Origin of the sequence: Kitasatospora atroaurantiaca, assembly GCF_007828955.1 — a bacterium.
Lineage (GTDB): Bacteria > Actinomycetota > Actinomycetes > Streptomycetales > Streptomycetaceae > Kitasatospora > Kitasatospora atroaurantiaca.
In genome coordinates this window covers 2,615,828-2,673,145 of the sequence record NZ_VIVR01000001.1, presented here as the reverse complement: position 1 = coordinate 2,673,145, position 57,318 = coordinate 2,615,828, and the positions used below count along the sequence as shown (strand labels likewise).

The window sequence follows — 57,318 nt, the reverse complement described above, 5'->3', positions numbered from 1 at the left end:
GGATGTCTGCCCGCGACGACTGCCGCGCTGAGGGTGGCCGTCGCCGTCACGGGTGCCGCGCTGATAGCCGTCGGCCTGTACGACGGCCGATGGGCCCCCGTCCTGATCGGGCTGGCGCTCGCGGTGCTCGCCGCCGCCGAACTGGCACTGGCCCGGGTTCGCGGCTGGATCGGCGAGACCGACGCGCGGGTGCAGCACCACCTGGCCGAAGCCGCGGCGCAGCAAGCCCGCCTCACCTCTGAACTCGTCTTCTGGCAGCAGCGGTACACGCGGGAGCGGCGGGAGAGCGACGCGAGGATCCAGCAGCTGACCGGCCTCCTCGACGCCACCCGCCGAGAGCTTGTGCAGGCCCACGTGGCCACCGCCACCGCCAGGGCCGAACTCGCCGAGCTCTCGACCGAGTGGAACGCCCTGGTGCAGGAGGCCATGCAGATGGGCGCCGACGTCTTCGGCCCCCGAGACCGTCGGGACCGCCGGGACCTCGCACCCCGGGCCGCCGCGTCCAGGTCCCCAGGCGCCACCCGGCAGAAGCTCTGACGGACCGGCACTGCCGCCCCTTGACCTCAAGTCCGCTTGAACTTCTAGCGTGGGCTCGTCAACCGGATTCACAGGGAGGGCGAGACCATGGAGTTCACCGACGCCGAACTGGCGGTACAGCCGATCGGCTACTGGAGCGGCGCCGCCAACGCGGCGGTCATCCGGTACATCAACGACAGGATGGGGGAGCTGGGTGTCACCCAGCGCCACTGGTGGACGCTCTATCAGGTGGGGGTGAGCGGAACCGGCCTGACCCGCGAGGGGCTGGTGACGCTGATGCGGCGGATCCGGCCGTACGTGGACGCGTCGGCCCTGGAGCCCGCCGTCGACGAGCTGCTCGGCCGGGAACTGCTCAGCCTGGACGGCGAGGGGCGGCTCCGGCTGACCGATCCGGGCGCCGAGCTGCGGGACCGGGTGATGAAGCTGCTCCCCGGAATCCGGGCGCAGATCCATGACGGCGTCAGCGACGAGGACTACGTCCGTGTGGTCAAGGTGCTGCGACGGATGATCGGCAACGTCGGGGGCAACGCCGATTTCGTCTAGGGGCTGGAGCCGGCCGCGGCGCCGGGGCTCGGGGTGCCGGAGGCCTCGGGGGACTGCGGCGCCGTTGTGCCGGTGCTCTCCGACGGGGTGGTGGACGGCGTCGGGGAGGGCGTGGGCGAGGAGCTCGGGGACGGCACGGGGGAGGGGGTCGGGGCGGTGGAGGAGGACGGAGTGGGCGTGGGGGAGGCGGCGGGAGAGGGCGGTTCGGTGGGCCGGGTGTTGCCCCGGCTGGGCTCCAGGTCGAAGCGCTGCACGGCACTGCCGCTCAGGGCGCTGCGCATGTAGGCCGTCCAGATCGCGGTGGGGAAGGCGCCGCCGTTGATCCGGGAGAAGCCCGCCGTCCCCGCCAGGGACTCCTTGGCGTGGGTCCTCGGGTTCTCCCGGAACAGGCCGACCGCGGTGGCGAGTTCGGGTGTGTAGCCGGCGAACCAGGCAGATCTGTTGTTGTCCGTGGTGCCGGTCTTGCCGGCCGCCGGGCGGCCGAGCCCGAGCGCCCGGGCGCCGGTGCCGTTCGGGCTGACGACGTCCTGGAGGACATCGGTGACGGCGTCGGCGGTGCCCCGGCCGAGGGCGCTTCTCGCGGGGTGGCCCGGCAGGCCAGGGATGTCCTCGGCGCCGGGCTTCTCCAGCTTGAGCACCGCCCAGGGGGCGTACGCCTGGCCGTGGTTGGCGAGGGCGGCGTACACGGCGGCGAGGTTGAGTGCGCTGGGGGTGGCGGTGCCGAGCGTCATCGAGGTGTTGGCCGGGTCCATACCGGGGACGCTGTCGGGGATGCCCAGCCTGACCGCGGTCTGCCGGACCTCGGCGAGCCCGGCGTCCACGCCCTCCTGGGCGTACACCGAGTTGACGGACTTCATCATCGCGTAACGCAGCGTGATGGGACCGTAGTTGATGTCGTCCTCGTTCGGCGGCGCGTACGCGGTGGGCCCGCCGACCACCGCGCGGCGGCTGGTGCCGTCGTAGACGGTCTGGGTGGTGATCGGGCGGCCGTCCCGGGTGGTGCGCTCGCCCTCGATACCGGCGGCCAGGTCGATCGGCTTGAAGGTGGAGCCGACCTGGTTGTCCTGGCGCAGGGCGTCGTTGAACGGCTGGACGGCGTAGTCCGGGCCGCCGTAGACCGCGAGGATCTTGCCGGTGCCGGGTTCGATCGAGGCGCCGGAGACCCGGACGTCGGTGTCGGAGTCCGGGCGCGAGCCCGGGTCCAGCTCGGAGGTGAGCTCGTCCTTCACCGCGGCGACGAAGGCGTCCTGCTTGCTCTTGTCGAAGGTGGTGGTGATCTTCCATCCGCCGGCCTTGAGGGTCGCCGCGTCGAGCACGCCGGTGCTCGCCAGGTAGTCGTCGGCGATGTCGACCAGGTAGCCGGCCTGCCCGCTGAGGCCCTTGGTGGGCTGCGGGTCGATCGGCTCGGGGAAGGTCAGCGAGGCGCGGGTGGCGGCGTCCAGGAAGCCCAGCGAGACCATGCCGTCCAGGACGTAGTTCCAGCGGGCGACGGCCTTGTCGCGGTTGGTGGGGGTGCCGGCGGTAGCCGATGGAGCCTTGACGTCGTACGCGCTGGGGGCCTGGAGCAGGGCGGCCAGGTAGGCGCCCTGGGCGAGGGTCAGCCGGGAGACGTCGACGCCGTAGTAGGCGTTGGCGGCGGTCTGGATGCCGTAGGCGTTGCGGCCGAAGTAGCTGGTGTTGAGGTAGCCGGCCAGGATCTCGTCCTTGGTCTCCTGCTGGTCGACCTTGAGGGCGATGAAGAGCTCCTTGACCTTGCGGACGTAGGTCTGGTCCTGGGTCAGGTAGTAGTTCTTGACGTACTGCTGGGTGATGGTCGAGCCGCCCTGGAGGCCCTTGCCGGTCGCGCTGTTCCAGGCGGCGCGGGCCATGCCCTTCAGGTCGACTCCCTTGTTCTGGTAGAAGGTGCGGTCCTCTGCGGAGACGGCGGCGTGCTGGGTGTCCACCGGGATCTGGTCGATCGGCACGTCCTCGCGGTTCACGGAGCCGGTGCGGGCCAGTTCGGTGGTGCCGTCCGCGTAGTAGTAGACGTTGGTCTGCGCCTTCGCATGGGCGTTGGCGTCGGGCACGGGGACGATCAGATAGAGCGTCACGAAGGCGGCGAACCCGAGCAGGAGCAGGCCGAGCAGGCCGCCGACCAGCATCCGCCAGGTCGGAACGGCCCGGCGCCACCAGGGCCTTGCCCGGCGGCGGGTTCTGCGGGCCTCGCGCTTGGAGCGGTGGCGGGTGCGACGGTCGTGGCGGGAGCCATCGGCGCGGTCCTCCGACTCGAGGGCGCCGCCCGGGCCTAGGGCGTGGAAGGAGATGCCCTCGGTCGTGGGCTGTTGGTCCGGCGGCTCCTGGCTCATGCGGCGATTATGTGCGATTTGAACTGGAATCAGAGGGTTCTTCGGACCGAGAGGAGCGCGGGTCGGCGCCCGGCCGGAAAAACGGCTGCGCCGGGTGATCGTCGACGCTACGGTGAAAGGTGACAACCGCATAGCGCACCAAGAGCTCTCAGCTCCGCCCGCCACCCCCGGGACCCCCGGGGGTCCGCCGGTCGGAGCTGGTCGGGCCTGCCCGTGTGCGGGTGCGGAGGTGCCCAGGAATGCGTCGCAATAAGTCGACAAGGAGACAATATGGTGACAGATCTGCAGCTCAGGCCCCCTTGGCAGGACACCGCGCACCTCTACCTCGCGATCGCCCGAGGTGCCTTCCGGCGCTACTCCACCTACCGGGCCGCGACCCTCGCCGGCGCATTCACCAACACGGTCTTCGGCTTCATCCTCGCCTACACCTTCCTCGCACTCTGGCAGGCCCGGCCCGGCCTGGGCGGCTACGACACCTCCCAGGCCGTCACCTACATCTGGGTCAGCCAGTCCCTGCTGGTCACCGTCGCGGTCTGGGGCGGCGGCTTCCAGGACGACGTCCAGGAACGCTTCCGCAGCGGCGACATCGCCGTCGACCTCTACCGCCCGGTCGACTTCCAGGGCTGGTGGCTGGCCACCGACCTCGGCCGGGCCGGCTTCCACCTGCTCGCCAGGGGCGTGGTGCCGACCCTCGCCGGCGCGCTGGTCTTCCACACGCGCCTGCCGCGCAGCCCGTACGTCTGGGCGGTCTTCCTGCTCTCCGTGCTGCTCGCCGTGGTGGTCAGCTTCGGGCTGCGCTTCCTGGTCTCGCTCACCGGCTTCTGGCTGCACGACTCCGAGGGCATCCGGTCCGTGATGCTGGTGGTGGCGATGTTCTTCTCCGGGATGCTGCTGCCGATCAGCCTCTTCCCCGGGTGGCTGGGCCAGATCGCACCCGTACTGCCGTGGGCGGCGCTGATCCAGATCCCGACCGACCTCTTCCTGGAGCGCCGTACCGGCGGCGCGGTACTGAGCGGGCTCGCCTTCCAGGTCGTCTGGGCGGTGCTGCTGCTCGCGGCCGGACGGGCCGCCCAGCTGCTCGCCACCAGGAAGGTGGTGGTCCAGGGTGGTTGAGAACCTGCGCTGGTCGCTGCGGTCCTGGTGGCTGATCGCGGGTATGTGGACGCGCTCGATCATGTCCTACCGGGCCTCCTTCGCCCTCATGCTGGGCGCCAACCTCGCGATCACCTCGCTGGACTTCGTGGTCCTGGTCCTGATGTTCCAGCACACCGACCGGCTGGGCGGCTGGAGTCTGCCCGAAATCGGCTTCCTGTACGGCACCTCGGCCTTCGCCCTCGGCACGGCCAACCTGCTGGTCGGCAGCATCGACGCGCTCGGCGACCGGATCCGTACCGGCACCCTGGACACCGTGCTGATCCGGCCCGCCCCGGCGCTTGCCCAACTCTGCGCCGAACGCTTCTCCTTGCGCCGGCTCGGCCGCCCGATCCAGGCGGTCGTCATCCTGGCCTGGTCGCTGACCGCCCTGCCGGCCGACTGGACCGCCGACCGGGTGCTGCTGGTGCCCGTGCTGTTGATCTGCGGCACCGTCATCTTCTCCGCCATCTTCATCGGCGGCGCCACCCTGCAGTTCTGGTGGGGCGAGGCCAAGGAACTGCAGAACTCCTTCACCTACGGCGGCGCCACCCTGCTGCACTACCCGCCGACGATCTTCGCCAAGGAGCTGGTCGCCGGCGTGGTCTTCGGCGTGCCCCTGGCCTTCGTCAACTGGCTGCCCGCCCTGCACATCCTCGGCAAGCCCGACCCCATCGGCCTGCCCACCGCTTTCCAGTACGCCTCGCCCCTGGCCGCCGCGCTCTGCGTACTCGCCGCCGGGTACGCCTGGCGGGCCGGGCTGCGCGCGTACCGGGGCACCGGCAGCTGACCAACGCACCGAAGTCGAACCGAAGTCGAAGTCGAAGTCGAAGCCGAAGTTGAAGTCGAAGTCGAGGGAGAACCGCAGATGGCACTGATCGAACTCCAGGACGTCCGCCGCACCTTCACCGTCCGGGCGAAAGCCGGGCGGCTGCGGCGCGAGAAACGCGAGGTCCGCGCCGTGGACGGGCTGAGCTTCACCGTCGACGCAGGGGAGTGCGTCGGCTACATCGGCCCCAACGGCGCCGGCAAGTCCACCACCATCAAGATGCTCACCGGCATCCTCGTCCCCAGCAGCGGCCGCCTACGCGTGGCCGGCGTCGACCCGGCCCGCGAGCGCACCCGGCTCGCCCAGCGGATCGGCGTGGTCTTCGGCCAGCGCACCACCCTGTGGTGGGACCTGCCGCTGCGCGACTCGTACGAACTGGCGCGCAGGATCTACCGCATCCCGGACGCCCGCTACCGGGCCAATCTCGACCGCTGCGTCGAACTCCTCGACCTGGCCGCCCTGTTGGACACCCCCGTCCGCCAGCTCTCACTCGGCCAGCGGATGCGCGGCGACCTCGCCGCAGCGCTGCTGCACGACCCGCAGGTGCTCTACCTGGACGAGCCGACCATCGGACTCGACGTGGTCAGCAAGGGCCGCGTCCGGGAGTTCCTGCGCGAGGTCAACACCCAGCAGGGCACCACCGTGCTGCTCACCACCCACGACCTGACCGACATCGAGCAGCTCTGCGGCCGGGTGATGGTGATCGACCACGGCCGGGTGGTGTACGACGGCGGCCTGGACGGGCTGCACGCTGCGGGGGAGAGCGAGCGCACCCTGGTCGTCGACCTCGCCGAGGCCAGGCCCGCCATCGCGGTCCCGGGGGCGAGGGTGGTCAAGGTCGAGGGCCCGCGGCAGTGGCTGGCCTTCCCCGCCCAGCAGAGCGCGGCGCCGATCGTCGCGGCGGTGGCCGACCGCTACCCGCTGGTCGACCTGTCGGTCCGGGAGCCCGCGATCGAGGACGTCATCGCCCGGATGTACGCGGAGGTGGCCATCGGCTGAGAGGGCTCCGTCAGTAGGCAATCGGGTCGGCCCGCTGCCTCAACTGCTGACGGCGTCGTGAGTTCGACCCGGATTGATCCCGTACCGACGGGCGGCGGGGCAGACTGTCGGGGTGAGCGTTGATGAGAAGGTCCGACCGGCCTCCGGGGTCAGCTTCACCGCGGCCGACGAGGAGAAGCGCCGCGGCGTCCGGCGGATGAAGACGATCGCGACGGGGTTCCTGGCAGCCGCGACCGTGGTCTTCGCGCTGGCCACCTGGGCAGGCTCCGCGGGCGCGGGCGCCTGGGCGGGGTACGTCGCGGCGGCGGCCGAGGCGGGGATGGTCGGTGCGCTGGCGGACTGGTTCGCCGTCACCGCGCTGTTCCGCCGCCCGCTCGGCCTGCCCATCCCGCACACCGCGATCATCCCGACCAAGAAGGACGCCTTCGGCAAGTCGCTCGGCGACTTCGTCGGCGACAACTTCCTGTCCGCGCCCGTGGTGCGCGGTCGGCTCGCCTCGATCGGCGTCGCCCGGCGGCTCGGCGAGTGGCTGGCCGCGCCGGGCAACGCCGACCGGGTCACCACCGAGGCGGCCGCGGCGCTGCGCGGGGTGCTCGCCGTACTGCGGGACGAGGACATCCAGGCCGTGGTCGGCGAGGCCGTCACCCGGCGCGCCGCCGCCACCTCGGTCGCCGAACCCGCCGGACGGCTGCTCGGCAAGGTGGTCGCCGACGGCGGGCACCACGGGGTGGTCGATCTGATCGCCGTACGGGTGCACGGCTGGCTGACGGAGCACCACCAGGAGGTCGTCGACCGGGTCACCCAGAAGACCCCGGCCTGGACGCCCAGGTTCGTCGACCAGCAGGTCGGCGAGCGGGTCTACAAGGAGCTGATGCGCTTCGTCACCGACATCCGTGACGACCCCGAGCACCCCGCCCGTGGCGCCGTCGACAACTTCCTCGCCGACTTCGCCACCGAGCTGCAGCAGGACCCGGAGACCATCGCCCGGGTCGAGCGCGCCAAGGCGGACCTGCTGGCCCGCGCCGAGGTGCAGGACCTGATCGCCTCCTCGTGGGCCGCCGTCCGCTCGCTGGTGCTCGACGCAGCCGAGGACGAGGACAGCGAGCTGCGCCGCCGGATCCGGGACGGCCTGCGGTCCTTCGGCCGGCGGCTCGCGACCGACGAGCGGCTGCAGGCCAAGACCGACGGCTGGCTGCAGGACGCCGCCCAGTACGTGGTGGAGACCTACCGTGAGGAGATCACCGCGCTGATCTCGGAGACGGTGGCCGGCTGGGACGCGGACGACGCCTCACGGAAGATCGAGGCCAACGTCGGGCGCGACCTGCAGTTCATCCGGATCAACGGCACGGTGGTGGGTGCACTCGCCGGGCTGCTGATCCACACGGTGGCGGTGGCGTTCGGCGGTTAGCACTACGATGCTTGGTCTACGCGAGTTGATAAGGAGCAACGCCGTGGCTGGTGGCAAGAGCGGGATCGAGGCGTTCATCGCCGGGATGCCGAAGGCGGAGCTGCACGTCCATCACGTCGGTTCGGCGTCCCCTCGGGTCGTGGCCGAGCTGGCCGCCCGGCACGCCGGGCAGTCGAAGGTGCCGGCCGACCCGGAGGCGCTCGCCGAGTACTTCACCTTCACCGACTTCGCGCACTTCATCGAGGTCTACCTGAGCGTGGTGGACCTGATCCGCGACGCCGAGGACGTGCGTGCCCTCACCTACGGCGTGGCCGAGGACATGGCCCGCCAGCAGATCCGCTACGCGGAGCTGACGGTGACGCCGTACTCGTCGGTCAGCCGGGGCATCCCGGACGTCGCCTTCATGGAGGCGATCGAGGACGCCCGGAAGTCCGCCGAGAAGGACCTCGGCGTCGTGCTGCGCTGGTGCTTCGACATCCCCGGCGAGGCCGGTCTGGCCGCCGCCGAGGAGACCGCCCGCCTCGCGGTGGACCTGGCGCCGGAGGGTCTGGTCAGCTTCGGCCTCGGCGGCCCGGAGATCGGCGTGCCGCGCCCGCAGTTCAAGCCGTACTTCGACCGGGCCCGGGCGATCGGCCTGCACAGCGTCCCGCACGCCGGCGAGACCACCGGGCCCGAGACTGTCTGGGACGCGCTGCGCGTCCTGGGTGCCGAGCGGATCGGCCACGGCACCCAGGCCGTCAAGGATCCCTCGCTGGTCGACTGGCTCGGCGAGCACCGCATCCCGCTGGAGGTCTGCCCCACCTCCAACATCGCCACCCGCGCGGTCGAGCGGATCGAGGACCACCCGATCCGGCAGATGGTCGACGCCGGCCTGCTGGTCACCGTCAACAGCGACGACCCGCCGATGTTCGGCACCGACCTCAACACCGAGTACGCCGTCGCCGCCCGCCTGCTCGACCTGGACGAGACCGGCGTGGCCGCCCTGGCCAAGAACGCGGTCGAGGCCTCCTTCCTCGACGCGGCCGGCAAGGCCCGGATCGTCGGCGAGATCGACACCTACCTGGCGGGCTGGGACAAGGGCTGAGAGCGGGTGCCGGGGCCCCACCGTCAACGGTGGGGCCCCGGTGCGGCTATGCGGCCACGGCGAGCGCGGGCGCCGGCGTCTCGCGGTGCAGCCAGGCGCGCTCGGCGGCGGTCCAGGCGGTGGTGGTGAGCAGGTAGAAGCCCGCGGCGAGGGGGACGAGGGCGGCGAACAGGACCGTGCCGAAGGCGAGGTACGGGGTGAAGCTCGCGCCCGGCGCGGTGACGGTGGTGCGGCGGGCGCGGCGGAAGGTGACGTACCCGACCGCGGCGAGCGCCGCGTAGAGGGCGCCGAAGACCATCAGCTGGGCCGGGCCGTGGGCGGCGTTGACGTGCAGACCGAGCGGGACGCCGAGAACGGTGTGGCCGAGCAGGTCGTTCGGGGTGGTGAAGAGGCGGTACATCACCGAGAAGAACGGGATCTGGACCAGCATCGGCAGGCAGCCTGCGAAGGGCGAGGCCTTCTCGGTCCGGTAGAGCTCGGCCAGCGCGGCCTGGAGCTTCTCCGGCTTGCCCTTGTGCTTGCGGTTCAGTTCGGCGACCTGCGGGGCCAGCCTCAGCCGGGACTTCTCGCCGCGCGCGGCGGCCCGGGCGAGGGGGTGCAGCGCCAGCCGTACGCAGACGGTGAACAGGACGATTGCGAGCGCGGTGGGGAACAGCTGGGCCAGGCCGGACACAGCGTCGTGGGCCAGGCGGACGGCGGGGTCGAGCAGACCGAGAACGGACATGGTGAAGCGAGCCCTCCGGGGTCTCGTGGAAGAGATGTCGGCGGAGGACGGCCACGCTGATGGGGTGTTACGCGGCCGCCAGGGCCGCGCCCGGTGCCCTGGGGCGACGGCGGCCCCGGGCGTCCGGATCACGTTGCGGGAGGAAGGCGGTGCGGAACGCGCGACGCCGCAGCGCCCCGTCCCGTACGACGGCGGGGGCCCGCGCCCCGAGCAGCCGGGCGGTCGCCAGCGTGCCGGCGACCACGCCGGCCAGCAGCACCAGGGCCGCGGCGGCCGCGACGGCGGTCAGCCCGGCGGACCCGACCAGCAGGTCGCCCGTCAGCACCCGGAGCAGACCGAGCAGCGCGGCGATGAGCGGCACGGCGGAACCTCCTCGGGTTCGGGCTGACGGTTCAGTGCTGACGGTTCGCTGCCGATGGTACGGGGCGTGGTGGCACTCCGGTAGGGCGATTCTGCGGGCCGGCCCAGGCGGGGTGGGCTCAGGAGAGGTGGGCGATGCTGCCGGTGGCGGCGGAGTCGTGGGCGGCTTCCAGGACGGCGAGGGTGGCGACGGCGTCGCGGGGGTCGACGGGGGGCGGGGTGCCGGTGGCGAGGGCGGCGGCGATGCCCGCGTAGTAGACGGGGTAGTCGCCCGGGTCGGTGGGGACGGTGGCGGACGACTCGTCGGTGCCGAGGGTGCCGTACTGGGCGGGGTCGTCGGCGCCCCAGGGGCCGTCGCCCGGGCGCTTGCCCGCGCGGAGGTCGGCTTCCTGCGGGTCCATGCCGTACTTGACGTAGCCGGCCGCGTCGCCGAGGACGCGCAGACGCGGGCCGCCGAGCGGGGCCAGTGCGCTGGTCCACAGGTGCGAGCGGACGCCGGAGGCGTGGGTGAGGGCGAGGAAGGCGTCGTCGTCGACCACGGCCCCGTCGCGGCGAATGTCGATCTCCGCGTACACCGACTCCACCCGGCCGAAGAGGGTGAGCGCCTGGTCGACCAGGTGGCTGCCGAGGTCGTAGAGGGTGCCGCCGACCTCGGCCGGGTCGGCCAGCTCGCGCCAGCCCGCCTTGGGCTTGGGGCGGAAGCGCTCGAAACGGGACTCGAAGCGGTGCACCCGGCCCAGCGCCCCCTCGGTGACCAGGCGACGTGCCGTCAGGAAGTCGCCGTCCCAGCGCCGGTTCTGGAAGACCGAGAGCAGGGTGCCGGTCTTCTCGGCGAGCTCGCAGAGCGCCCGCGCCTCGGCGGCGGTGGCGGCGAGCGGCTTGTCGACCACGGTGGCCAGCCCGGCGGTGAGCGAGGCGCGGGCGAGCGGGACGTGGGTGCGGTTGGGGGAGGCGATGACGACCAGGTCGAGCGTCTCGGCCTCGGCCAGCAGCTGCTCGGGGGTGTCGAGCGCGCGGGCGCCCGGGTGCTCCCGGTGCAGCTGGGCGCGGCGGTCGGGGTTGGCGGTGACCACCGCGTCCAGCTGCAGTCCGGGGGTGGTGGCGATCAGCGGGGCGTGGAAGGCGGAGCCGGCCAGGCCGTAGCCGATGAGGCCGACACGGAACGGGGGTCGGGGCGCGGTGCTCATGCCCCTACTCAATCACGGCCGTGCCGAGGCGCGGCTTCAGCGCGCGTGGGCGCATCGAGCCGGAGGGCGCGCCGGTGTCGAAAGTGACGAGCGACAAGCGACCGACGAAGGAGGGAGTGCCGGAGCGAGGAGCGTTGGCACCGGGTCAGGAGCGCCCGGAGGCCGGAGGGCAGGACGCGCGGCGACGGCGGTGCAGGACGGCGACGACACTGCCCGCCAGGACGAACGCGGCGCCGATGGCGGTGAGTAGTGCGGTGGAGCGGCCGGTGCCGGTCTGGGCGAGGCTCCGGGCGACGGGGGCTGCCTGGAGGGTCTGTCGGAGTGGGGTGGTGGCGTCGGCCGTCGGGGTGGCGGGTGCTGCTGCCGCGGTGGTGGCCGGTGCTGCTGCGGTGGGGGTCGCGGTCGCCGGGTGCGAGTGGTGTGCGCTCGGGTCGGCGGACGGTACGGGCGCCGATCCGGCGGTGCTGCCGGTGCCGTCGAAGACCACGTCGGAGCAGGAGTAGAAGGCCTCCGGGCTGTCCGAGCGCTGCCAGATCGCGTAGATCAGCTGACGGCCCTTCTTGCCCGCCGGGATCTTGCCGGGGAGCACGTACTGACCGTCCGCCAGCTGAGGGTCGGTGACCGTGACGAAGGGCTGGGGCTCCAGGTTCGCCCAGGTCAGCGGCTTGGTCGGGTCGTAGGTGGAGTTGGTGATGAACAGCCGGAAGGTGCCCCGGTGCGGAGCGGTGGCCCGGAAGCGGAAGGTGAAGTCGGCACCCGAGGTGAGGCTGGTGGCCGGCCAGTCGGCGCGCGGCAGGTCCATGCCCCGGTACATGTCCTGGCCTGCGCTGCACAGCTTGCCGTCCGGGATCAGCTCGCGGTGGCGGCCCGCCGCGTCGCCGATCCGCAGGCTCATCCAGTCGTACAGCGCCGCCGTGCCGCCCAGCGCGACCGCCGCCTTGCAGGCGGCCGACTTCGGGTGTTCCGCGCCCTCCAGGTAGCAGCCCTCCACCCGGCTGAGCGGGTTCTGCATCGAGCCGTGCGCGTACGCCTTTCCGGACCCGAGGGCGCCGGCCAGGGTGCAGGTGGCGAGGACGAGGGTGGCGGAGGCGAGGCGGCGAGCGGACATGGCGGGGGCTCCTGGGAGGTGGCCGTGAGGGGGTGTGCACCGCACGCTAGCCGGGTGGACCGCCGCTGTTGACGGTTCATCAGTGCGGTTAGGGGCGGCTTAAGGAAGCCTTGAGACAGGACGGGCCCCCGTCCGGTGGGCGGGACGTGCTGCCGTCGGGCAGGTGTGCGGATTAGGCTGTGGCCGTTGGGGCAGCCAGTTGGACCCCACATCGCAGGGGCGGGCCGACCGGAGGCCCCGGGCGGTGGGGCAGCACGTCAAGTACGACCACCGCACGACTTCGGGAGACACGCACGTGGCAGAGCGCAAGCCCATCGAGTCCTGGCTGACCGACATGGACGGCGTCCTCATTCACGAGGGCACGCCGATCCCGGGCGCGGAGGAGTTCCTCCGCCGCCTGCGGGAGTCCGGCAAGCCGTTCCTGGTGCTCACCAACAACTCCATCTACACCCCCCGGGACCTCAGCGCCCGCCTGGCCGGTATGGGTCTGGAGGTGCCGGAGGAGTGCATCTGGACCTCCGCCCTGGCCACCGCCAAGTTCCTCAAGGGCCAGCGGCCCAACGGCACCGCGTACGTCATCGGGGAGGCGGGGCTCACCACCGCGCTCTACCAGGCCGGCTACGTGCTGACCGACAACAACCCGGACTACGTGGTGCTCGGCGAGACCCGCACCTACAGCTTCGAGGCACTGACCAAGGCGATCCGCCTCATCAACGCGGGCGCCCGCTTCATCTGCACCAACCCGGACGAGACCGGCCCGTCCCCCGAGGGCGTGCTGCCGGCCACCGGTTCGGTCGCGGCGCTGATCACCAAGGCGACGGGCGTCGAGCCGTACTTCGTCGGCAAGCCCAACCCGCTGATGATGCGCGAGGCGCTGAACACCGCGGGTGCGCACTCGGAGAGCGCCGTGATGATCGGCGACCGGATGGACACCGACATCGTCGCGGGCATGGAGGCCGGTATGGAGACCGTCCTGGTCCTCACCGGTCTGACCGAGGCGGATGACGTCGAGCGCTACCCGTACCGGCCGACCCGGGTGGTCAAGTCCATCGCCGACCTGATCGAGCTCATCTAGGAACCGGCTCGTCCCGGGAAGTCGTCCGGCGTCCGGAAAGTCGTCTGTCGTCGGCCCCGCCTCCTCGAACACCGAGGGGGCGGGGTCCGTCCGTTGCGAGGGGGATCGCATGGCGGAGGAGAAGCGGGTCACCTGGGCGGAGCTGTACTTCGACCTGGTGTTCGTGTTCGCGATCACGCAGGTGTCGGCGCTGCTGCACCACCACCACGACTGGGCGGGGGTCGGCCGGGCGCTGGTCGTCTTCGTCCCGGTGTACTGGTGCTGGGTGGGGACGACCGTGCAGGCCAACATCCGGGACGTGGACAACCCGCGGGACCGGATCGGCATCTTCGCGGTCGGGCTCGGCGGCCTGTGCATGGCGCTGGCGATCCCAGGGGCGGACGGCGGGCGCGGGGTGCTCTACGGCGGTGCGTACTGGCTCGCTCGGGTGGTGCTGTTGGCCATGGTGCTCCGCGTCCCGGGGGCGTGGCGCGGGCCGTACGGGGTCGGCGCGGCTGTCAGCGGGCCGCTGCTGCTGGCGGGCGGGCTGATCGACGGGGGCCCCAGGGTGGCGCTGTGGGCGCTCGCGGCGCTCTGCGACCTGTCCGCACCGGTGGTGTTCCGGCGGCGGCTGGCCAAGGTGGACTACCACCCGGGCCACCTGCCCGAGCGGTTCGGCCTCTTCCTGCTGGTCGCACTCGGCGAGTCGATCGTCGGCATCGGCGCACCGGTGGCGGGGGCCCGCCTCGGCCCGCTCGAACTCGCCTCGGTGGCAACGGCGTTCGTGATCTCCTGCGCGCTCTGGTGGCTCTACTTCGGCTTCGCGGCGGACGCGATGCGCTTCGCGGTCGAGACGGCCGACTCGCGGCGGGACGTGATCCGGCGGGTCTTCTCGTACGGGCATCTCGCGCTCATCGCCGGGGTGATCACGGTCGCCGTGGGCTTCGGCGAGACGGTCGCGCAGCCGGGCCTCGCCCTCGGGGCGGGCACGCTCGGACTGCTGTACGGGGGCTGCGCGCTGTACCTGCTGAGCTTCAGCTACACCCGCTGGGTGATGTTCCGGATGGTGTCCCCGACCCGGCTGGCGGCCGCCGCGGTGGTGCTCGTCCTGCTGCCGCTGATGGTCCGGCTGCCGGCGATCGGCGCGCTGGTGGCGCTGGCGGCGGTGCTGCTCGGGCTCAACTGGCTGGAGCACGTACGGGTGCGGCGGGCGCAGGCGCGGACCGGGGAGGAGGATCCGCGGTGTGTGGCGCCCGAGCTGGCCTGACGGGGTGGACTGTCGGCGTGGACTGTCGGTGGGGCTGTGTAGCGTTCGGGGTGGAAGAGGACAGGCGGTGCGTGCCGCCGCCCGGTGGGAGGTTGAGTCGTGACAGAGCTGGCTGAGGTGGCCGTGGGTACCGAGTTCGAGGTGCCGGAGTCCTGGCGCGAGGCGCTGGCGGGGGAGCTGGAGAAGCCGTACTTCGCCGAGCTGACGGCCTTCGTGGCCGCGCAGCGGGCGGAGCACCAGGTCTTCCCGCCGAGCGGTCAGGAGTTCTCGGCGCTGGCCGCGACGCCGTACCACGGCGTGCGGGTGCTGGTGCTCGGCCAGGACCCGTACCACGACGACGGCCAGGCGCACGGCATGAGCTTCTCGGTGCTGCCCGGGGTGAAGACCCCGCCCTCGCTGCGGAACATGTTCAAGGAGCTGCACGCCGACCTGGGCGTTCCCACGCCCGACAACGGCTACCTGATGCACTGGGCCGAGCAGGGCGTGCTGCTGCTCAACGCGGTGCTCACGGTCCGCGCGCACGAGGCCAACTCGCACAAGGGCAAGGGCTGGGAGAAGTTCACCGACGCGGTGATCAAGGCGGTCAGCGACCGTGAGGAGCCCTGCGTCTTCGTGCTCTGGGGCAACTACGCCAAGAAGAAGCTGCCGCTGATCGACACCTCGCGCCACGTGGTGGTGCAGGGCGCGCACCCGTCGCCGCTGTCGGCCAAGCTCTTCTTCGGGAGCAAGCCGTTCTCGCAGATCAACGAGGCGCTGGAGGGCTTCGGCTCCGAGCCGATCGACTGGCGGGTGCCGGACCTGAAGTCCGTGTGAACGCCTTGCACTGACTGAGGGTCAGGTCTTCCGGGGGGTCTCGCGGTCGGCACTCGTGTGCGAAGCTGGGTGCCGACCGCGATGGTGGGGGAGGGGCGGGTTTGGTGCGCCGGCTGTGGCGAGGGGTGGCGGTGGCCGGGCTGGTGAGCCTGGCGATCGGTTCGGCGGCGGGGTGCGAGGGCGGGGCCTCCAGAGCCGACCCGGATTCGGCACCGACCGCGGACCGGGCGGCAGTTCCGGAGCAGCCGGTCGACCAGACCTTCTACGTCTCGGACCAGACCGCCGCCGCCCGGCAGGTGACGAAGCTCAAGGGCGCCGACGCGGCGGCCCTGGCCCGGATCACCGCCCAGCCGTCCGCACTGTGGCTGGGCGGGCCGGACGCACGCGCCAGGGCCGAGGAGCTCACCCTGCGGGCCACCGCGGCGGGCCGGACGGCGCTGCTGGTCGCGTACGACATTCCGCACCGCGACTGCGGCCAGTTCTCGGCGGGAGGGGCCGCCGACGGCGCGGCGTACCGGGCCTGGATCGGCGAACTCGCCGCCGGGCTGGCCGACCGCGCCGCCTGGCTGGTGCTGGAGCCGGACGCCGTCGCGCACACCCTGGACGGCTGTGGGGTGACACCGTCGGCCGCGGCCGAGCGGTACGAGCTGCTGTCGTACGCCGTACGGGAGTTGAAGAAGCACCCGAAGGTGCGGGTGTACGTCGACGCGGGCAACGCGGGGTGGGTCAAGGACCCTGATCTGCTGGCCGACGTGCTGCGGAAGTCCGGTGTCGGGGAGGCGGACGGCTTCGCGGTCAACGTGTCCAACTTCTATACGACCGAGCAGAGTTCGGCCTTCGCTGCTCGGCTGTCCGAAGCGCTCGGCGGCAAGCACTTCGTGATCGACACCAGCCGCAACGGCAACGGCCCGCTGGGCGACAAGGAGTGGTGCAACCCGGCCGGTCGGGCCCTGGGCGAGGCCCCGAGCACGGCCACCGGCCGACCCGGGGTGGATGCGTACCTGTGGGTGAAGAGCCCCGGTGAGTCGGACGGCGACTGCGGGCGCGGCGAACCGAGGGCGGGCGAGTTCTGGCTCCCGTACGCGCTGGGGTTGGCGCGGGCGGGCCGCTGAGGCGGTTGTCTCCTCAGCTGGATCAGGCCGTCACCCGGATCAGGCCGTCACCTGGATCCAGTGGGCGACGGAGGGTGTGCCGTTGTGGTCGGTGGCGAAGAGCATGTACCAGCCCGGTGGCAGCAGATTGGGGTTGCCGGGAAGGGCGAGGGAGAGGCCGCCTGCGGTGCGGGCCGTGATGTCGAGGGCGACCGACCGCTGCTCGACGTCCGTGGCGTGGGTGACCGAACTCGGCCTGATCAGTTTGGCGTTGGCTATCGCGGCGGGGTCCGGGGTGGCGACGGTGATGATGCTGCCGAGAGCGGCGCGGCCGGGGGCCGCCGTGAGCTCGGGGCGGTCGCCGCGGAACAGGTACGGCGGGTTGTAGATCTCGATCCGCTGCTCGAAGGTGGCCGGCTCGGTGTCGGCCTTGTCGGCGAAGAGCGGGTTGGAGCCGAGCACCACCACCCGGCCGTCGGGAAGCAGCAGCGCCTCCGAGTGGTAGTCCCGGCCGACGGTCGGCTCGGCGGCGACGGTGAAGGTGTTGGTGTCCGGGTGGTAGGTCTGGGCCTTCAGCAGGTCGCTGTGGTGCTTGCCCCGGTAGTCACGTGAGCCGCCGGTGGTGAAGACGGTGTCGTCCGGCAGGATCACGCTGTTGAGATACCGGGTGCCGCCGGCCGGCAGATCCGGTCCGGGGGCGAAGCTGGGCTGGGCCTTCGTCAGGTCGGCGATGCCGGTGCGGGCGGTGGAGGCCGGGGACTCCCCGACCCCGCCGCCGCCGAGCACCATGACCTTCTGGGCCTGGGCGGGCGGCAGCAGGACCGATGACGAGGTCTCCAGCTGGTCCGCGTCGCGCAGCCCGCCGACCGCCTGGAAGCTGTTGTCCCTGAGATCCCACAGCCCGGGCGCACGCCCCTTGTCGGCCGGGCCGTACCCCGCGTTGGAACCGGAGTAGAAGAGCTTGCCGGAGGCGGTCAGGAAGAGCGACGGGTAGGTGGGAAAGTACCGGTCCGGCGCCTTGGCCCAGCTGTGGGTGGCCGGGTCGTACAGCTCGTTGTCGTTGCCGGTGAGGATCTGGCCGGTGTCGTCGAGGCCGGAGACGGTGACCACCTTCCCGTCGCTCAGCCCGGTGAGGGTCGGGTACCAGCGGGCGTACGCCATGTCCGGTACCCGCTCGTAGAGTTCGGTGTCCGGGTTGAACTCGTACGCGCTGCGGATCCCCTGGAAGTCCTGCTTGTCCAGTGTCATCCGCTCGCCCATGCCGTAGAGGTTGCGGGCGTCGGCGCCGGTCAGGCCCTTGACGGTGTACTGGGCCGGGCCCTGGTCGACGTAGGCGTTCCCGGGGGCGACGGCCTCGACGAAGACGTGCTGCTCGCCCGCGGTGACGGTGGTCGTGGCGGCGGTCGTCCGCTTCGTCGCGGCGGGCACGGTGACCTCGGCCGTGGTGGCGTACTCGCGGCCGTCCGGGGCGGTGAAGACCGTGCCCTTGGGGAAGGTGTGCGGGGCGTCCGGGTTCTCGTTGCGGACGCGCATGGTGCCGGCGGCCTTCTTGACCGAGCCGTTCAGGGCCTCGTAGCGGAGCGTGCCGCCGGCCACCAGGATCCGGCCGTCGGGGAGGGCGGTGTGGCCGCCGCAGAACATGTCCTCCGGGGTCGGGACGAGCTTGTAGCTGTTCCTGACCGGGTCCCAGAGCAGGCTCTTGAAGGTGTTGGCGTCGAAGCTGCGCCGGTCGTTGCCCGAGCCCGCGATGATGAGGATCTTTCCAGTGCGCAGCAGCGTGGCGTGGATGGCGTTGATCCGGAACTGGGCCGGGAAACTGACGGTCTGCCAGTGACCGTACTCCGCCTTGTAGCCGGGCTGGTTGATCACGTAGTGGTGGTACTGCCGACCGGCGAAGCCGAGTACGGCCGGTGCGTTCATGCTCGTGACGACCAGTACGACGGTGCTGCCCATGGCGAAGCGGCGGGTCCGGCCGGCATTGCGGGCCTTCAGCCGGGTCGTTGTCCGGGTCATTATCCGGGTCTTCGTGCGGAACTTCATGGTGGCGGCCCCCCTGGCCATGCAATTGCTTCTGGCTCTACGTCAGTTGACGTTGCTGCTGTGGCTGTGGCTGTGGCTGTGGCTGTGGCTGTGGCCGGGGCCGGGGCCGGGGCCGGGGCTGTGGCTGTGGCTGTGGCCGGGGCCGGGGCTGCGGCGACGGCGGAGGCGGTCGGCTGCCCGGACGAACAGGGGCAGGGCGCTGAAGAACAGCGCGATGCAGGCCCAGCTGCGCATCGCCACATGGTCGTTGCCGGTGAAGAAGGAGGCGGTGACCGCACCGGCGAAGACCAGCACCCAGATCAGGTGGAGGCGGAAGGTGGCGAGGCGGTCCGGGCTGGCCGAGTCGCCCTTCGGGGTCACCACGAAGCGGCTCTTGCGGCGCAGAACGGCCTGCAGGAAGGAGGCCGCGTAGATCGGCCCGCACAGCGCGGACATCACCATGCCCGCCACACCCGAGGAACCGGCCGGCTCGTGCGGGCTCACGTTGTGCTTGCGGTTCCAGGTGTAGAGGAGCACCTGGAGGGCGGCGGCGTCGCTGTACAGCATCATCCAGATCTCCGAGGAGACGTGCACGCCGGAGGCGCCGAAGCCCAAGTAGAGCACGCTGGAGACGCCGCCGAGCAGCCAGGTGAGCGCCGCCATCGGGTAGAAGCACACCATCAGCGTGTAGTTGAGCAGCCGGCCCGGGGTCAGCCGCCAGGCCGCCCGCCAGTACTGGGTGAGGATGGTCTCGTACGTGCCACGGCTCCAGCGCAGCTGCTGCGAGAAGAAGTCCGTCCAGGAGGACGGGCCCTCGCCGACGGCCAGGACGTCCGGGGTGTAGACGGACTTCCAGCGGGCGCCGGTGGCGGCGTTGCGGCGGCGGTGGAACTCCAGGCCGGTGGCCATGTCCTCGGTTATCGAGTCGTATAGGCCGCCTATGGACTGCAGCGCCTTGATCCGTACGGCGTTGTTGGTGCCGACGAACATCGGGGCGCCGTAGCGGTTGCCGGCCCGCTGGATCAGGGCGTGGAAGAGGAACTGCTGGCTCTCGGAGAACTTGGTGACGGCGGAACCCGAGCTGCTGTAGTTGCCGTAGACCTGCGGGCCGACCACGAAGGCGACGTCCGGGTCGCGGAAGTAACCGAGCATCCGCTCGCAGAACTCGGGGAGCGGGACGTGATCGGTGTCCACGGAGACCCAGTAGTCGTAGTCGTCACCGTGGGCCTCGAGCCAGCTGTTGTAGTTGCCGTGCTTGGTTCTGGCCCGGTAGCGGCCCTTGGGCTGGTTCCAGCGCTCGACGCCGTGGCGGCTGAAGTGGCGGACGCCGAGTTCGGCACAGAGCAGTCTCATCCCGGGGTCGTCGCCCTCGTCCAGCAGCCAGACGTCGTACGGGCCGGCATGGCGGACGGCGAGGGCCGCGGTGAGGGTGGCCCTGACCATCTCCGCAGGCTCCTTGCCCGGGACGCAGGTGGTGATGAACGCGACCCGGGTGCCGGTCTCCGGTACGACCGGGACCGGGTCGCGGGCGACCAGGGTCGCGTGGGCGTTGGAGACCACGTTGAGCAGGCGGAAGACCTCGATCAGGGCGATGATCCCGATCATCACCTTGTCGCCGACGAGCAGCCAGGGGTGGGTCTCGCCCGGGCGCACCGGCCAGTGGCCGGGGAGCAGCAGCCAGACGAGGAGCGTGGCCTCGACCAGCGGGGCGGCGATCAGGAGCAGGGCGGCCCGGATTCGGTGCGGCTCGTTGCGCAGGAGGCTTCGGTACTGGACGCGGTACGGGGTGGTGGCGGGGGCGGTCTTGGGTTCGGGCTCGTGCCCCGGTTCGGGCTCGTGCCCCGGCACGTGGTCGGGTTCGTGCTGGTGCTGGTGCTGGTGCTGGTGCTGGTGCTGGTGGCCGGGGTCGAGCTCGGGGTCGAGCTCGGGGTCGGTGAGGGGGCCGGCGAGGCGGCTGAAGTATGCGTAGTCGTAGGGGGGTTCGGGGTGCGAGGTTCGGGCGGTGAGCGGGTGGACGGATTCCGATATCCGAGGAAGCGGCACGGTGGGGGCTGCCGGTTCCGTTCGGTCCTTCAGGGGCTGCGTGTCGTGCGGTTCCGCAAATGCCTCTACCTTCGCCATGGCGGTAACTCCCCCCGCGGGCCAAGATGTTCCGGCCCGCCTCTGCTCGGCCTCATGAGCCGGGGAGTCGGTAGGGCGCCACGCCGGACGCCGCATTCCGGCGCGCCGTTGGGCAGTGGCCCCTCGTGTGCACGTCACATGCCCCCGCATGTACACGACGTGTACGACGACGCATGGCAGCGCCGACGATCCCCCCAGATCTACTGATCTCAGATCAAGACAGTGCCGGAGTCGGATGAACCGCCGAATTCACGGCCGTTTCCGAGTGGTCACTGATTCAAGCAATTCCCGTCAGATCCTCAGCTTCCCGCCCTCTGATCACGATTCAGATATCCCGGCTCGTCTGTTCATCCTCGTAACATCGGGCACGGGCGTGGCCGGGAATGTCGCGCGGGATGATTTTCGTCGATTGGGCCCCCGATGGTCCTCAACTCTCCTCAGCCGCACCGGTGATCGCAACCGATCCGCGAAACGATCACTGCCAGGGGGTGAAGATGTGGCGGAATCCGAGCGGTCCACGGCCGATCAGTGATATTGAGCTGAACTGGTGTTCGTTATTCGGGGTCACGAGCGAGGGCCGGGTCGTCCGCTGGTACGGACGGCCCGGCCCTGTCCGGCCGTGTCCGGCTCTCGGTGGCGAGGGGCCGTTGCCGGTCGGTTGCTGCTCGGCTGCCGGTCAATTGCCGGTCAGGAGGGAAGCAGCAGCTGGGGCTCGGTGGCGGCCTGAACCTCCTCGGTGGTGTGCCCGTCGGCTACCTCGACGAGGCGGAGGCCGTCCGGGGTGACGTCGATGACGGCCAGGTCGGTGACGATCCGGTGCACCACGGCGCGGCCGGTGGCGGGGAGGGAGAGCTCGTTGACGATCTTCGGTGAACCGTCGCGGGCGGTGTGCTCCATCACCACGATCAGCCGGCGGGCGCCGTGCACCAGGTCCATCGCTCCGCCCATGCCCTTCACCATCTTGCCGGGGATCATCCAGTTGGCGAGGTCGCCACGGGCCGAGACCTGCATCGCGCCGAGGACCGACACATCGATCCGGCCCGCGCGGATCATGCCGAAGGAGAACGCGGAGTCGAAGTACGAGGCGCCGGCGGCGACCGTGACCGTCTCCTTGCCGGCGTTGATCAGGTCGGGGTGCTCGGCACCTTCGTCCGGGTACGGGCCGACGCCGAGGATGCCGTTCTCCGAGTGCAGGACCACATGGACGCCGGGCGGGAGGTGGCTGGGGATCAGGGTGGGCAGGCCGATGCCCAGGTTGACGTACTGGCCGTCCTGCAGCTCGCGCGCCGCCCGGGCGGCGAGGTGGTCGCGGGCGGTGGGAGTGGGGGTGGACGGTGATGCGTGCGGCATGCTTCAGACCTCCTGCGGGGCACTGCGGACGGTACGCCGCTCGATGCGGCGGTCGGACGGGTCGGCGGCGACCACCCGGTCGACGTACACCCCCGGCAGGTGGACGGCGTCCGGGGCGAGCTCGCCCGGCTCGACGATCCGGTCGGCCTCCACGACGGTGATCCGCCCGGCGGCGGCGCACAGCGGGTTGAAGTTCCGCGCGGCGGCATGGAAGACGCAGTTGCCGTAGCGGTCGGCGACCTCGGCCCGGACCAGGGCGAAGTCGGCCGTGATCGCCTCCTCCAGGAGGTACCGCCGACCACCGAACTCGCGGACCTCCTTGGCCGGGGAGGCCAGCGCGACGGTCCCGTCGGCGGCGTACCGCCAGGGCAGCCCGCCTTCCTCGACCTGGGTGCCGACACCGGCGGGGGTGAAGAACGCGGGGATGCCCGCGCCGCCCGCCCGCAGCCGCTCGGCGAGGGTGCCCTGAGGCGTGAGCTCGACCTCCAGCTCGCCGGAGAGGTACTGGCGGGCGAACTCCTTGTTCTCGCCGACGTACGAGGAGGTCATCCGGGCGATCCGGCCGGCCCGCAGCAGCAGGCCCAGACCCCAGTCGTCCACGCCGCAGTTGTTGGACACGACGCGAAGCCCGGCAGGTCCGTCGGGTCCGGCGGCGGCCAGGGCGCCGATCAGGGTGCTGGGGATGCCACACAGGCCGAAGCCGCCGACGGCCAGCGTCGCACCGTCGGGGATGTCCTCGACCGCGCGGGCGGGGGAGTCCAGGACCTTGTCCAAGGGGGTCACCTCAAAAGGGGGGAGGGGCTCGCTGCTGAACCACCCTCACCTGGGCCCGGGGGCCTTTCCATGGCGGTGGGAAACATGTGAGTGGCCGACTGTGTATGGACGACGCACAGGTGTGCTGCCGGGGCCCGGCGATATGGCCGCCCGGCACACAACATTTCTGTGCGATACGTCTTCCTGTCACATGTCGCGGCGGTCGTGCCGCTCCTACGGTTCCGGAATCCACCACCGCAGCACCCCTCAGGAGCCGGTCATCATGAGTAGTTCGACAACCCGCGCCAGACCTGCCACTCGTGTCGGCCGGAGGGCCGTCCGTACCGGACACAGGATGCCCGCGATCGCGGTGATCGCGGCATGCGGCCTGCTCGCGGTGGGCTGCGCCAAGGCCGGAACGGCGGGAACGACCGCTGCGGACGGTGCCAGCGGGACGAAGAGCCCGGTGAAGGTCGGACTGGTCTACTCGAAGACCGGCCCGCTGGCCGCGTACGGCAGGCAGTACCTCGAGGGGTTCAAGGCCGGTCTGGACTACGCGACCAAGGGCACCGGCGCGGTGGACGGGCACAAGATCGAAATCGCGGAGCAGGACGACGCCGGCGACCCGGCGAAGGCCGTGTCCGGGGCCAAGGACCTGATCGGCAAGGGCTACAGGATCCTGGCCGGATCGACGGCCTCCGGAGTGGCCCTGCAGGTCGCTCCGATCGCGGCACAGAACAAGGTGCTCTTCATCAGCGGACCGGCCGCAGCCGACAAGGTCACCGGCCTCAACAAGTACACCTTCCGTTCCGGCCGTCAGTCGTACCAGGACATTCGGACGGCGGCCTCGTTCATCGGGGACGCCAAGGGAAGGAAGGTCACCGTCCTGGCCCAGGACAGCGCCTTCGGCCAGGCCAACGTCGCCGCCGTCAAGGCGGTGCTCGGGGCGCAAGGGGCGACGGTGGACGCGGTGCTCGCCCCGCCGAGTGCCACCGACCTGACCCCGTTCGCGAGCCAGGCCAAGGCGGCCAAGCCCGATCTGCTCTTCGTTGCCTGGGCGGGCGAGACCGCTTCCGCACTGTGGACCTCCCTCAGCCAGCAGGACGTCTTCGCCTCCACCAAGGTGGTGACCGGGCTCGACCTGGCTGCCTCCTATCCGCTCTTCGGGCCGGCGGCCGAGAAGATCTCCTTCCTGAACCACTACTTCGGCGGCGCCGCGGGGACGGTTGTCGAGAAGGCCATGGCGGACTCGGTGACCAAGGCCGGTGCCAAGCCGGACATCTTCACACCGGACGGGTTCACCGCCGCCCAACTGGTCGTGCACGCCATCGAGGCCAACGGCGGTTCGGCCGACGACACTGCGGCTCTGGTCAGGGCACTGGAGGGGTGGAGCTTCGACGGCGTCAAGGGCCGGCTGACCGTGCGGGCCGAGGACCATGCGCTGCTGCAGCCGATGTTCCAGGTGAAGCTGACCGGGAGCGGGGCTGCCGCCAGGCCGACCGTGGAGAAGACCCTCTCCGCCGACCAGGTGGCGCCGCCGATCGCCGCGATCGCGGGCTGAGCGGCATGGCGAATCCCGCATCTGCGGCTGACCCGGTGCCGGCCGTCACGGCGACGGGTGATCCGGTGCCGGCCGTCCCGGCGACGGCTGATCCGGCGTCGGCCGCCCCGGTGCCGGCCGGTGCTGCTGTGGCGGGTGCCGCCGCGGCCGGGGCCGTCCCGGTCCTGCGGCTGCGCGGCCTCGGGTGGTCCGTGCGAGGAGTACCGATCGTCGAGGACGTCTCCTTCGACGTCGGCGAGGGCGAGTTCATCGCGTTCATCGGTCCGAACGGTGCCGGAAAGACCTCCCTCTTCAACCTCATTTCCGGGATCCACCCGGCGAGTCACGGCAAGGTCGAACTCGACGGTGCCGACATCACCTCCGAGCCGGTGCACGCCCGGGCCCGCCGGGGGCTCGGCCGTACCTTCCAGACCTCCTCTCTCTGGAGCGGGATGACGGTGGCGGATCATGTGCGGCTCGCGGCCCAGGCTGCCGCGGGGCCGATGGCCTCGTACCGGATCTGGCGGCGGGCGGCCCGGTACGCGGGGCAGGTGGCGGACACCCTGGAGCGCACCGAACTCGCCCATCGCGCAGACACTCTGGCGAGTGCCCTGTCCCACGGTGAGAAGCGCAAGCTCGAGCTGGCAGTGCTGCTGGTCTCCGACCCGCGGCTCATCCTGCTGGACGAGCCGATGGCCGGAGTCAGCGCGGAGGAGGTGCCGGCCCTCACCGCCCTTATCCGCTCGGTGCACCGGGATCTCGGCCGCACGGTACTGATGGTGGAGCACCACATGGACGTTCTTCTCGGGCTCGCCGACCGCCTCGCCGTGATGCATCACGGCACCCTGCTGGCACTGGACACCCCAGCCGCCGTGATGGCTGACACCACGGTGCAGCAGGCCTACCTGGGTGAGGCGCTGTGACTGGCAACTCCCTTCCTGTCTGCGGCCAAGGCGGTGCGGACGAAGCTCTGCTGACCGTCCGCGGCCTGCGCGTGGTGATCGACGGGCTGCACATCCTGCACGGCGTGGACCTGGACGTGGCGCCGACCGGTGTCACCGCTCTGCTCGGCCGGAACGGCGCCGGTAAGACCACCACGGTCAAGGCCGTCATGGGGCTTGTCCCGCGGACCGGCAGCATCGTGTTCGCCGGTACGGAGCTCTCGGGTCTCCCTACTCATCTGGTGGTCCGCCAGGGCATCGGCTATGCCCCCGAGGACCGCGGCATCTTCGCCGGGCTGACCGTCGCCGAAAACCTCCGTCTCGCCGAGCGGGACGGTGCGCCCGCCTACCGGCTCGTCCATGAGCTCTTCCCAGAACTCAAGCAGCGGTCCGGTCAGTTGGCCGGCACCCTGTCCGGCGGTCAGCAGCAGATGGTGGCCATCGGACGTACCCTGCTGAACGGCAACCGCCTGATCATCGCCGACGAGCCCACGAAGGGGCTCGCGCCGAAGATCGTGGCCGAGGTCGCCGACGTCCTCGCGCGGGTCGCCGAGAGCGTGCCCGTCCTCCTTGTCGAGCAGAATCTCGCCTTCGTCCGCCGACTCGGCGGTGCCTGTGCCGTCCTGGCCGATGGGCGTACCGCGCACCGTGGCGACACCGCCGAGCTGCTGGCCGACGAGGCCGCCGCCCGTCGGCTGCTCGGGGTCGGCAGCCGGCGGCCGGCCGGCGGCAGCGCGGTACCTGTCACCACGGAGGTGGCCCTCTGATGAGCACTGTCGTCCTCCTCATCTGCACCGGTCTCGGGCTCGGAGCGCTGTACTTCCTGATCGCCTCCGGTCTCTCGCTCATCTTCGGTCTGATGGATGTGCTCAACTTCGCCCACGGAGCGCTGCTCTCCATCGGGGCCTACGCCACCTGGTGGGCGGGCACCGAGGGAGGGCTGGGCTTCTGGCCGGCGGTGGCCTGCGGCACGGCGATCGGCACCCTTGCCGCAGTGCTGCTGGAACTCGTACTGATCCGTCCTCTCTACAGTCGGCCGCGGGACCAGATCCTGGCCACGGTCGGTGTCGGGCTCGCTGTACCGGCGCTTCTGACGGGGGTGTGGGGTGCGGACTCCCGGCCGTTCCTTCAACCGCCGGAGCTGTCCGGCACGGTTCATGTGCTCGGCGCGATCGTCCCTGCCAATCGCTTCGTTCTGATGGCTGCGGCTGCGGTGCTGCTCCTGGTGCTGCGGCTGTTCCTCGGCCGCACGCGGTACGGACTGGTCGTCCGTGCCGGCGTCGAGGACCGTGCCATGGTCACCGCGCTCGGAATCGACGTCCGGCGGGCGTTCACCCTGGTCTTCGCGATCGGCGGCGCCGCAGCGGCTCTCGGCGGCGCGCTCGGCGGTCTCTACTTCGGCTCCGTGCACCCCGGCCAGGGCACCAGCCTGCTGATCTTCGCGTTCGTCGTGGTCGTCATGGGAGGCATGGGCTCCGTCACCGGAGCGGCAGTGGCCTCCGCCGCCGTCGGGCTCGTCCAACAGTTCGCCAACTACTACACCGCTGCCGGGCTCGGCGACCTCTCGGTCGTCGTACTCCTGGCCGTACTGCTCCTCGTACGACCCCGCGGACTCACCGGGAGGCTCGCGTGAGCACCGACTCCTCGACCACGAGCACCGGCGGAGAGGCGGCCGATTCTGCTGTGACCGCCACTACTGCCGCTGCCGGCAGCACCGCTGACGGCAATTCTGCTACGTATGAGCGAGTACGCACCATCCCTCGAACAGGTGAATCATTCACCGAGAGCTCGACTGCGGGACACAGAGCGCTACGCTGGTGGCCGATCGCTCTGGTGATCGTGCTCCTTGTCGCCCCATACAGTGCGCTTCCCGTCCCGGGATTGCTCGACGGCTCGCTCGGCAGCCCCGGAAGTCTGCAACTGATCGCCCTGTGCCTGGTCTACGGGGCTCTTGCCACCGGCTACGACCTGCTCCTCGGCCGCACCGGCCTGCTGTCCTTCGGCCACGCGCTCTACTTCGCCACCGGTCTCTACGCCACCGACCTCGCAATGCTCGAACTGGGATTTCCCTTCCTGGTCGCCGCTCTCTTCGGCGTCGGCTGCTCCACTGCTCTTGCCCTGCTGCTCGGCTCGGTCAGCCTCCGGGTCACCGGCATCGGCTTCTCGATGGTCACCCTGGCCTTCGCGCAGGCCGGCTCCATCCTGATCCAGCGCAACCCCGGCGGAGTGACCGGCGGCGAGGAGGGCCGCGCCGCCCCGGCCGACCTGCTCCCGGGCAGCCTCGTCGGCATCGAGAACACCGCGAACCTCTACTGGATCGCTCTTGCCTACCTGCTCCTCACGCTTGCCCTCGTCCGCTGGACCGTCAGTTCGCCGACCGGCCGGGTCTGGGAGGGCATCAGAGAGAACGAGCGACGGGTCGAGGTCCTCGGCCTGCGCCCGTACGGGTTCAAACTGGTGGCATTCGTCCTGGCCGGCGGCCTCGCCGGTGCAGGCGGCGTGGTGTACCTGCTGCTGACCGGTGGCGCGGCACCACAGGCGGCCACGTCGGATGCCACCTTGGCCCTGCTCGTCATGGTGGTCCTCGGCGGCTCGGGCACCCGCTGGGGCCCGCTGCTCGGCGGTGCTCTCTACACCTGGGCTGCACACCGGCTCGGTGACCTCGCCAACTCCGCTGCCATCGCCGACCTCCCGGCTGTGCTGCGGGTGCCGCTCTCCCAACCGCTGTTCCTGCTCGGCACCCTGTTCATCGCCGTGGTGTACGTGCTCCCCGGCGGCCTGGCCGCATTGCCCGCCCGAATCCGCGCTGCGCGTACCGGTAGCGCGGCGGCTGCTCACACCCCGGAAGGTGGTAGCGCGTGAGTCACGAACCGTTCAGCTACGAGGAACTGAACGTCTCCGTGCCGGGCGGTGAGCTGGCCGTGCTCCGATGGCCCGCGGCGGATACCGGCGCCCCGACCGTGGTCGCGCTCCACGGCATCACCGCCAACGCTCTGGCCTGGGGCGCAGTGGCCCGCCAACTCGGCGGCCGGGCCACCCTGATAGCCCCTGACCTGCGTGGCCGAGGGGCAAGCCGGACCGTGCAGGGGCCGTACGGTCTGGCCCGCCACGCCGACGACGTGGCGGAGTTGATCACGGCCCTGGGCCTCGGACCGGTTCGGCTGGCGGGGCACTCGATGGGGGCGTGGGTCGCAGCCCTCACCGCGGTCCGCCATCCGGAGGTGGTCGAGCGCCTGCTCCTGGTGGACGGCGCGGTCAGTTTCCCGCTGCCGCCCGGAGTCCACGAGGACGAGGCGCTGGCCGCCGTGCTCGGTCCGGCACTCGCCCGGCTGTCGATGACCTTCCCCGACCGCTCGGCGTACCGGGCCTTCTGGCAGCGGCATCCGGCCTTCGTCGGCGCCTGGTCGGCGGAGAGCGATGCCTACACCCAGCGCGACCTGATCGGCACCGAGCCCGGCCTCCGCTCCTCCTGTGTCCTGGCGGCGGTCCAGGAGGACGGACGGCAGGTTCTCCTCGACGCGGAGGCCGCTGCGGCCGTCCACCTCCTGCCCTGCCCCGCCGAGCTACTGTGGGCCGAGCGCGGCCTGCTGGACGAGCCGCAGGGTCTCTACGATGCGAAGCGGATCGAGCTCGCGGGTCTCGACCCGGCCAAGGTATCGGCCGTCCTGGTCCCCGATACCAACCACTACTCGATCCTGGCCGGCAGGAGCGGGGCGGCGGCCGTCGTGGGCCGACTGCTCGCGAACAGGTCGACCGGGTCGGCCGGGTAGGCCGGGTCGCCCGGGTGGACCGGGTAGACCGGACAGATCCGGCCCGACTGAGCTCGGGTCAGCCGGCGCTGACCGAGAACGAATTGGTGGTGAAGTTGAGCCCGCCTGCGGACGAGGTGATCTCGTAGCCGAACTGGACGTTGCCCAGCGTGACGTCGCCCATCCATCCCTTGGTGTTCTTGATCCAGTTGAGGATCGCCAGGATGTTCACGGTGCCGGAGCTGGTGTTGGAGCTACGGACGAAGGAGAAGACCGCGTTGGAGCCGTTGGTGCCCTTGTAGACCGTCCAGGTGTGGCCGCCCAGGGTTACGGTGCCCTGCGAGGATCCGAGCGGACCGACGGCACCCGTCTTGTTGACCCAGAGCATGATCTCGTAGGCGTTGGCCGAGTCCCAGATGTCGTACGCCGTCTCGTAGGCTCCCGAGGTCGGCACGGTGACGTTGAAGCTCGAGCTCACCGAGCTCAGGGCGCTGAGCTTCTTGCCCACGTACTTGGTGGCGTTCGGGTAGGACTTGATCCCGCCGGTGTTCGGGTGGCCGGCCCAGACACCCCAGTTGGAGTAGGAGTTGGCCCAGATGGTCTGCGGGCCCGCTCCGCTGCCCCAGATGTCGTTGTAGAGGGTGTAGCCGCCGTTCGTCCAGGTGCCCCACTGGTCGCTGCTGGACCACGTGGCCGCGAAGGCGGGTTGGGCGGCCAGGCCCAGCGAGGCGGCCAGCGCCGTGAGGGCGCCGAGAAGCACGACTCGGGGCCTGCGGAGGGTACGGGGCCCGTCGGAGCCGCGGGGGATGCGGGAGGTACGGGGTTCCGGAGCGACGCGTGCCGTCATGTCGGCTTCCTTCCGGGCGGGGTGGCGCCCAGTGGGGGGAAGGGGCGGATTTCAGGTCCGCCGGCGACGCGCGCGGTGGTGAGTAGCCGTCAGCCACCCTGTAGAGGCCTGGAACTGTCTGGTGGCGGGCACGGAGAGAGTGCTGGGGGGGGAGCGCTGACGGCCTCGGCTCACGATAGGAGCCGGTCCCGAGGGCGGGCAACGGTCGGACCGCGGCCGGTTTCGGCCAGAGTCGACCACGGACCGGGCGCGCCGCCTCCAGGCCGGCGCGCCGCACCCCCGGGCTACGCGTCAGCCCGCCGTCCCCAGGAAGCTCTCCCACCCGCCCGTGGGGGCCTTGCCGACGCCCAGCGTGCGCAACTTCCGCAGGGTGGACTGGTCCTGCACCTCCAGCCATTCCACCAACTGACGGAAGGACACAAGCCGGACCTCCGGCTTGCCCGCGATGGCCTTGAGGGTCTCCTCGACGGCGTCCATGTAGATACCGCCGTTCCACTGCTCGAAGTGATTGCCGATGAAGAACGGCGCGCGGTTGGTCTCGTACGCGCGGTTGAAGCCGGCCAGGTAGGCGTCCCGGGCCTGGTTCCGCCAGTCGTTGAACTTGGACGGGTCGCCCTTGGTGCTGCCGGCGGACTGGTTGGCCAGGATGTTGTAGTCCATCGAGAGCACCTGGAAGCCGTGACCCGGGAACGGGATGCCCTGCAGCGGGAAGTCCCAGATCTTGCCGTCCTGGACCTTCTGCGGCCAGATCTGCAGCCCGCCGGGCGAGCTGGCGTCGTACTTCCACCCCAGCTTGGCGGCGGTCGGAAGCAGCGACTTTTGCCCTTCCAGACAGGGCGTGCGACCGCCGATGAGCTCCTTCTTGTAGTCGAAGGGCAGCGGATCGACGTCGGTGAAACCGGTGTTGGTCTTCCACTGGGTCACGAAGGACACGGCCTGGTCGATCTCGCTCTGCCAGTCCTCCGGAGTCCACTTGTTGACGCCGTTGCCGTCGGACCGCGTCGAGCAGAAGTGCCCGTTGAAGTGGGTGCCGATCTCGTGGCCGGCGCGCCAGGCCTGGCTGATGAGCTTGATGGTGCTCTTCACGGCGGCGTCCGACAGATACGGGATGTCCGAGGCGCCGACCGAGTGCTTCGGCGGGTGGTAGAGGCTCGCCTTGCCCTTCGGCAGGGTGTAGATGCCCGAGAGGAAGAAGGTCATCGCAGCCTTGTGTTCCTCGGCGAGCTTGAGGAACCGCGGGAACTGCCCGTCGTCGGTGCCGCCGGCGCCGTCCCAGGAGAACACCACGAACTGCGGCGGGCGCTCGCCGGGCTTGAGCTTCTCGGGCTTCGGCTGGTTGGGCTGAGCGCCGGTGTCGGCCGTGGAGCCGTCGCCGAGGGGGGTGCCCTTCACCGCGCCCTTGCCCGTGCCGCCGGTGCCGCCGTCACCCGACCCTGACCCGACACTCTCGGAGTTGGAACCGCCGCTCGAGCAGGCGGCGACGGCCCCGAGGGCCGCGGTGGCCGCCGTAGCGCTCAGCACGGCCCTGCGCGAGATGCTGCTCATGGTCTCCCCTGCCGGGTTGGGTCCGAGTGCCCAGAAAAGATCCGGAGACCCCGGTAGGGGTATCCGGACGTCCAGGTTGAAAATCGGACATTTTGCTGGCTGCTGCGTGTTCAGCATGTCATGTGTCGCGAGCGCTATCCAGCGGCCGTCAACTACTAGCCATCACGCAGCCGGTGGCAGTACGGCTCCACAGATCCGGCCACTGTTGCCGTCCTGAGACACTCCTGCCGGACGACCCGGGAACTGTCGGGAACAGGAGGCTCCGGCGCGGGGAGCTCCGGTCCTGTGCATTTCCCCCGAGCGCAGTGCTCAGCGCCACACCGAGCGTCAGACCGCGGCCGGCCGGCGGCGCCGGCGGATCAGCTGGGCCACGGCGGTGCTGATCGCCGTCGCGGCGGTGCAGGACACGGCGAGGCTGAGCCAGGCCGTGTCGAACCAGTGGCTGTTGAGCCATCCCAGGGTCACGATGTAGGCGGCCCAGACCAGCGCGGCCAGGGCCGACCAGCGGAGAAACACGCGCGGATGGTCGGGCGAGTGGCCCACGGCCAGGTCGAGAACCGTACGTCCTGCAGGGACGAACCTGGCGATGATCACTATGGTCGCCGCAGCTCGGCTGGTCCGGCCGGAGAGGCTGAGCTGGACCCTCTCGACGCTTGCCGCCAGCTGCGGGCGGTGTGCCAGACGGCGCCGTACCGACGGCGCGCCCCGGCGGGCCAGGTTCAGCAGCAGCAGGTCGCCGAGGAACGAGGCCACCGCCACGCCGAGAGCCAGAAACAGTGGTGCACCGTCCACCTGAGAGGTTCTGAGGACCGCAAGGATCACCAGCGTGCCGCTCGGCAGGAAGGGCAGAAACGCGTCACCGAGCACGGCGCACAGCGCCAACGCGCAGATCCAGGCTGGACCGATCACCGCTGCGGCATCCAAGGTCGTACTCCCTCCACACCGCCCGGAGGAGAACAGGTGGCTGCGAGGGATAACGCTAGCGGCTCGACCTTTCATGCCATGAAGCACCCCCCGTGTGGCGAGGGTCACAGAACGTGCGAGAGCCCCTGGGGCGGGGTGCCGCTCCAGGGGCTCGCGGGGGTCGAGCGACGCTGGTCCAGCCCGCTGACCTTGCACATGAGTGCGACCGTGGTGCGCGGCCTCACTGATCAGTAAGGTTGCCGGATCCGGGGCGGCGTTCGCGAGCCCTGGGCCTGGCGACTTCTGGCGCTGGCGTGAACTCGCCACCCGGGTGAGCCGGCTGGTCAGCGGTCAGCCTGCGAAATGGCCGTCCACGGCGAGGATGGTCGGCCACAGGCCCGGCCTGGCCCGGCCTGGCCCGGCCTGGCCCGGCCTGGCCCGGCCTGGCCCAGCCTGGCCTGGCCCGGCCCGGCGACAAACGGACCGCAGCAGCCCGGCGGCTCCGACCCACCCGGTGGGGCTTTCGGAGCAAGCCGGAGCGATAATCCGAGATGCACGCGGGCTACAAGCCGGCAACGCACGCCAGGGCCACACGCCCCCGAAAAATCGGCAGGCGGCCCGGAGTAGACCGCACCTCCCCCGCCTGCGAGCTCTGACGTTTGCAGAGGCCTGTCGGCAGCATGAAGAGGGGGAGACAGCAGTATGACCGCGGAGTCGAGACCGGTGCCGCACGTCGACCTGGAATGGGACGCGCAGCCTGCGCCCGACGTGATCGAGGTGTCCCTTCGGCGGGGCGGTGCTCAAGCGGAGCGCGATCCGATCCCACGGCAGTCGCCCCCGCATGCGCGAGCGCGGGCAGCCGACCCCGACCGTAAGCACGGGTCGCCCTTGCTGCTCGGGGCCCTCTTCGGCTTCTCGGCCATGGCCATCGTGGCGCTCCTGGCCGTCATGCTCTGGACCGGGGGCCGGGACGCCGGCCCCCGCATCGGTGCCGAGTCACCGATCCCAGCATTCCCGCAGCCCGGGTACGCCTCGAACCCGTACGGTTCGCACACCGCAATGACCGGTGGCGGCCCCACCGCCTCCCTGCTCCCGACAGCCACAGACCAGCCGCCGGGGGCCACTGCGGCCTCCCGGACCGCGGACAGCGAGCCGCACGCGCCGGCGAGCACAGCAGCCCGGTCCCAGACCCCGCACGGTTCCGGCGAACCGAAGACGCTGCGCGCCGGGGACCAAGGACCCGAGGTCACCACACTCCAGCGGCTCCTCTTCCAGCAGGGCTTCACCTACGTCGACACGACGGGGATCTTCGACGACGCGACCGCCCGCGGTGTCGCCCAGCTACAGCGGGACCGGAGCCTCTCGTGCGACCCGCCCGGTGTGTACGGGCCGTGCACCCGGGCCGCGCTGACCGGCTGACGATCGCGGCTGCCTACGCCCGGATTCCCGCGCCCGGAGTCCTACGCCCGGATTCCCGCGCGCGATTCCCGCGCGCGATTCCCGCGCCCGGCTGCAGCGCGAGGCTCCCGGCGCCCGCCGGCGCCCCGGATTCCCGAGCCCGGTCTCCGGCCTCCCGCGTCCTCGGTCACACCTGCCGTGGTCGGGGAACAGGTCGTGACGTCGGCCGGTTGTGTCCCGACGGCGGGAGCGCAGTCCCGCGGGTGACCGGTGACCAGGAGGACTGACGGCATGACCAGCGAGGACAAGCAGCCACTCCAAGCAGACCAGCCCAACGGCCGGGCTCTGACCGACCCCATCCGCGGTGCCGTCAGCGGCACCGCCCCCGCACCGCTCTCCATCCTTGACCTGGCGACGGTCGGCGAGGGGTACTCGCCCGCCGAGGCCCTGACCGCCACCACCGAACTCGCCCGCAGCGCCGAGCGGTGGGGCTACCACCGCTTCTGGGTGGCGGAGCATCACGGCATGCCGGGGGTCGCCAGTTCCACCCCGGCGGTCCTGCTGGCGCACCTGGGCGCGCATACCCGTACGCTCCGGCTCGGCTCCGGCGGTGTGATGCTCCCGAACCACGCCCCGCTCGCGATTGCCGAGCAGTTCGGACTGCTGGAGGCACTGCACCCGGGCCGGGTCGACCTCGGACTCGGTCGGGCTCCCGGCACCGACCAGGCCACCGCCCGTGCGCTGCGCCGCGGGCCGGCCGAGGGCGCCGACGACTTCCCGCAGCAGCTGGCGGAACTGACGCACTTTCTGGACGGCGATTTCCCGGACGGGCACCCGTACGCCCGGCTCAGCGCGGTGCCCAAGGGGGACGGCCGCCCGCCGATCTGGCTGCTCGGCTCATCGGGGTTCAGCGCACAGCTGGCCGGCCGACTCGGCCTGCCGTTCGCCTTCGCGCACCACTTCAGCGCCGCCAACACCGTGCCTGCGCTGGACCTCTACCGTTCCAGCTTCCGGCCGTCTGCGGTGCTCGACGAGCCGTACGCGCTGATCGGGGTCAGTGCGGTGGCTGCCGACGACGAGGCCCAGGCGCGTCGGCTGGCTCGCTCGGCCGGGCTGGCCATGCTGCGCCTCCGGCGAGGCACCCCTGGCCTGATCCCGACGCCGGCCGAGGCCGAGGCGTACCCGTACAGCCCCGCAGAGGCCGACTTCCTGGACAGCTGGCTCGCGAACGTCGTGCTCGGCGCGCCCGGAGAGGTGGCCGACGGCCTGGAGGCCCTGCGCAAGCGGACCGGGGCGAACGAGCTGATGGTCACCTCGCACATCCACGGCCACGAGGCACGTCACCGTTCCTACGGTCTGATCGCGAAGGCGTACGGCCTGGCGGCCGAGGTCTGACCGACCTCAACCCCTCCACCCCGTCCGTCAGCGAACCCGGCCCTTTCGCAGGCCCTTACGCAGGAGGGCCGCGACGCGCTCCGCATCGCCCGGTCTGGCGAAGTACCAGCCCTGCGCGGTGTCGCACCCGGTGAGGCGGAGCCGTTCGGCCTGCGAGGCGTTCTCGATGCCCTCGGCCGTGACCGTGAGCCCCAGCGCGTGTGCGAGCTGGACCATGGCGCCGACGATCTGCTCGTCCGCGTCGGCGCGCCGGAACCGGTTGTCCGGACGGCCGCCCGGCGCCGGGTCCCGGAACCCCTCGATGAAGCTGCCGTCGAGCTTCAGCACGTGAACGGGCAGCCGGGAGAGGTACGCCAGGTTCGAGTACCCGGTGCCGAAGTCGTCGATGGCGATCCGGATGCCCATGTCCGCCAGCGCCTGCAGTGCCTGCACCGGACGCCCGCCCGGCCCCAGCACGGCGCTCTCCGTGATCTCCAGCTGCAGCAGTCGAGCCGGCAGGCCGGTGCTCTCCAGCACCTGGGCGACGTCGGCGACCACGTCCGAGTCCCAGATCTGGCGGGCCGCCAGGTTGACGCTCACGAACGTCTCGGTCTCCGGGAACTCCGCCAGCCATTGCCGGGCCTGACGGCACGATTCCTCCAGTACCCACTTGCCCAGTGGGACGATCGCCCCGGACTCCTCGGCGAGCGGGATGAACCGGTCCGGTGACAGGGTGCCGTACCGGGGATGGCGCCAGCGGACGAGCGCCTCGGCGCCGTGCACAGCGCCGTCCGACAGTCCCACCAGCGGCTGGTACTCGACGGTGAACTCGCCGCGTTCCAAGGCCGGCCGCAGTGCGGTCGCGAGCCGCTGACGGGTCAGCTGGTGTGCGCCACGGTCCGGGTCGTACAGCGTCCACCTGGCTCGTCCGTCGGCCTTGGACCAGTACAGGGTCGCGTCGGCGTCCTTCAGCAGGTCGATGGGCGTCGTCTCGTGGACAGGTCGTTCGACAACGCCCACGCTGGCGGTCACCACCAGCTGCTGACCGGCGATGTCGAACGGCTTCTCCAGAGCCGAGATCAGCTCGGCGGCCAGCATCGTCAGTTGTTCGCTGCCATCGCTGTCCGGTACGAGGACGGCGAACTCGTCCCCGCCCAGGCGGGCCACCAGCCGGGTCTCGCCTTGCGCGAAACCGCGTTCCAGGCGTGCCGCCACCGCCACCAGGAGCTGGTCGCCGACATGGTGGCCCAGGGTCTCGTTGATGGCGGCGAACCCGTCCAGGTCGACGTAGCAGAGGCCGACCCGCCGAACCCGACCGTTCGCGTCGGCTCCTTCGAGCCCCGGGAGGTCCGCAAGGTCCGCGAGGTCCGCGAGGTCTGCGAGGTCAGCCCCCGCAGGCAGCACCGCGGGCGCCACGGATACCACATGCGCGACGGGCACGACGGGCGCAAGCTCGGCTGACGCCGCATCGGCCCAGCCGCGCACCGACCCGTGGTCCGTACGGATCGGATCGGCACCGGTCTCGCCGCCGGTCGGCACGAACGCCGCGTTGAGCTGCTCGAAGAACAGGGTGCGGTTCGGCAGACGGGTGAGCGGATCGTGCAGGGCCTGGTACGCCAACCGGTCACCGAGCAGGCGCCGCTCCGTGACGTCCTCGACCATGGCCAGGGTGTACAGGGGCTCTCCCGCGCCGTCCCGGATGAGCGAGATCGTCACGTTGCTCCACACCGCGCGGCCCTCGCGGTGCTTGAGCCTCTTCTCGACCCGTAGCCGGTCGCGCTCGCCGCGGACCAGTTCCCGGTAGAGCCGCCGAGGAGTGTCCTCGGGGTCGATGATGTCGTGGATGTGGGTCCGGACCAGATCAGGCACCTCGTGGCCGATCATCGCGGCGAACGCGGGGTTCACCTCGATGATGCGGTCGTCGGAGTCGATCAGCGCCATCCCGATGCCGGCATCGGCGAAGGCCGCCCGGAACCGGGACTCGCTCGCCCGGAGTGCGGCGAGGAGTTGCTCCGTCGTGCCACCCACCGGGGCGGAGCAGACAGGGCAGAGCGTGGCCGGACGGTTCTCGGACCCGTCGTCAGACCTCGCCCGGAGCTCACGTTCTGGGCGGGCGTGGTCATGGCCGTCATAGCCGTCAAGGCCGTGATGGTGCCCGTTGTGCCCGTTGAGGCCGTGCCCGTGGCTGACGGGTGGTCGCATGGGCTCGGAGCGGTCGGGTCTGTCGGTCTCCCCGGCCGGCTCTCCGGCTGCGCCCCCGTCGATCGGGCGCAGTTCTCGTTGGCGCACGCGCTGGCGGTGTGCGTCGGCCCCCTCGTTCTGGCCCGGCACGGCACGCTCCCGTCCGCTGCTGACGCTGATCCGACCGACCGACCGCACCGCGGTGGCCGGCTTCCCGCACTCTCGAGGCCCCCGAGCTCGGTGCAAGAACGCTCACTGGGAGACGCTCGGCAAGGAACAGGGAACTGCCGCTGATCATAGGACCCGTGCAGATCCACCTGCGACCGCCGCCAGGGTGATTCGTCGGGTTTAGGAGCAACCGTGCCGGTACGTCACTGCGCCCCCGGTACACATCGTGAGATGCACACCAGGGGCGCATGCGCCGTTGTCGCACTCCCGGTCACCGGCAACGCGCACGCGGCGCCGGCCTGAGGAGGAGCAGGAAGCGGCGGAAGCCGCTACGCGAGCTTGGCGGTCAGCGTGATGGTGGTGCCGGTCAGGGCCTGGCTGACCGGGCAGTTCGCCTTCGCGTCCTCGGCGGCCTTCACGAACGCGGCCTCGTCGAGGCCGGGCACCTGGCCGATCACGGTGAGGTGGACGCCGGTGATGCCCTTGCCGGGCTGGAAGGTCACGTCAGCCTGGGTGTCCAGCCTGGTGGGCGGGGTGCCGGCCTTGGCCAGGCCGGCCGAGAACGCCATCGAGAAGCACGCGGAGTGCGCGGCGGCGATGAGCTCCTCAGGGCTGGTCTTCCCGTTCGGCTCCTCGGCGCGGGCAGGCCAGGAGACCGGGTACTCGCCGATGCCGGAGGAGTCGAAGGTCACCTGGCCCTTGCCCTCGAGCAGGTTGCCTTCCCACGCGGTGCGTGCGGTACGGGTGGTTGCCACGATCAGGTACCTCCTGTGCTGGGGGACTACTGGTTCGTCACTTCCGGTCATGCCGTGGACCAGCCTACGTGTCGACCACGCAGCACAGGCCCAAGCCGCGGCGCAAGCCGAATCGAGCCGAACCGCATCGCAGCCGGTACGGACCTCCGACCTCCACCAAGCGGGCGCGTCCGGCCGGGAGTCCACATAGCGGACGGATGCCACAATCAGCAGGAGTCCGGCGGGGGTGCCCTGTTAGATTTGCCCAGGCCCGAGCCGGACCAGTGGGTCGCCCGGGTGCCACCCAGTCAGCCAGCCCCGGAGCCACCTCGATGACGGATCAGCCCACGAACTCCGCCGACACTTCGCTCGAGGGGATCGACGACGCCGTCCGGGCCGAGCTGACCAGTCTGCGCGAGAGCATCGACAACATCGACGCCGCCGTTGTCCACATGCTGGCCGAGCGTTTCAAGGCCACCCAGCGGGTCGGGCGGCTCAAGGCCGAGCACAAGCTCCCGCCGGCCGACCCGGCCAGGGAGCGTGACCAGATCAAGCGGCTGCGCGAGCTGGCGGCGGGGGCCCACCTGGATCCGGTGTTCGCCGAGAAGTTCCTCAACTTCATCATCGCCGAGGTCATTCGCCATCACGAGGCGATCGCCCGCTCCTGAGCAAGGGGCCCTACAGGCGCCGAGCCGGAACCGGAACCGAGCTGCGGCCGGGTCGGCTCACTCGCCCGTTTCCACCTCCAAACCGGTCCAAACCTGTCAGCGCCAGCTAAATGTCTGATTTCGCGACACTTCGTGGGCGGCGTTAGCGTGCTGTCTTTCCCAGATCGTCAGATCTGATGGACTGCAGGTGCGCCTCGGCCACGATGGCCGGTCGGCGGGAAGCCGTGGTCCGGAGAGGCGGTGCAGCGATGGCCAGGAAGTGCCGGCAGGACTCCGGGTGTCGGGACCTCGAGCGTGAGAACGCCCGGTGACCCGACACCCGTCCGCGCCGTCGGACCGCCAGGCCGCAGCCGGCGCCGAACCTCCGCGACCGCCCAGGGCGGGCCGCGCCCGAGCGGGGCGCCGCAGGCGGTGGCCCTGGTGGGCCGAGCTTCCTGTCATGGTGGTGCTGGGGCTGGCGGCGGCGCTGTTCATCAAGACCTGCCTGTTCCAGGTGTTCACCATCCCGTCCGGTTCGATGGAGAACACTCTGCGGATCGGCGACCGGGTGGCCGTCAACAAGCTGGCGCCGCTGTTCGGGTGGAAACCGCAGGCGGGGCAGCCGGTGGTGTTCAAGGACCCGGGAGCCTGGCTGCCTCCGCAGGCGGACACCGGCAACGCGGTGTCGGGCGCTGTCGGTGACGTCCTCAGCTTCGTCGGGGTGCTGCCGCCCAAGGGCGACAACTACCTGGTCAAGCGGGTGATCGCGACCGGTGGCCAGACCGTCCAGTGCCGCGGGACGACGCTGCGCGTGGACGGCCGGTCGGTCAGCGAGCCGTATCTCCACCCCGGGGACGACTCCTGCGCGGGTCTGGACTTCGGCCCGGTGACCGTGCCGAAGGGGTACGTCTGGGTGGAGGGCGACCACCGCAGTGACTCTGCGGACTCGCGCTACCACCGCGAGGGGCCCGGCGGCGGCGCGGTGCCGGTGACCAACGTGGTCGGCCCGGCCTCAGCGGTGGTCTGGCCGCTCAATCACCTTGACTGGTTCGGCTGGGCCGGCACCTGACACCCGGCCGCGTCAGACGGGCCGCCCGATCCCGCTCCTGGCCCCGCTGCAGCCGCCGCCCCCGAGAGCTCGGCCTCAGCCCCGGGCACCGCGCCCGCTGAGACCGGCTCGGCAGGCGCACCCGGCTCGGCGGGCTTGCTGGTCTGCGCCGCGAATGCTCCGGCCAGCACCAACAGCCCGCCCAACAGCTGCGGCGTGCCGAGGTGCTCGCCGAGCAGGAACCACGCCGCCACCGTTGCGACCACGGCCTCCAGGTTGGCCACCACCCCGGCCACCGGCGGCGAGAGGTGCTGCACGGCGATGACCCCGGTCAGGTAGGCCAGCACGGTCGCGATCAGCACCATCCATGCGGCGGGCACCAGGGCGGGCACGCTGACCCCGTTCATGCTGACCTGGCCGCCGAGCAGGCCCCAGTCCGCGTTCCAGGGGCGCGTGAACGCGGTCAGCACCACGGCCCCGGTCAACAGCCCGTACGCGCTGACCGCCATCGGGTCCACCGGCCTGTCGCCCTGGCGGCCGGCGTCGGCGAGCACGAAGTAGCCGACCTGGCAGCAGGCCGCGCCGAGGCCGAACAGCACCCCGAGCGCGTCGAAGCTCAGCCCGTGCCAGACCTCGACGACGCAGGCCAGCCCGGTCACCGCGACCCCGGCCCCGATCGTCGCCGCACGCGAGACGGGACGCCGTTGGACGAACTTCACGTACCCGAGCAGCAGCAGCGGCCCGAGGTACTCGATCAGCAGCGCGACTCCGACCGGGATCCGGGAGATCGCGGCGAAGTAGCAGGCCTGCACACCCGCCACCGCCAGCAGGCCGAAGCCGATCAGCAGGCCGGGCCGCTGACGGACGGCGTCCCGGTGCCGGTAGGCGAGCGGCAGCAGTACCAGCGCTGCGCCCGTGACCCGGAGCCAGACGACATGGAGCGGGGAGAGCCCCGCTTCGATGAGTGGCTTCGCCGCGGTACCGGAGCCGCCGAAGGCGAACGCGGAGACCAGCGCCAGGGTCAGGCCGAGCGTCCTGGCCGACGCCCGGGGGAGGGGCTTTGAGCTGTGCATCAGGGCATTGTTGCAGCTCGCAGCCGCCGAAGTAAGGTGCTATCTCGCCTTTTGGTACTGGACGATTCGCCGGCATGTCCGCCCCGGCGCTTGCACCGCGTGCAGCCGCCCCTGCAACCAGCGCTTCCGGCCCGTCCGGCAGCTTCAACCAGCGTTTCCGGCCCGTCCGGTCAGCGCCCGGTTGCCGGAGTCCGCCCGGTGTCGGCGCGTCCGCTCGGGGCTGCGGGAGCAGCGGGTGATCCGGATGCGCCGGCGGTCGGCGAGGGGGCCGACGACCCCGAACGCGACGGGGACGGCCAGGACCCCGGCCTGGAGGAGGACGGCGACGCGCCGGGCGACGCCCAGTCCGAGTTCCAGCGAGACGTACCGGATGACGCGGTGGCCGACGGCGACTCCGAGGGGCCGGCCGACCCGGATGCCGCCTCCGACGGCGTCGCTGCCGCCGTCGGGTCGGACAGCAGCGAACCGTCGGCCGCGACCCCGTCGAACTCCGCGACCGGCTGCCCCGCCAGCGCGGCCTTCATGTACGCGGTCCAGATCTGCGTCGGGAACCGGCCGCCGGCCGCCCCGGCGACGCCGCCGGTCCCGTCCAGCGTGACCTGGGCGCCCGTCGCCGGGTCCTGGCCGAACATCGCCACGGCCGTCACCAGCTCGGGCGTGTACCCGACGAACCAGACCGACTTCGAGTCGTCGGTCGTCCCGGTCTTGCCCGCCACCGGGCGGCCGAGCGCCTTGGCACGGGCTCCGGTCCCGCCGGGGTCGGCGACGACGCCCTGGAGCAGCGCGGTCACCGTCTGCGCGGTCTTCTCGCTGATCACCTGGGTGGACTCCGGTGCCGGAAGCGCCACCTTCTCCCCCTCGTGCTGCAGCGACTTCACCAGCCACGGCGTGATCTGCTTCCCGCCGTTGTCGAGCGTGGCGTAGACCCCGGCCATGTCCAGCACGCTGGGAGTGGCAACGCCCAGCGGGATCGAGGGGTGCGCGGCCAGTCCGGGGGTGTCGGCGGGCAGGCCGAGCGCGACGGCGGTGTCCCGGACCTTGGCCAGGCCGGTGTCCTGGGCGAGCTGGGCGAAGACCGAGTTCACCGACCAGTCGGTGGCCTGCTGGAGGGTCACCCGCCCGTAGTCCTTGCCGCCCTCGTTCGGCGGCGCGTACGGGGTGGCGCCGCGGCTCCCGCCCACGACGGCCCGCCCGCTGGTGCCGTCGTACACCGTGCCGGCGGTGATCCGCTGGCCGGACTGGGTCCGCGCGCCGGTGTCCAGGGCCGCGGCCAGCGCGATCGCCTTGAACGTCGAACCGGCCTGGTAGTCCGTGCGGGTCGCGTTGTCGATCCAGTGCTTTGTCGCGTCGCCACCGCCGTACAGCGCGACGACCGCGCCGGTCTTCGGGTCGATCGACACCGCCCCGGCCTGGGCGTCGGCGTCCTTCTTCCGGCTCTCCGGCTTGAGGTTGTCGGTGAGCTGCTGCTGCACGGCGTCCTTCAGGTTCTGCTCGCGCCCCGCGTCGACCGTGAGGGTGACGGTGTACCCGCCCTGGGCGAGTGCGGCCTCGCTGATCACACCGTGCGAGGTGAGGTACTCCGTCGCGGCGTTCACCAGGTACCCGGCCTGCCCGGAGAGGCCCGGCGCGCTCTCGGGCTGCTTGACCTCGGGGAAGGTGACGGCCGCCCGGTCGGCGGCGGACAGCCAGTTCTGCTGGACCATGCCGTCCAGGACGTAGTTCCAGCGGTTCACGGCGTTCTGCTTGCCCTTGGGCGTCGCGGTCGCGACGTCGTACGCGCTGGGCGCATTGAGCAGCGCGGCCAGGTAGGCGCCCTGGGCGGCGTCCAGCCGGTCCGCGTCGACGCCGAAGTAGGCCTGGGCCGCCGCCTGGACGCCGTAGGCGCCCCGGCCGTAGTAGGAGGTGTTGAGATACCCGGCCAGGACGTCGTCCTTGCTCTCCGTCGCGTCCACCTTCATGGCGATGAACAGTTCCTTCACCTTGCGGGCGACGGTCTGCTTCTGGCTGAGATAGGTGTTCTTGACGTACTGCTGGGTGATGGTGGATCCGCCCTGGGTGCCCCCGCCCGAGGCGGTGTGCAGAGCTGCCCGGAACAGGCCCTTCACGTTGACCGCGCCCTCGTCGTAGAAGTTCCGGTCCTCGGCGGCGAGGGCGGCGTGCTGGGCGGCGGGGGAGACCTTGTCGAGGCCGACGTTCTGGCGGTTGGTCTGTCCGGTACGGGCGAGCAGGGTGCCGTCCTGGTAGAGCCAGGTGTTGCTCTGCGCGGTGGCGACGGCATGCGCGTCCGGGACCTGCACCAGGGCGATGCCGAGTACGAAGAAGCCGACTCCGAGCAGCGCGGACGTGACCAGTCCCACAAGCGTCATCCGCCAGGTGGGGATCAGCCTGCGCCAACCCATCCGTCGGGCACGGGCGGCACGGGCGGCCAGGGTTCGAGCGCGCGGGTGCGGGCCGGCGGGCGATGTGCGGAACAACGGAGGGCCTTTCCTGCGAGCCCTGTGTCGGTTGCTCACGCGGTCTAGGGCAGTCGTCTGTCAGTCGTCTGTCAGTCGGCTCGGGGCACGGGACCGTGCAAGTGTGCCTGATCCTCTTGTCAGACGTTAGGGACCTTTGTCCCATTTTCACCTACGGCGGGTTTAGGCCGACTTGTCTGTACACCTCAAGCGCCGTTCCGAGGCCTTCCCATGTTCGCCGGCCGCTGGAATCATCCCTACTCGCCGGTAGCCCCTGAACCCTCGTCAGGAGTCCTCAATGTCGCCCATCTCCCGCCGCGCCCTGCTGGGCTCGGCCGTCGCGTCCGGTGCCGCGCTCGGTGTCGGGGCCCTCCCCGGGGCGCTCCAGCAGGCGCTGGCCGCACCGGCCGCGCGCGGCACGCTGGACGACGTGGAGCATGTCGTCGTCCTGATGCAGGAGAACCGCTCCTTCGACCACTACTTCGGCGCCCTCTCCGGCGTCCGCGGCTACGGCGACACCTCGCGGGTCCGCTTCCCGAACGGCTCGGACGTCCTGCACCAGCGGATGCTCGGCACCGTCGGCGGCACCACCCTGCTGCCCTGGCACCTGGACACCTCGACCAGCGACGCCCAGCGGATCTTCGACCTCGACCACTCCTGGAGCGGCACCCACAGCGCCTGGGCCGACGGCCGGTACAGCAACTGGATCCCGGCCAAGACCTGGTGGACCATGGGCTACTACCGCCGCCAGGACATCCCCTTCCAGTACGCCCTCGCCGACGCCTTCACCGTCTGTGACCAGTACTTCTGCTCCACCATGGCGTCCACCGACCCCAACCGCCTCTACCTCTGGTCGGGCACGGTCGACCCGCACGGCCTCGGCGGCGGCCCGGTGACCGACAACAGCAGGAGCGGCTTCACCTGGACGACCTACCCGGAGCGCCTGCAGGCCGCGGGCATCTCCTGGAAGGTCTACCAGCAGCAGGACAACTACGACGACAACGCGCTCGCCTGGTTCAAGTCCTTCCAGTCCGCCCCGCAGGACTCCCCGCTGTACGTCAACGGCATGGCCCGACGCGGCGCCGACGACTTCGCGCAGGACGTCGCCGCCGGCCGGCTCCCGGCGGTCAGCTGGGTGGTGGCCCCCGAGGCTCAGTCCGAACACCCCAACCACCCGCCTGCGGCCGGCGCGGACTTCACCTCCTCGTACGTGCTGGAGGCGCTCGCCGCGCACCCGGAAGTCTGGGCGAAGACCGTGGTGCTGCTGAACTACGACGAGAACGACGGCTTCTTCGACCACGTCGTCCCGCCGACCGCACCCGAGGGCACTCCCGACGAGTTCATCAACGGCGCACCGATCGGTCTGGGGCCGCGCGTGCCGATGATCGTGATCTCACCCTGGAGCCGCGGCGGCCGGGTCAACTCCGAGGTGTTCGACCACACCTCCGTGCTGCGATTCCTGGAGAACTGGACGGGCGTGCGCGAGCCCAACATCTCCGCCTGGCGCCGCACCGTCTGCGGAGACCTGATGTCCGCCTTCGACTTCACGACCAGCAACCGCACGTTCCCCGCCCTCCCGGACACCAAGAAGCTGCTGGCCGACCTCGCCGAGCAGGACAAGAAGCTGCTGCCGCCGCTCTTCCCGCCGCTGATCCAGCACCAGCCGGAGATCGAGCCCGGCGACCGGCCCGCCCTTCCGATCGGCTACCGCTTCGGCTCCTCTTCGCGCACGGACACCGCCAAGGGCCTGCTCTGGATCACCCTCGACAACCTGGGCCGGCTCGGCGCGGGCATCTCGATGTACACGGTGAACTTCCGCAAGTTCGGCGCCTGGCAGTACACCCTTCCGGCGGGCGGCCAGGTCACCGACTACTTCAGCGCCCTCGGCGTCAGCGGCGGCCCGTACGACATCGACGCACACGGCCCCGACGGCTTCCTGCGCGGCTACAAGGGCGACGTCCTCACCTGGACCAACCCGGCGAAGGCCCACCCGGAGGTCTCCTCGGTCGAACAGCCGGACGGCGTCCACCTCACCCTGACCAACCAGGGCGGCAAGCCCGCCGTCTTCACCGTCTCCACCAACTCGGCCCTGGGAGCCCCCACCGCGCAGTCCCCGAAGAGCCTCACCGTTGCTCCCGGCGGCACCGCGAGCACCGTCCTCGCCCCGACCGCAGTCGGCCGCTACGACTACACCGTCACCGCCGACACCGCCGACGGCTTCGAGCGCCGCTTCGCCGGCCGTCTCCAGCCCTGAGCCGCCGGCCGTGGCGCATCAGGGCGTCAGCAGATACCGGTCCAACAGCACGACCGCCTCGTCGAGGATCTCGGGGTCGCCCTCCGGGTTGCCCCAAAACGCCTGATTGAGCAGGTGCCCGACGAGGACGACCGCCAGCAGCGTCCGCCGGCGGAACTTGGCGGAATCGGGCATCCCGTACCACCCCACCAGCAGCTCGCGGAGCCGGTCCGCGAGCTGCTGGTCGTTGGCGTCGCCCTCTTCCCGCAGCGTGGGATTCCCGGTGCCCTCGAACCACACCCGCCGGCCGGCAACGCGAACACGCACGGGGCGAAGCCTCCACGCGGCACGCGGCCCGGAATCCCCGCGCCTCAGCGCGAGGAGGAAGTCAAGGCTGGAGGTGATGCGGGGTGGTGGGCCACCATCGGCATGATCTCCGTCCACCCTGGCGCGTAGCGGGGCACACGTGCGCCTTCGCAGAGCCGCGTGCTATGTCTCCAACCGCCGGCGGCCAGGTGGATCAGGTTGAGGTCGAGGAGGCCGTCGATGGCGGCGGCCACCTCGTGCTCGATGGTGCCGTGGTCGTGGAGCGACTGGACGATGGTGTCGGCAGGACTGTCACCGTCCGTGCCGAACACGGCTCCAAGCCTCTACCGCCACGCTCCTGCGACTCCCGGCACAGCGCAAGGGCAGCCCGACCGATGCCGACCGGCGAGCGCCCTCGCCCCGGCCCATGGTCCGATGCCCGGAAACGCCACAGGGCCCCCTCACCGAAGTGAGAGGACCCTGTGCCTGTCTGTGCGCCGCCAGGGACTCGAACCCCGGACCCGCTGATTAAGAGTCAGCTGCTCTAACCAACTGAGCTAGCGGCGCCTGCTGACCCCGAGAACAATACACGGTCCGCGGGGGTGGCACGTACGGGGTTCCCGGAGCCGGCCCCGTCAGCCCGAGGACCCGGCGGACGAGGAGTCCGAGGAGATGACACTCCGGACGGCCCGGGCGATCGGCAGCGTGCGGGAGAGCGCCCGTACCGCGTGCCGTACCTCCTTGCCTTCCGGCCCGGGGAAGAGCCGGCGCTCCAGCGAGACGACCCCCAGCAGTGCGGCCAGTTGCCGGTCCCGCTCGACCGCGGGCCGCGTCTCGGCGAGGAAGGCGGCCGTGTGGAGCGAGGCCCACAGACGGGACGCGATCGCCTGCGTCGGCCCCGGCCCGGTGGCCGTGAACCGCCGGTAGGGGAAGATCCCGAACAGCCTGCGCGGCTCGGCCGTCACCAGGCCCCGGGCCGCCAGCGAGTCGAGGAAGACGTGCTCCGACCCGCGCGGGACCGCGGTGATGGCCGAGGCCAGCCGGAAGCGCCAGCTTCGCTTCCCCGCACCGGCCAGTCTGGTCAGTACGCCGGCTGCCACCGGTTCGGTCGTGCCCAGCGGCTGGTACCCGCTGATGCGCCTGCCGTCGACGGTGATCGCGCCGGCCAGCAGCAACTCGGCGAGCACGCCGCCCGCAATCACCCGGGCGAAGCTTGCGGGCCGCGCAAGCCGCCCGGTGACCGGATCGGCACACAGGAGCAGCAGTTCCTCGGGTATCGGGAGGGTGTCGGACACGTCCACCGGTCTCTCTCCTGCCTGTCGTCGAGCAGCGCACGCCGGCCGTCCGGCCGCCTCAGCGTATGCCGACGCGAGCGGCCCAGGAGGGGAAGCCGCTCGCGTCGGGGTGGGGGCTGGCCGGGGTCAGCCGGTCAGGGACTTCCACAGGGTGAGTGCGCGGTCCTCGACCGCGACCTGGTCGTTGTGCGCGGCACCGTCGGCGATGGAGATGATCCGGTACTTGTCCTGGTGGAAGACCCAGAACAGGCTCAGCCCGTTGATCCGCTGCATGTCCGGTACGGCGAGGAACTCGTCGATCTTCGAGATGCCGGCCAGCGACTGCCAGAGGTTCAGCGAGCGGTCACCGCGCTCGATGACGTCGTTGTGCGCGCTGCCGTCCGCGATCGAGATCAGGCGGTAGACCTGCTGCCCGAGGAAGGTGTGGAACAGCCAGTAGTAGCTCTTCCCGTTCACCCGCTGCATGTCCGGCACCGGCAGGAAGGCGTCCACCTGGAAGATCCCGCTGAACGAGGCCCAGGCTGAGATCGGCCGGTCGGGCCGGTCGACGGCGCCCACCGATCCCGGCGGGAGCCCCTGCTCCGCTCGGTCCGCGATCGAGATCAGCCGGTAGACCTGCTGCCCCTCGGTGGTGTGGAACAGCCAGTACCGGCTCCTGCCGTTGATCCGCTGCTCGTCCGGGACCGGCAGGATCGCGTCCACCTTCGACACGCCCTCGTAGATCGGCCAGGTCGTCAGCGGGCGGTCGGGCCGTTCGACGACGTCCTTGTGCTCGTTGCCGTCGGCGATGGAGATGGTCCGGCAGACCGGTCCCTCGCTGCCGGTTCCGTACGCCCAGTACCAGCTCTTGCCCTTGTCCCGCTGCATGTCGGGGATCGGCAGGAAGGCGTCGGTCGGCCGGACGGTGCTCGGCAGCTTGTCGGTGAGCCGCCCGTCGCCGAGGTAGCGCAGCGTGGTGAGGGACGGGGCGAAGGCGTAGACCGACCCCTCGGTGGTGACGAACTGGCTGAAGCTCAGCTCGGTCGTGGCGCCCGGGGACTCGAAGTTGACCTTGCCGGTCGGGCCGACCATCGGGTCGGGGCCGGGCTTCTTGCTGCGGCCCGGCGGGAAGTTCACGTTGTTGATCCAGGACTTCTGGATGAACTCGAACTGCTCGACCAGGTCGGACTGGTAGGAGACGAAGAGCAGTCCGCGCGGGGCGTCGGGGCCGCCCGGGCCGTCCGAGGCGGGGTCGAACGGTGCGCCGTACGGAGAGCCGCGACGCATGATCCTGCGGCGGTCCATGACCGGCTTCTCGGGGAAGGGCTCAGCACCGGGCGCTTCCAGCAGACCGTCCCGGGGGTTGGTCTTGCGCAGGTGCGAGAAGAGGGGAGTGGTGAACCCCTCCGGGTCGTTGCGGTAGCCGAAGTCGTTGTCGTCGCCCGAGAGCGCGTTGGACGGCATGTCGGCGTTCGGGCACTTGGCGACGGGCGTGCCCGAGCGCCAGCGGCCGACCAGGCGGGCGGCCAGCCACTCGGTGGTGGCCTCGTCCGGCACCACCTTGGCCTTCTTGAGGACCTTCAGCTGGACGGCGACCTGCGCCCACCAGCTGGGGACGTCCTGGGCGAGCCGCCGCACCACGTGGAAGCTGCCGTTGGCGGCCCAGTCCGGCGGCGTGTCGTAGGGGATCCCGCCGATCCGGTCGTGGCCGAGCAGGAACTCCCCGGGCGGGATCAGCCGGGTGCCGTGCTTGCCCTTGACGTACTCGGGCTTCTCCGGGTCCGGCTCGTCGTAGCCGATCACGCCCGGCTCGCTGACGCCGTCCTTGAAGCCGAAGTGCTCCTTGCCCCGCCGGCTGCCCGGCAGGGTCTCGCCGTTCTGCTGGAAGACGATCACGATCTTGGCCTGGGCGGCGGCCTCGCGCTGCTCGGTGATGGCCGCCCGGAGGTCCTGGACGGTGTCGGAGGCGATGGTGATCACCGCGTGGACGGTCTGGCCCTTGCCGTCGCCGAAGAGCCAGTTCTCCGGGGAGCTGTCGCCGGTGTCGCCGAGGGCTCGCTTGTCCGAGCCCTGCTTGAAGGCCTCGAAGGTGCCGCCGGGTCGCACCGAGGGCAGCGGCTCCTTGCCGGTCAGGACCTTCAGGCCCTCGTAGGTGAAGCTGACGTTGGTCCAGGTGGCCTTCAGCGACTGCGGGTCGTCGCCACCGGAGCTGTTCCTGGCCTTGCGGAAGGCCGCGTTGAAGGTGGCCACCTGTCTGGTGGTGGAGATCTGGGGGGCCAGGCGCTTCACCCAGGTGCGCGCCCGCGCTGCGTCCTCGAACTTGAGGAAGAGCAGCGTCATCTGGTCCTTCTTGAAACCCGCGATCACGTCGCCCTGGATGTCGTCGCTCTCACGCAGCTTCAGGTCGTTTGGCATGCTTTCTCCAGAAGACTCGGCCGAGATCGCCGGACGGCCGTGGGAGGGCACGCCGGGCGCCGCCCGTCGGCTCGCGGGCAGGACAGCTTGCACCCAGCCGCGAATGCGGAGGGTAGTCATAACGCTACGGTATGTACCCGAACATTGCCAGGTCCGAATCGTCGGTTGACCCGCCCGGTCGAGCTGGTCCGCCTGGGATCCCTTGTGCCGCCTGGGCGCGGAGCACGTTCCCTGACGAAGCCTCACCCGCCTGCGCGTCCCGGCGCGACAGCGGGCGCTTCGGCCACGAACACTGAGTGTCGTCACTGGGCGTACACGATGTGTCCCTCATCGTGGCCGGTGACCGGCGCGGTGCAGGCGTTCTGCCGCAGCCGCCGCGCACCCCTCACCTCTCTCCCGCAAGGAGTTCCATGTCCCGCAGGAATCTGCCCGCGTCCGGCGGACAGCCGCCGACCAGGAGGGCCCCCGCCTCCCGGAGGATGCTGTCCGCGATCGCGGCCTGTGCCGTATCCGCCGTGACCGCCACGACGGTGCTCGCCACCGCCGTCCCGGTGGCCGCCTACAGCCATCACGGGGACCACGGTGACACCCCGTCGGCCACCCGGGCGGAGGTCGCGCCGGGTGAGGCCCAATCGGGCGAGGCCAAGCCCGGCGAGGCCAAGCCGGCCCAGGTGAAACCGGTCGAGGTCAACCCGGACGAGGCCGCGGCGCTCGGCAAGGAGCACGCCGAGGAGCACGCCAGGACCAGGATGGCTCTGGGGGCCGTCGGCGAGTACCCGCAGAGCACCCGGACCGAGCGCCTCAACGCGCTGGCCTCGTCCCAGGCGGCCGCCAACATCGGCTTCGACGCGGCGGAGTTCGGCAGGTTCCGGGAGTACTTCCAGTCCCCGGACTTCGCCGCCCACATCGCGATGCTGCCGACCGGCAAGGTGCTGCTGTTCTCCTTCGAGCGTATCGAGAGCAACCCGCAGAAGGAGCCCGCGCCGACCGACACCATCGGCAAGGAGAACGCCGGCCGCGCCTTCCTCTGGGATCCGGCCAAGGGCACCGGCCCCACCGCGTTCACCAAGGTGACTCCTCCGGTGGTCAACATGCCGGACGGGAAGAACGAACCCCGCCCCGCGCCGTTCTTCTGCGCCGGCCACTCCTTCCTGCCCAACGGGATGCTGGGGGTCTTCGGCGGCAACCTCGGCGGCAACGGCGGCACCGGCGCCAAGCTGTCCCTGGTCTTCGACCCTTGGCAGGAAGTCTGGTACCAGAACAAGGACATGACGGTGGGCCGGTGGTACCCGTCGGTGGTCACCGGCGCGGACGGACGGCAGTTGATCATGTCCGGCCAGTCCGAGCTGGGCTGGGGCACCCCCACCCCGATCGTCGAGCGCTTCCCCGCCAAGAACACGCCGGTGCCCTTCCTCAAGACGGACAAGCCGCAGGGCTACGCGGTGGACAGGTTCAAGGCCGACGCGCCGTTCAAGTGGGACTACCCGCACCTGTTCTCGCTGCGCGACGGCAAGATCTACGGTCTCGGCCGGGCCCCCGACCAGCAGTGGCTCTTCGACATCAACAGCGAGACCCGGACCGACCTGCCGGCCCGCCCGGACGGCATGAAGCGCAACTACGGCTCCGCCGTACCGCTGCCCGCCGGCTTCAAGGGGCCCGACTCGGTCCTGGTCCTCGGCGGCAATCGGGACGACCCGAACACGTACCAGCTGGTCGGTGGCAAGTGGACCACCGAGAAGCCCCGGGCCTTCGGGCGGACCCAGGACGACACCCTCATCCTGCCGGACGCCAGCCTGCTCACGGTCAACGGCGCCTTCGACATCCGCGACTACGGCAACGGCGACAAGAACCCCAACGCGGATCTGAAGTACCGCCAGACCGAAATGCGTGACCAGAACGGGAACTGGAGGCTCGGCCCCGTCCAGCGGCTGCCGCGCGGCTACCACTCCAACGCGGTGGTGCTCCCGGACGGCCGGATCATGGTCACCGGCGACGAGCTCCAGCAGCTCGCCAACGACCCGGACATCACGGACGACATGAACGGCAGCATCGAGATCTACGAGCCGGCCTACCTCCAGCAGGGCGGCCGTCCGAACCTCGGCATCGTCTTCAACCCGTCCGTCGGCTACAACGACAAGATCACGGTGAGCAGCAGCACCGCCAACGACGTCACCCGCGCCGTCCTGTTGGCACCGACCACCGCGACCCACTCGGTCAACACCAGCCAGCGCCATCTCGACCTGCGCATCAAGAGCCGCAGCGGCAACTTCCTTGAGCTGCAGGCGCCTCCGTCCGCTGCCGCGGCCCCGCCCGGCTACTACATGCTCTTCCTCCTCAACGAGGAGGGTGTCCCCAGCACGGCGGGCTGGGTCCAGCTCAAGCCCACCTCCGGTGGTCAGACCGGCGGCCAGGCCGACGCCGTCAACTGACCTACGCTGTCCGGCGAGAGGCCCTCCACCTCGGGTGGAGGGCTTCTGAGATTTTGACCCATGTTTGACGTTCGGTCACCCGGAACCGGGCGATGGCGGCTCCCGGGTAGGTGATAATGAGCCGATGCGATGGAGGAGTACATGACACTTTGGCTGGGGGGCGGTGTGTGCGGCGCGTGAAGATCCATCACATTGAGTCAAAGTGCGCAGGTCACAAGCATGTTGAGACAGCGTCAGGAAGATCCGGAAAACCGGCTATGCTACTTCCGGCTCAGCGTTCCGGAGTGATTACGCCAAGTCGGCCTTGTTGCACTCAGGCCTCGGGCGGCGTGACACCACCTGCTCGCCTCACCGCTGGTGCCGAGTCCTGCTCGTCGTTCCATAACCTTTCGATCGTTTGAGGACGCTGATGCTTCGTGCTGGATCGTCACCCGGAGGCCGGCGCTCCGCTCCTGTTCTCGTGTGGCTCCTGCCCACGGCGGTGATGGCGGCAGCTGCTGCCGTCGCCGTGTCGGTGGTCTCCTCCGGAGCGCGCTTGGCTGTTGCCTGCTGCGGCGCGGCGGCGACCGTGGCCGTGGCCGTCATCGCGGCCGAGACGGCCCGTCGCGGGCGCGCGCTCGCGGTACTGCGCGAGCGGTACGCGCAGCAGGAGGCCGAGCTGCGGCAGCGGTTGGCGCAGCAGGAGGCCCAGACCGTGCAGTTGGCCGAGCTGCTGCTGCCCCAGGCGGTGAGCCGGCTCCAGCAGGGCGAGTTCGTCGAGGACGTGCTGAAGGACGCCGCTTCCCACGACGGCACCGTCACACCGGAGTTCCAGGCCGCGCAGGAGACCGTGCTGCGCTCCGTCCTGGAGGCGGTCGACGCGGAGGAGGGTCTGCGCGAGTCCGCGCAGCGGGCGTTCGTGAACATCGCGCGCCGCGTGCAGGCGATCGTCCACCGCCAGGCCCAGGACCTGCGTGAGATGGAGGACCGGCACGGCAACGATCCGGCGGTCTTCGACGACCTGCTGCGTCTGGACCACGGCAACGCGCTGGTCGGCCGTCTCGCGGACAGCATCGCCGTCCTCGGTGGCGCCCGCCCGGGCAGGCAGTGGGGCAAGGCGGTGCCGCTGTACAGCGTGCTGCGCGGTGCCGTCTCGCGGATCCTGGACTACCAGCGGGTGGAGCTGCACCCGGTGTCCGAGGTCGCCGTCGTCGGCCCTGCCGTCGAGCCGCTGATCCACGCGCTCGCCGAGCTGCTGGACAACGCGACCCGCTACTCGCCGCCGCAGACTCGCGTGCACCTGACCGCCGTCGAGGTGCAGACCGGCATCGCCGTCGAGATCGAGGACGGCGGCCTGAGCCTGAGCGAGGAGGGCCGGGCCCGCGCCGAGCGGATGCTCAAGGAGGCCCAGGCCGGCATCGACCTCAACGACCTCGGCGAGACGCCGCGCCTCGGTCTGGCCGTGGTCGGCCGCCTCGCGCAGGTGTACGGCTTCCAGGTCTCGCTGCGGCCCTCCGCGTACGGCGGTGTGCGCGCCGTGCTGATCGTGCCGCAGGAACTGATCACCACCGCGCCGGCGACCGCCAGGGCGCACGGCATCGGTGTGGCATCCGGCCCGCGCCCGCCCGCTGCCTCTCCGGAGGCCGCGCGCCTGGCCTCCGGTCCGCAGCCGTGGGCGGCCGGGGAGAGCGAGGACCCGGTGGTGAGCGAGCGAACCGAGAACGGGCTGCCGCAGCGGCGTCGCCGCCACGCGGCGCCGGCCCCCCGCACGGGCGCCGTCCCCGCACAGCCCCTTGCGGCTCCCAGGGCTGCGACCTCCAAGGACCTTGAACCGGCCGATGCGCCGGTGCAGCCCGGAATGTGGTTGGCCGCCTTCCAGAGCGGTGTGAACGGCCAGACGGCCGCCGCTCCAACCGGCCACAACAGTGACGAGTCGTCATCAGGTAAGGGTGAGCAGTGATTCAGCAGCGGGCCAACATGGACTGGATGCTCAAGGATCTCGCGGACAGCGTCCCGCAGACGCGGCATGTGGTGGTGCTGTCCTCCGACGGCCTGCGCATGGCCCAGTACGGCACGGACACCGACACCGCCGACCGCCTGGCCGCGGCCTGCGCGGGCCTGCAGAGCCTGGCGGGCGCGGTGGCCACCGAGTTCCCGCACGGCGACGGCCGGATGCGGCTGGTCGTGATCGAGATGGGCGGCGGCTTCTTCTACCTGATGGCGGCCGGCGCCCGCGCCTACCTTGCGGTGCTGGCCGACGAAGGGGTCGACGCCGGGCTGATGGGCCAGCGGATGCGGGATCTGGTCGCCCGTATCGGTGAGCACCTCAGCACCCCGCCGCGCAACGGCGAGGCCGCGTGAGTCCAACGGGCCAGGAGTGGGACGAAGGGAACCCCGAGCGGCTCTACGTGATCACTCGGGGCCGCAGCGGCTTATCCGAGCGGACCGTCCTCGACCTGGTCACCCTGATCGTCTCGCGGGCGGAACCGCAGCCGACGATGCAGCCGGAGCATGCCGCGATCCTGCGGATCTGCCACTCCCCGCTCTCGGTTGCCGAGATCTCCGCCTACCTGGGCCTGCCGATGAGCGTGGTCACCGTCCTGCTCGCGGACCTGCTGTCCGACGGGCGGGTGGAGGCACGAGCCCCCGTTCCGCAGGCCCTTCTTCCCGACCGTGCCCTGATTGAGGCGGTGATGCATGGACTTCAGAAGCTCTGAGACGCTCGTAGGGCCACGGAGCGAGGACATTCTGCCGGCGTCGGCCGCCACCGCGGTCAAGGTGGTGATCGTCGGCGGGTTCGGGGTCGGCAAGACGACCCTGGTCGGTGCCGTGAGCGAGATCCGCCCGCTGACGACCGAGGAGACGATGACGCAGGCGAGCGCCGGCGTCGACGATCTCGCGGGGGTGGAGCGCAAGACCGCGACCACCGTGGCCATGGACTTCGGCCGGATCAGCATCAACGACGAGCTGGTGCTCTACCTGTTCGGCACACCCGGCCAGCAGCGCTTCTGGTTCCTGTGGAACGGCCTGTTCGAGGGCGCGCTGGGTGCCGTTGTGCTGGTCGACACCCGTCGCCTCGAGGTCAGCTTCGACGTGATCGGGCGGCTGGAGGAGCGCGGGGTGCCGTTCGTGGTCGCGGTCAACAGCTTCCCGGAATCGCCCGGCTTCCCCATCGCCGAGCTGCGGGCCGCGCTGGACCTGCCGGACGAGGTCCCGATCGTCGAGTGCGACGCCCGTAGGCGCGACTCCGGCCGCGACGTACTGATGGCCCTGATGCGCTACCTCTACTCCCTGACCCTGACCCCGGAGAGATCGTGACCACGCAGCCACCCGCCGACGCCTCCCTCATACCGCCGCCCGGCTGCCCGGCCCACGGGCTCGGCCCCGACGGCCTTCGGCGGCTTTACGGGCCGGAGGCCGAGGCGGACCCGATGGGTCTGTACGAGAAGCTGCGCGGCGAGCACGGCGCCGTCGCGCCCGTGCTGCTGCACGGCGACCTCCCCGCCTGGCTCGTCCTGGGCCACCGGGAGAACCTCATCGCGATGCGTACGCCCTCCACGTACTCCCGGGACTCCCGCCGCTGGACGGCGTTCCAGGAGAACCAGGTGGCGCCGGACTCGCCGCTGATGCCGATGGTGGCCTGGCAGCCGCTCTGCGTGTTCGCGGACGGTGCCGAGCACAAGCGGCTCCGCGGGGCGGTCAACGACAGCCTCGGAATGTTCGACCGGCGCGGGATCCGGCGCCATGTCACCCGCTTCGCCGACCAGCTGATCGACGGCTTCGCCGCCGCCGGGTCGGTCGACCTGGTCAGCCAGTTCGCCGAGCAGTTGCCCATGCTGGTCATGACACAGCTGCTGGGCATGCCCGAGGAGTACGGGCCCCGCCTGGTCGAGGCTGCCCGGGACCTGATGAAGGGCACCGAGACGGCCCTGGCCAGCAACGACTACGTGGTGACCACCATGCAGCAGTTGGTCGAGCGCAAGCGCGTTGCCCCCGGTCCGGACCTGGCGTCCTGGCTGCTGCAGCACGAGGCCGAGCTCAGCGACGACGAGGTGATGCAGCACGTCCGGCTGGTCCTCATCGCCGCGAACGAGACCACGGTCAACCTGATCGCGGACACGCTGAAGATGGTCCTCACCGACCACCGCTTCCGCGCGAACCTGTCGGGCGGTCACATGACGCTGCCCGACGCCCTGGACCAGGTGCTCTGGGACGCACCGCCGCTGTCGGCGATCCCGGGCCGGTGGGCCACCGGGGACACCGAACTCGGCGGTCAGAAGATCAAGGAGGGCGACCTGCTGCTGCTCGGTCTGGCGGCCGGCAATGTCGACCCGGCGGTCCGTCCGGACCTGACCACGCCGCTGTACGGCAACCGCTCGCATCTCGCCTTCAGCAGCGGCCCGCACGAGTGCCCCGGGCAGGACATCGGCCGGGCCATCGCGGAGACCGGCATCGACATCCTGCTCACCCGCCTGCCGGACCTTCAGCTGGCGGTCCCCGAGGACGAGTTGCGCTGGACCTCCGCCTGGCTGTCCCGCCACCTCGCCGGACTGCCCGTCAGGTTCACGGCTCGTAGGCCGAAGCCGGCCTCCGCCGCCGAGACCACGGCAGAGGTCGCGGCGCCGGTCCCTGCGGCGGCCCCCGTGGCGGCTCCGGAACCGCTGCCCGTCGTCGAGCAGGCGCAGCGCCGGAGTTGGTGGAGCGCGCTGGCGGCGAGGTTCCGCAGGAAATAGTCGCCAATCTTATTGCGCAGCAGGGTCCGTAGGGGTCGGGATCGTCCGTCCACTACGGACCCTGCTGGCATATGCTCTCCGAGCATCATGACGTACGATCAGATCTCGTGAAGAACATGTCAATTCAGGCCAGTGGCGCGATCACACCCTTGACGGAATCGGTCAAATACCGATGTATTTGCGCGTGATCCACTTCGGCTGGGTACGGGGACCGCTTCGGCGGAAACCCGGCGACAGGTGGGAGAGCTGTCAAGCGACCGAGGTGACGGAGTGCATGACCTGACGACCGTTCCGCCGATCTTCTCGCCCTACTCACCGGCCATCCACCCTCGCCACGAGGTCATCGACCGGCGCACCGCCGCGTGGGCGGACGCCTTCGACATAGGCTCCCCCGAGTTGCGCAGCCAGTTGATCAAACACGACATAGGAACATTCGCCGCGCGGATCCTCCCCGAGGGGCGCGAGGAAGTCGTCGGGATACTGGCCGACTTCGTCCTGTGGCTCTTCGGCGTGGACGACGGCTTCTGCGAGGAGGGCGAGCTGGGCAGCCGTCCCGGAGAGCTCCTCGGGGCGCTGTCCCGGCTGCTGAGGGTGGCTCAGAACCCGGAGGCCCCGATGCTGCTGG

The 57,318-nt window shown here is 70.9% G+C and carries 49 protein-coding genes and 1 tRNA gene (2 of these 50 only partly in view); 29 read left to right on the top strand and 21 right to left on the bottom strand.

All coding sequences use genetic code 11. From position 1 onward, the window contains the following. On the top strand, positions 1–537 hold the 3' portion of the coding sequence (locus FB465_RS12325) for a hypothetical protein (protein ID WP_145790270.1). 6 nt of this gene lie to the left of the window's left edge; only the last 537 of its 543 coding nucleotides appear in the window; its start codon lies off the left edge, out of view; it ends in the stop codon at positions 535–537. Between the two features lie 87 nt (positions 538–624). Beyond that, positions 625–1,080, top strand: coding sequence for a MarR family winged helix-turn-helix transcriptional regulator (locus tag FB465_RS12320; protein WP_145790268.1), 456 nt, complete (start codon positions 625–627; stop codon positions 1,078–1,080). On the opposite strand, the gene FB465_RS12315 is transcribed toward FB465_RS12320, so the two are convergent. Next, positions 1,077–3,425: a transglycosylase domain-containing protein gene (locus tag FB465_RS12315; protein WP_145790266.1), complete on the bottom strand. Its 2,349-nt coding sequence runs from the start codon at positions 3,423–3,425 to the stop codon at positions 1,077–1,079. The genes FB465_RS12320 and FB465_RS12315 overlap by 4 nt on opposite strands. A 270-nt stretch (positions 3,426–3,695) precedes the next feature. On the opposite strand from FB465_RS12315, the gene FB465_RS12310 reads away from it, so the two are divergent. The 5 genes from FB465_RS12310 to FB465_RS12290 all read left to right on the top strand — a co-directional run bounded on the left by FB465_RS12310 (position 3,696) and on the right by FB465_RS12290 (position 8,876). Continuing rightward, positions 3,696–4,538, top strand: coding sequence for an ABC transporter permease (locus FB465_RS12310; protein WP_145790264.1), 843 nt, complete (start codon positions 3,696–3,698; stop codon positions 4,536–4,538). Next, on the top strand, positions 4,531–5,346 hold the full coding sequence (locus FB465_RS12305) for an ABC transporter permease (protein WP_425461168.1): 816 nt from the start codon (positions 4,531–4,533) through the stop codon (positions 5,344–5,346). Before FB465_RS12310 ends, FB465_RS12305 begins: the two co-directional genes overlap by 8 nt. 78 nt (positions 5,347–5,424) lie before the next feature. Beyond that, complete coding sequence (locus FB465_RS12300; protein WP_145790263.1) at positions 5,425–6,384, top strand: ABC transporter ATP-binding protein; 960 nt, start codon at positions 5,425–5,427, stop codon at positions 6,382–6,384. Positions 6,385–6,496: 112 nt separating this feature from the next. Then, entirely contained in the window at positions 6,497–7,792 is a 1,296-nt protein-coding gene (locus tag FB465_RS12295) for a DUF445 domain-containing protein (RefSeq protein ID WP_246192635.1), read from the top strand. A 43-nt stretch (positions 7,793–7,835) separates the two neighbouring features. Next, positions 7,836–8,876 (top strand): adenosine deaminase, encoded by a 1,041-nt coding sequence (locus FB465_RS12290; protein WP_281292336.1) that lies wholly within the window; start codon positions 7,836–7,838, stop codon positions 8,874–8,876. Positions 8,877–8,922: 46 nt separating this feature from the next. On the opposite strand, the gene FB465_RS12285 is transcribed toward FB465_RS12290, so the two are convergent. The 4 genes from FB465_RS12285 to FB465_RS12270 form a co-directional block, all read right to left on the bottom strand. Next, on the bottom strand, positions 8,923–9,600 hold the full coding sequence (locus FB465_RS12285; protein WP_145790259.1) for a YidC/Oxa1 family membrane protein insertase: 678 nt from the start codon (positions 9,598–9,600) through the stop codon (positions 8,923–8,925). 67 nt (positions 9,601–9,667) lie between these two features. Then, the gene (locus FB465_RS12280) at positions 9,668–9,961 is read right to left on the bottom strand and encodes a DUF6412 domain-containing protein (RefSeq protein WP_145790258.1); all 294 of its coding nucleotides are present in this window, start codon (positions 9,959–9,961) and stop codon (positions 9,668–9,670) included. Between the two features lie 118 nt (positions 9,962–10,079). Beyond that, positions 10,080–11,147 (bottom strand): Gfo/Idh/MocA family oxidoreductase, encoded by a 1,068-nt coding sequence (locus FB465_RS12275; protein WP_145790256.1) that lies wholly within the window; start codon positions 11,145–11,147, stop codon positions 10,080–10,082. Positions 11,148–11,292: 145 nt separating this feature from the next. Continuing rightward, entirely contained in the window at positions 11,293–12,255 is a 963-nt protein-coding gene (locus tag FB465_RS12270; protein ID WP_145790254.1) for a lytic polysaccharide monooxygenase auxiliary activity family 9 protein, read from the bottom strand. Between the two features lie 295 nt (positions 12,256–12,550). Between FB465_RS12270 and FB465_RS12265 the strand changes: the two genes are divergently transcribed. From FB465_RS12265 to FB465_RS12250, 4 genes are all read left to right on the top strand, one after another. Continuing rightward, the gene (locus tag FB465_RS12265; protein WP_145790252.1) at positions 12,551–13,330 is read left to right on the top strand and encodes an HAD-IIA family hydrolase; all 780 of its coding nucleotides are present in this window, start codon (positions 12,551–12,553) and stop codon (positions 13,328–13,330) included. Positions 13,331–13,439: 109 nt separating this feature from the next. Beyond that, positions 13,440–14,576: a low temperature requirement protein A gene (locus tag FB465_RS12260; RefSeq protein WP_145790250.1), complete on the top strand. Its 1,137-nt coding sequence runs from the start codon at positions 13,440–13,442 to the stop codon at positions 14,574–14,576. A gap of 99 nt (positions 14,577–14,675) precedes the next feature. Then, positions 14,676–15,389, top strand: a complete 714-nt coding sequence (locus FB465_RS12255) for a uracil-DNA glycosylase (RefSeq protein WP_211785765.1) — start codon at positions 14,676–14,678, stop codon at positions 15,387–15,389. Positions 15,390–15,490: 101 nt separating this feature from the next. After that, a complete protein-coding gene (locus FB465_RS12250) occupies positions 15,491–16,501 on the top strand; it encodes a glycoside hydrolase family 6 protein (protein ID WP_425461166.1) in 1,011 nt (336 codons plus the stop codon). Between the two features lie 39 nt (positions 16,502–16,540). Here FB465_RS12250 and glxA read toward each other — a convergent pair whose 3' ends face one another. From glxA to FB465_RS12230, 4 genes are all read right to left on the bottom strand, one after another. Further along, the gene (gene glxA, locus FB465_RS12245) at positions 16,541–18,493 is read right to left on the bottom strand and encodes a radical copper oxidase GlxA (RefSeq protein ID WP_145797293.1); all 1,953 of its coding nucleotides are present in this window, start codon (positions 18,491–18,493) and stop codon (positions 16,541–16,543) included. A gap of 69 nt (positions 18,494–18,562) precedes the next feature. Continuing rightward, positions 18,563–20,347, bottom strand: coding sequence for a glycosyltransferase family 2 protein (locus FB465_RS12240; RefSeq protein ID WP_425461246.1), 1,785 nt, complete (start codon positions 20,345–20,347; stop codon positions 18,563–18,565). A 960-nt stretch (positions 20,348–21,307) separates the two neighbouring features. Then, positions 21,308–21,970 carry a 3-oxoacid CoA-transferase subunit B gene (locus tag FB465_RS12235; protein WP_145790247.1) on the bottom strand — a complete coding sequence of 221 codons (663 nt, stop codon included), beginning with the start codon at positions 21,968–21,970 and terminating at the stop codon, positions 21,308–21,310. Between the two features lie 3 nt (positions 21,971–21,973). Further along, complete coding sequence (locus FB465_RS12230; RefSeq protein ID WP_145790245.1) at positions 21,974–22,744, bottom strand: CoA transferase subunit A; 771 nt, start codon at positions 22,742–22,744, stop codon at positions 21,974–21,976. A 334-nt stretch (positions 22,745–23,078) separates the two neighbouring features. Here FB465_RS12230 and FB465_RS12225 point away from each other — a divergent pair, with 334 nt between their 5' ends. The 6 genes from FB465_RS12225 to FB465_RS12200 all read left to right on the top strand — a co-directional run bounded on the left by FB465_RS12225 (position 23,079) and on the right by FB465_RS12200 (position 28,974). Next, positions 23,079–24,284 carry a substrate-binding domain-containing protein gene (locus tag FB465_RS12225; RefSeq protein WP_246192633.1) on the top strand — a complete coding sequence of 402 codons (1,206 nt, stop codon included), beginning with the start codon at positions 23,079–23,081 and terminating at the stop codon, positions 24,282–24,284. Between the two features lie 5 nt (positions 24,285–24,289). Then, positions 24,290–25,186 carry an ABC transporter ATP-binding protein gene (locus tag FB465_RS12220; RefSeq protein ID WP_145790241.1) on the top strand — a complete coding sequence of 299 codons (897 nt, stop codon included), beginning with the start codon at positions 24,290–24,292 and terminating at the stop codon, positions 25,184–25,186. Beyond that, positions 25,183–25,971, top strand: a complete 789-nt coding sequence (locus FB465_RS12215; protein ID WP_246192632.1) for an ABC transporter ATP-binding protein — start codon at positions 25,183–25,185, stop codon at positions 25,969–25,971. The genes FB465_RS12220 and FB465_RS12215 overlap by 4 nt, the downstream gene beginning before the upstream one ends. Then, entirely contained in the window at positions 25,971–26,837 is an 867-nt protein-coding gene (locus tag FB465_RS12210; RefSeq protein ID WP_145790239.1) for a branched-chain amino acid ABC transporter permease, read from the top strand. The genes FB465_RS12215 and FB465_RS12210 overlap by 1 nt, the downstream gene beginning before the upstream one ends. A 122-nt stretch (positions 26,838–26,959) precedes the next feature. Beyond that, the gene (locus tag FB465_RS12205) at positions 26,960–28,066 is read left to right on the top strand and encodes a branched-chain amino acid ABC transporter permease (protein WP_246193196.1); all 1,107 of its coding nucleotides are present in this window, start codon (positions 26,960–26,962) and stop codon (positions 28,064–28,066) included. Next, positions 28,063–28,974 (top strand): alpha/beta fold hydrolase, encoded by a 912-nt coding sequence (locus tag FB465_RS12200; protein WP_145790237.1) that lies wholly within the window; start codon positions 28,063–28,065, stop codon positions 28,972–28,974. Before FB465_RS12205 ends, FB465_RS12200 begins: the two co-directional genes overlap by 4 nt. Positions 28,975–29,032: 58 nt before the next feature. Here FB465_RS12200 and FB465_RS12195 read toward each other — a convergent pair whose 3' ends face one another. The 3 genes from FB465_RS12195 to FB465_RS12185 all read right to left on the bottom strand — a co-directional run bounded on the left by FB465_RS12195 (position 29,033) and on the right by FB465_RS12185 (position 32,269). Further along, the gene (locus FB465_RS12195) at positions 29,033–29,800 is read right to left on the bottom strand and encodes a glycoside hydrolase family 12 protein (protein ID WP_145790235.1); all 768 of its coding nucleotides are present in this window, start codon (positions 29,798–29,800) and stop codon (positions 29,033–29,035) included. A gap of 291 nt (positions 29,801–30,091) precedes the next feature. Beyond that, complete coding sequence (locus tag FB465_RS12190; RefSeq protein ID WP_145790233.1) at positions 30,092–31,345, bottom strand: polysaccharide deacetylase family protein; 1,254 nt, start codon at positions 31,343–31,345, stop codon at positions 30,092–30,094. 327 nt (positions 31,346–31,672) lie between these two features. Next, complete coding sequence (locus tag FB465_RS12185; RefSeq protein ID WP_145790231.1) at positions 31,673–32,269, bottom strand: DedA family protein; 597 nt, start codon at positions 32,267–32,269, stop codon at positions 31,673–31,675. Between the two features lie 867 nt (positions 32,270–33,136). Between FB465_RS12185 and FB465_RS12175 the strand changes: the two genes are divergently transcribed. Both FB465_RS12175 and FB465_RS12170 read left to right on the top strand, forming a co-directional pair. Beyond that, on the top strand, positions 33,137–33,667 hold the full coding sequence (locus FB465_RS12175) for a peptidoglycan-binding domain-containing protein (protein WP_170290574.1): 531 nt from the start codon (positions 33,137–33,139) through the stop codon (positions 33,665–33,667). 270 nt (positions 33,668–33,937) lie between these two features. Next, positions 33,938–35,041, top strand: a complete 1,104-nt coding sequence (locus FB465_RS12170; RefSeq protein ID WP_145790226.1) for an LLM class flavin-dependent oxidoreductase — start codon at positions 33,938–33,940, stop codon at positions 35,039–35,041. A 27-nt stretch (positions 35,042–35,068) separates the two neighbouring features. On the opposite strand, the gene FB465_RS12165 is transcribed toward FB465_RS12170, so the two are convergent. Continuing rightward, on the bottom strand, positions 35,069–37,048 hold the full coding sequence (locus FB465_RS12165; protein ID WP_145790224.1) for a putative bifunctional diguanylate cyclase/phosphodiesterase: 1,980 nt from the start codon (positions 37,046–37,048) through the stop codon (positions 35,069–35,071). 650 nt (positions 37,049–37,698) lie between these two features. Next, positions 37,699–38,124, bottom strand: a complete 426-nt coding sequence (locus tag FB465_RS12160; RefSeq protein WP_145790222.1) for an OsmC family protein — start codon at positions 38,122–38,124, stop codon at positions 37,699–37,701. Positions 38,125–38,435: 311 nt separating this feature from the next. Here FB465_RS12160 and FB465_RS12155 point away from each other — a divergent pair, with 311 nt between their 5' ends. Further along, positions 38,436–38,771 (top strand): chorismate mutase, encoded by a 336-nt coding sequence (locus FB465_RS12155; RefSeq protein WP_145790220.1) that lies wholly within the window; start codon positions 38,436–38,438, stop codon positions 38,769–38,771. Positions 38,772–39,210: 439 nt separating this feature from the next. Continuing rightward, positions 39,211–39,819, top strand: coding sequence for a signal peptidase I (gene lepB / locus FB465_RS12150; RefSeq protein ID WP_145790218.1), 609 nt, complete (start codon positions 39,211–39,213; stop codon positions 39,817–39,819). Here lepB and FB465_RS12145 read toward each other — a convergent pair. Then, entirely contained in the window at positions 39,786–40,871 is a 1,086-nt protein-coding gene (locus tag FB465_RS12145) for an EamA family transporter (RefSeq protein WP_145790216.1), read from the bottom strand. The two genes, lepB and FB465_RS12145, sit on opposite strands and share 34 nt — an antisense overlap. Positions 40,872–41,041: 170 nt before the next feature. After that, positions 41,042–43,237 carry a transglycosylase domain-containing protein gene (locus FB465_RS12140; protein WP_170290573.1) on the bottom strand — a complete coding sequence of 732 codons (2,196 nt, stop codon included), beginning with the start codon at positions 43,235–43,237 and terminating at the stop codon, positions 41,042–41,044. Positions 43,238–43,622: 385 nt separating this feature from the next. On the opposite strand from FB465_RS12140, the gene FB465_RS12135 reads away from it, so the two are divergent. Further along, positions 43,623–45,578 carry a phosphocholine-specific phospholipase C gene (locus FB465_RS12135; RefSeq protein ID WP_145790212.1) on the top strand — a complete coding sequence of 652 codons (1,956 nt, stop codon included), beginning with the start codon at positions 43,623–43,625 and terminating at the stop codon, positions 45,576–45,578. 18 nt (positions 45,579–45,596) lie between these two features. Here the strand turns inward: FB465_RS12135 and FB465_RS12130 are convergent, their stop codons facing one another. The 5 genes from FB465_RS12130 to FB465_RS12110 all read right to left on the bottom strand — a co-directional run bounded on the left by FB465_RS12130 (position 45,597) and on the right by FB465_RS12110 (position 49,552). Continuing rightward, positions 45,597–45,884, bottom strand: a complete 288-nt coding sequence (locus FB465_RS12130; protein WP_145790210.1) for a hypothetical protein — start codon at positions 45,882–45,884, stop codon at positions 45,597–45,599. Between the two features lie 44 nt (positions 45,885–45,928). Further along, a complete protein-coding gene (locus tag FB465_RS12125) occupies positions 45,929–46,195 on the bottom strand; it encodes a hypothetical protein (RefSeq protein ID WP_145790209.1) in 267 nt (88 codons plus the stop codon). Between the two features lie 161 nt (positions 46,196–46,356). Further along, positions 46,357–46,430 (bottom strand) — tRNA-Lys (locus FB465_RS12120). Positions 46,431–46,498: 68 nt separating this feature from the next. Next, the gene (locus FB465_RS12115; protein ID WP_145790207.1) at positions 46,499–47,164 is read right to left on the bottom strand and encodes a GOLPH3/VPS74 family protein; all 666 of its coding nucleotides are present in this window, start codon (positions 47,162–47,164) and stop codon (positions 46,499–46,501) included. Between the two features lie 120 nt (positions 47,165–47,284). After that, on the bottom strand, positions 47,285–49,552 hold the full coding sequence (locus FB465_RS12110; RefSeq protein WP_246192631.1) for a Dyp-type peroxidase: 2,268 nt from the start codon (positions 49,550–49,552) through the stop codon (positions 47,285–47,287). A 410-nt stretch (positions 49,553–49,962) separates the two neighbouring features. Here FB465_RS12110 and FB465_RS12105 point away from each other — a divergent pair, with 410 nt between their 5' ends. The 7 genes from FB465_RS12105 to FB465_RS12075 form a co-directional block, all read left to right on the top strand. Then, the gene (locus FB465_RS12105; protein WP_246192630.1) at positions 49,963–51,981 is read left to right on the top strand and encodes a galactose oxidase early set domain-containing protein; all 2,019 of its coding nucleotides are present in this window, start codon (positions 49,963–49,965) and stop codon (positions 51,979–51,981) included. Positions 51,982–52,390: 409 nt separating this feature from the next. Next, entirely contained in the window at positions 52,391–53,920 is a 1,530-nt protein-coding gene (locus FB465_RS12100) for a sensor histidine kinase (protein ID WP_145790205.1), read from the top strand. Between the two features lie 17 nt (positions 53,921–53,937). Beyond that, positions 53,938–54,321, top strand: coding sequence for a roadblock/LC7 domain-containing protein (locus FB465_RS12095; protein WP_425461245.1), 384 nt, complete (start codon positions 53,938–53,940; stop codon positions 54,319–54,321). Further along, positions 54,318–54,677 carry a DUF742 domain-containing protein gene (locus FB465_RS12090; protein WP_145790201.1) on the top strand — a complete coding sequence of 120 codons (360 nt, stop codon included), beginning with the start codon at positions 54,318–54,320 and terminating at the stop codon, positions 54,675–54,677. Before FB465_RS12095 ends, FB465_RS12090 begins: the two co-directional genes overlap by 4 nt. After that, the gene (locus tag FB465_RS12085) at positions 54,658–55,278 is read left to right on the top strand and encodes a GTP-binding protein (RefSeq protein ID WP_145790199.1); all 621 of its coding nucleotides are present in this window, start codon (positions 54,658–54,660) and stop codon (positions 55,276–55,278) included. Before FB465_RS12090 ends, FB465_RS12085 begins: the two co-directional genes overlap by 20 nt. Beyond that, positions 55,272–56,693, top strand: coding sequence for a cytochrome P450 (locus FB465_RS12080; RefSeq protein ID WP_145790197.1), 1,422 nt, complete (start codon positions 55,272–55,274; stop codon positions 56,691–56,693). The genes FB465_RS12085 and FB465_RS12080 overlap by 7 nt, the downstream gene beginning before the upstream one ends. Before the next feature lie 270 nt (positions 56,694–56,963). After that, positions 56,964–57,318, top strand: partial view of a selina-4(15),7(11)-diene synthase gene (locus tag FB465_RS12075; RefSeq protein WP_246192629.1) — the 5' end (the start) only. The gene runs 773 nt beyond the window's last position; the window shows 355 of its 1,128 coding nt (coding positions 1–355); its start codon is at positions 56,964–56,966; its stop codon lies beyond the right edge, outside the window.

Excerpts from the sequence above, each read along its gene's own strand:
- FB465_RS12170 (WP_145790226.1), top strand. The coding sequence starts at position 33,938 with ATGACCAGCGAGGACAAGCAGCCACTCCAAGCAGACCAGCCCAACGGC.
- FB465_RS12085 (WP_145790199.1), top strand. The coding sequence starts at position 54,658 with ATGGACTTCAGAAGCTCTGAGACGCTCGTAGGGCCACGGAGCGAGGAC.
- FB465_RS12260 (WP_145790250.1), top strand. The coding sequence starts at position 13,440 with ATGGCGGAGGAGAAGCGGGTCACCTGGGCGGAGCTGTACTTCGACCTG.
- FB465_RS12110 (WP_246192631.1), bottom strand. The coding sequence starts at position 49,552 with ATGCCAAACGACCTGAAGCTGCGTGAGAGCGACGACATCCAGGGCGAC.
- FB465_RS12315 (WP_145790266.1), bottom strand. The coding sequence starts at position 3,425 with ATGAGCCAGGAGCCGCCGGACCAACAGCCCACGACCGAGGGCATCTCC.
- lepB (WP_145790218.1), top strand. The coding sequence starts at position 39,211 with ATGGTGGTGCTGGGGCTGGCGGCGGCGCTGTTCATCAAGACCTGCCTG.
- FB465_RS12105 (WP_246192630.1), top strand. The coding sequence starts at position 49,963 with ATGTCCCGCAGGAATCTGCCCGCGTCCGGCGGACAGCCGCCGACCAGG.
- FB465_RS12135 (WP_145790212.1), top strand. The coding sequence starts at position 43,623 with ATGTCGCCCATCTCCCGCCGCGCCCTGCTGGGCTCGGCCGTCGCGTCC.
- FB465_RS12275 (WP_145790256.1), bottom strand. The coding sequence starts at position 11,147 with ATGAGCACCGCGCCCCGACCCCCGTTCCGTGTCGGCCTCATCGGCTAC.
- FB465_RS12300 (WP_145790263.1), top strand. The coding sequence starts at position 5,425 with ATGGCACTGATCGAACTCCAGGACGTCCGCCGCACCTTCACCGTCCGG.
- FB465_RS12195 (WP_145790235.1), bottom strand. The coding sequence starts at position 29,800 with ATGACGGCACGCGTCGCTCCGGAACCCCGTACCTCCCGCATCCCCCGC.
- FB465_RS12310 (WP_145790264.1), top strand. The coding sequence starts at position 3,696 with ATGGTGACAGATCTGCAGCTCAGGCCCCCTTGGCAGGACACCGCGCAC.
- FB465_RS12155 (WP_145790220.1), top strand. The coding sequence starts at position 38,436 with ATGACGGATCAGCCCACGAACTCCGCCGACACTTCGCTCGAGGGGATC.
- FB465_RS12190 (WP_145790233.1), bottom strand. The coding sequence starts at position 31,345 with ATGAGCAGCATCTCGCGCAGGGCCGTGCTGAGCGCTACGGCGGCCACC.
- FB465_RS12140 (WP_170290573.1), bottom strand. The coding sequence starts at position 43,237 with ATGACGCTTGTGGGACTGGTCACGTCCGCGCTGCTCGGAGTCGGCTTC.
- FB465_RS12095 (WP_425461245.1), top strand. The coding sequence starts at position 53,938 with ATGGACTGGATGCTCAAGGATCTCGCGGACAGCGTCCCGCAGACGCGG.
- FB465_RS12320 (WP_145790268.1), top strand. The coding sequence starts at position 625 with ATGGAGTTCACCGACGCCGAACTGGCGGTACAGCCGATCGGCTACTGG.
- FB465_RS12285 (WP_145790259.1), bottom strand. The coding sequence starts at position 9,600 with ATGTCCGTTCTCGGTCTGCTCGACCCCGCCGTCCGCCTGGCCCACGAC.
- FB465_RS12270 (WP_145790254.1), bottom strand. The coding sequence starts at position 12,255 with ATGTCCGCTCGCCGCCTCGCCTCCGCCACCCTCGTCCTCGCCACCTGC.
- FB465_RS12100 (WP_145790205.1), top strand. The coding sequence starts at position 52,391 with ATGCTTCGTGCTGGATCGTCACCCGGAGGCCGGCGCTCCGCTCCTGTT.
- FB465_RS12145 (WP_145790216.1), bottom strand. The coding sequence starts at position 40,871 with ATGCACAGCTCAAAGCCCCTCCCCCGGGCGTCGGCCAGGACGCTCGGC.
- glxA (WP_145797293.1), bottom strand. The coding sequence starts at position 18,493 with ATGACCCGGACAACGACCCGGCTGAAGGCCCGCAATGCCGGCCGGACC.
- FB465_RS12225 (WP_246192633.1), top strand. The coding sequence starts at position 23,079 with ATGCCCGCGATCGCGGTGATCGCGGCATGCGGCCTGCTCGCGGTGGGC.
- FB465_RS12235 (WP_145790247.1), bottom strand. The coding sequence starts at position 21,970 with ATGCCGCACGCATCACCGTCCACCCCCACTCCCACCGCCCGCGACCAC.
- FB465_RS12210 (WP_145790239.1), top strand. The coding sequence starts at position 25,971 with ATGAGCACTGTCGTCCTCCTCATCTGCACCGGTCTCGGGCTCGGAGCG.
- FB465_RS12220 (WP_145790241.1), top strand. The coding sequence starts at position 24,290 with ATGGCGAATCCCGCATCTGCGGCTGACCCGGTGCCGGCCGTCACGGCG.